This window comes from Streptomyces endocoffeicus, assembly GCF_016741935.1.
Taxonomy (GTDB): domain Bacteria; phylum Actinomycetota; class Actinomycetes; order Streptomycetales; family Streptomycetaceae; genus Streptomyces; species Streptomyces endocoffeicus.
On record NZ_JAERRG010000022.1, the window covers coordinates 57,672 to 115,342 of the forward strand.

Annotated in this window: 48 protein-coding genes, 2 tRNA genes and 2 pseudogenes; 28 read left to right on the forward strand and 24 right to left on the reverse strand. The window is 69.4% G+C overall.

The window, feature by feature from the left end; all coding sequences use genetic code 11:
* Window positions 1-76: 76 nt before the first annotated feature.
* From JK364_RS38710 to ssd, 5 genes are all read right to left on the reverse strand, one after another.
* Window positions 77-274 carry a DUF4244 domain-containing protein gene (locus JK364_RS38710; protein ID WP_201856097.1) on the reverse strand — a complete coding sequence of 66 codons (198 nt, stop codon included), beginning with the start codon at window positions 272-274 and terminating at the stop codon, window positions 77-79.
* 201 nt (window positions 275-475) lie between these two features.
* On the reverse strand, window positions 476-1,294 hold the full coding sequence (locus JK364_RS38715) for a type II secretion system F family protein (RefSeq protein WP_201856098.1): 819 nt from the start codon (window positions 1,292-1,294) through the stop codon (window positions 476-478).
* A complete protein-coding gene (locus JK364_RS38720) occupies window positions 1,291-2,253 on the reverse strand; it encodes a type II secretion system F family protein (RefSeq protein ID WP_201856099.1) in 963 nt (320 codons plus the stop codon). Before JK364_RS38720 ends, JK364_RS38715 begins: the two co-directional genes overlap by 4 nt.
* Window positions 2,250-3,416, reverse strand: a complete 1,167-nt coding sequence (locus tag JK364_RS38725) for a TadA family conjugal transfer-associated ATPase (RefSeq protein ID WP_201856100.1) — start codon at window positions 3,414-3,416, stop codon at window positions 2,250-2,252. Before JK364_RS38725 ends, JK364_RS38720 begins: the two co-directional genes overlap by 4 nt.
* Window positions 3,413-4,522, reverse strand: coding sequence for a septum site-determining protein Ssd (ssd, locus tag JK364_RS38730; RefSeq protein WP_201856101.1), 1,110 nt, complete (start codon window positions 4,520-4,522; stop codon window positions 3,413-3,415). Before ssd ends, JK364_RS38725 begins: the two co-directional genes overlap by 4 nt.
* A 453-nt stretch (window positions 4,523-4,975) precedes the next feature.
* On the opposite strand from ssd, the gene JK364_RS38735 reads away from it, so the two are divergent.
* Complete coding sequence (locus JK364_RS38735; protein ID WP_182467671.1) at window positions 4,976-5,812, forward strand: HAD family hydrolase; 837 nt, start codon at window positions 4,976-4,978, stop codon at window positions 5,810-5,812.
* Window positions 5,813-6,249: 437 nt separating this feature from the next.
* Here JK364_RS38735 and JK364_RS38740 read toward each other — a convergent pair whose 3' ends face one another.
* On the reverse strand, window positions 6,250-7,077 hold the full coding sequence (locus JK364_RS38740; protein ID WP_201856102.1) for a Fic family protein: 828 nt from the start codon (window positions 7,075-7,077) through the stop codon (window positions 6,250-6,252).
* 102 nt (window positions 7,078-7,179) lie between these two features.
* On the opposite strand from JK364_RS38740, the gene JK364_RS38745 reads away from it, so the two are divergent.
* Window positions 7,180-8,184, forward strand: a complete 1,005-nt coding sequence (locus JK364_RS38745; RefSeq protein WP_201856103.1) for an ATP-binding protein — start codon at window positions 7,180-7,182, stop codon at window positions 8,182-8,184.
* On the opposite strand, the gene JK364_RS38750 is transcribed toward JK364_RS38745, so the two are convergent.
* The gene (locus tag JK364_RS38750; RefSeq protein ID WP_201856104.1) at window positions 8,165-9,559 is read right to left on the reverse strand and encodes a polysaccharide deacetylase family protein; all 1,395 of its coding nucleotides are present in this window, start codon (window positions 9,557-9,559) and stop codon (window positions 8,165-8,167) included. The two genes, JK364_RS38745 and JK364_RS38750, sit on opposite strands and share 20 nt — an antisense overlap.
* 560 nt (window positions 9,560-10,119) lie before the next feature.
* Here JK364_RS38750 and JK364_RS38755 point away from each other — a divergent pair.
* The 6 genes and pseudogenes from JK364_RS38755 to JK364_RS55920 form a co-directional block, all read left to right on the forward strand.
* A pseudogene (locus JK364_RS38755) lies at window positions 10,120-11,193 on the forward strand (carbonic anhydrase); the annotation flags it as partial.
* 114 nt (window positions 11,194-11,307) lie between these two features.
* Window positions 11,308-13,269 (forward strand): acetate--CoA ligase, encoded by a 1,962-nt coding sequence (acs, locus tag JK364_RS38760; protein ID WP_201856106.1) that lies wholly within the window; start codon window positions 11,308-11,310, stop codon window positions 13,267-13,269.
* 275 nt (window positions 13,270-13,544) lie between these two features.
* A complete protein-coding gene (gene nhaA / locus JK364_RS38765) occupies window positions 13,545-14,936 on the forward strand; it encodes a Na+/H+ antiporter NhaA (protein ID WP_201856107.1) in 1,392 nt (463 codons plus the stop codon).
* A 211-nt stretch (window positions 14,937-15,147) separates the two neighbouring features.
* Window positions 15,148-15,609 carry a phage holin family protein gene (locus tag JK364_RS38770; protein WP_201856108.1) on the forward strand — a complete coding sequence of 154 codons (462 nt, stop codon included), beginning with the start codon at window positions 15,148-15,150 and terminating at the stop codon, window positions 15,607-15,609.
* A complete protein-coding gene (locus JK364_RS38775; protein WP_201856109.1) occupies window positions 15,606-16,532 on the forward strand; it encodes an alpha/beta fold hydrolase in 927 nt (308 codons plus the stop codon). The genes JK364_RS38770 and JK364_RS38775 overlap by 4 nt, the downstream gene beginning before the upstream one ends.
* A gap of 143 nt (window positions 16,533-16,675) precedes the next feature.
* Window positions 16,676-16,879: a hypothetical protein gene (locus tag JK364_RS55920; RefSeq protein WP_075200444.1), complete on the forward strand. Its 204-nt coding sequence runs from the start codon at window positions 16,676-16,678 to the stop codon at window positions 16,877-16,879.
* Between the two features lie 42 nt (window positions 16,880-16,921).
* On the opposite strand, the gene JK364_RS38780 is transcribed toward JK364_RS55920, so the two are convergent.
* Genes JK364_RS38780 through nth form a run of 3 tightly spaced genes read right to left on the reverse strand, consistent with a single transcriptional unit; the run spans window position 16,922 to window position 19,662 of the window.
* Window positions 16,922-18,124 (reverse strand): MarP family serine protease, encoded by a 1,203-nt coding sequence (locus JK364_RS38780; protein ID WP_201856110.1) that lies wholly within the window; start codon window positions 18,122-18,124, stop codon window positions 16,922-16,924.
* A 12-nt stretch (window positions 18,125-18,136) separates the two neighbouring features.
* On the reverse strand, window positions 18,137-18,820 hold the full coding sequence (locus tag JK364_RS38785) for an NUDIX hydrolase (RefSeq protein WP_201856111.1): 684 nt from the start codon (window positions 18,818-18,820) through the stop codon (window positions 18,137-18,139).
* Window positions 18,817-19,662 carry an endonuclease III gene (gene nth / locus JK364_RS38790; RefSeq protein WP_372462060.1) on the reverse strand — a complete coding sequence of 282 codons (846 nt, stop codon included), beginning with the start codon at window positions 19,660-19,662 and terminating at the stop codon, window positions 18,817-18,819. The genes JK364_RS38785 and nth overlap by 4 nt, the downstream gene beginning before the upstream one ends.
* 248 nt (window positions 19,663-19,910) lie before the next feature.
* Between nth and JK364_RS38795 the strand changes: the two genes are divergently transcribed.
* Window positions 19,911-20,585, forward strand: a complete 675-nt coding sequence (locus JK364_RS38795; RefSeq protein ID WP_014061749.1) for a Crp/Fnr family transcriptional regulator — start codon at window positions 19,911-19,913, stop codon at window positions 20,583-20,585.
* A 123-nt stretch (window positions 20,586-20,708) separates the two neighbouring features.
* On the opposite strand, the gene JK364_RS38800 is transcribed toward JK364_RS38795, so the two are convergent.
* The 4 genes from JK364_RS38800 to sp36 form a co-directional block, all read right to left on the reverse strand.
* On the reverse strand, window positions 20,709-21,539 hold the full coding sequence (locus JK364_RS38800) for an MBL fold metallo-hydrolase (protein WP_201856113.1): 831 nt from the start codon (window positions 21,537-21,539) through the stop codon (window positions 20,709-20,711).
* On the reverse strand, window positions 21,536-22,621 hold the full coding sequence (locus JK364_RS38805) for an NUDIX hydrolase (RefSeq protein WP_201856114.1): 1,086 nt from the start codon (window positions 22,619-22,621) through the stop codon (window positions 21,536-21,538). Before JK364_RS38805 ends, JK364_RS38800 begins: the two co-directional genes overlap by 4 nt.
* Before the next feature lie 234 nt (window positions 22,622-22,855).
* Window positions 22,856-23,326, reverse strand: coding sequence for a RidA family protein (locus JK364_RS38810; RefSeq protein ID WP_201856115.1), 471 nt, complete (start codon window positions 23,324-23,326; stop codon window positions 22,856-22,858).
* Complete coding sequence (sp36, locus tag JK364_RS38815; protein ID WP_020870215.1) at window positions 23,326-23,481, reverse strand: Sp36 family protein; 156 nt, start codon at window positions 23,479-23,481, stop codon at window positions 23,326-23,328. Before sp36 ends, JK364_RS38810 begins: the two co-directional genes overlap by 1 nt.
* Window positions 23,482-23,553: 72 nt before the next feature.
* Between sp36 and bagA the strand changes: the two genes are divergently transcribed.
* Together bagA and bagB are read left to right on the forward strand one after the other, a co-directional pair.
* The gene (gene bagA, locus JK364_RS38820; RefSeq protein WP_201856116.1) at window positions 23,554-24,534 is read left to right on the forward strand and encodes an ATPase BagA; all 981 of its coding nucleotides are present in this window, start codon (window positions 23,554-23,556) and stop codon (window positions 24,532-24,534) included.
* A 53-nt stretch (window positions 24,535-24,587) separates the two neighbouring features.
* The gene (gene bagB / locus JK364_RS38825; protein WP_201856117.1) at window positions 24,588-25,937 is read left to right on the forward strand and encodes an ATPase BagB; all 1,350 of its coding nucleotides are present in this window, start codon (window positions 24,588-24,590) and stop codon (window positions 25,935-25,937) included.
* A 686-nt stretch (window positions 25,938-26,623) separates the two neighbouring features.
* Here the strand turns inward: bagB and JK364_RS38830 are convergent.
* On the reverse strand, window positions 26,624-26,959 hold the full coding sequence (locus JK364_RS38830) for a WhiB family transcriptional regulator (RefSeq protein WP_201856118.1): 336 nt from the start codon (window positions 26,957-26,959) through the stop codon (window positions 26,624-26,626).
* 386 nt (window positions 26,960-27,345) lie between these two features.
* On the opposite strand from JK364_RS38830, the gene JK364_RS38835 reads away from it, so the two are divergent.
* Complete coding sequence (locus JK364_RS38835; RefSeq protein ID WP_201856119.1) at window positions 27,346-29,601, forward strand: transglycosylase domain-containing protein; 2,256 nt, start codon at window positions 27,346-27,348, stop codon at window positions 29,599-29,601.
* A 147-nt stretch (window positions 29,602-29,748) separates the two neighbouring features.
* Here the strand turns inward: JK364_RS38835 and JK364_RS38840 are convergent, their stop codons facing one another.
* The gene (locus tag JK364_RS38840; RefSeq protein WP_201856120.1) at window positions 29,749-30,219 is read right to left on the reverse strand and encodes a GatB/YqeY domain-containing protein; all 471 of its coding nucleotides are present in this window, start codon (window positions 30,217-30,219) and stop codon (window positions 29,749-29,751) included.
* A 77-nt stretch (window positions 30,220-30,296) separates the two neighbouring features.
* Between JK364_RS38840 and JK364_RS38845 the strand changes: the two genes are divergently transcribed.
* The 7 genes from JK364_RS38845 (at window position 30,297) to JK364_RS38875 (ending at window position 42,622) form a co-directional block, all read left to right on the forward strand.
* On the forward strand, window positions 30,297-31,226 hold the full coding sequence (locus JK364_RS38845; RefSeq protein ID WP_201856121.1) for a metallophosphoesterase: 930 nt from the start codon (window positions 30,297-30,299) through the stop codon (window positions 31,224-31,226).
* A gap of 95 nt (window positions 31,227-31,321) precedes the next feature.
* Window positions 31,322-31,395: transfer RNA gene (locus tag JK364_RS38850), tRNA-Pro, on the forward strand.
* A gap of 340 nt (window positions 31,396-31,735) precedes the next feature.
* Window positions 31,736-33,361, forward strand: coding sequence for a TIGR02677 family protein (locus tag JK364_RS38855; RefSeq protein ID WP_201856122.1), 1,626 nt, complete (start codon window positions 31,736-31,738; stop codon window positions 33,359-33,361).
* The gene (locus JK364_RS38860; protein ID WP_201856123.1) at window positions 33,358-34,683 is read left to right on the forward strand and encodes a TIGR02678 family protein; all 1,326 of its coding nucleotides are present in this window, start codon (window positions 33,358-33,360) and stop codon (window positions 34,681-34,683) included. The genes JK364_RS38855 and JK364_RS38860 overlap by 4 nt, the downstream gene beginning before the upstream one ends.
* On the forward strand, window positions 34,680-38,912 hold the full coding sequence (locus tag JK364_RS38865) for a TIGR02680 family protein (RefSeq protein ID WP_201856124.1): 4,233 nt from the start codon (window positions 34,680-34,682) through the stop codon (window positions 38,910-38,912). The genes JK364_RS38860 and JK364_RS38865 overlap by 4 nt, the downstream gene beginning before the upstream one ends.
* Window positions 38,909-40,171, forward strand: coding sequence for a TIGR02679 family protein (locus tag JK364_RS38870; protein ID WP_201856125.1), 1,263 nt, complete (start codon window positions 38,909-38,911; stop codon window positions 40,169-40,171). The genes JK364_RS38865 and JK364_RS38870 overlap by 4 nt, the downstream gene beginning before the upstream one ends.
* A 504-nt stretch (window positions 40,172-40,675) precedes the next feature.
* Window positions 40,676-42,622, forward strand: coding sequence for a hypothetical protein (locus JK364_RS38875; protein WP_201856126.1), 1,947 nt, complete (start codon window positions 40,676-40,678; stop codon window positions 42,620-42,622).
* A gap of 3 nt (window positions 42,623-42,625) precedes the next feature.
* Here the strand turns inward: JK364_RS38875 and JK364_RS38880 are convergent.
* Window positions 42,626-42,701 (reverse strand) — tRNA-Trp (locus JK364_RS38880).
* Window positions 42,702-42,971: 270 nt separating this feature from the next.
* Between JK364_RS38880 and JK364_RS38885 the strand changes: the two genes are divergently transcribed.
* The 4 genes from JK364_RS38885 to JK364_RS38900 all read left to right on the forward strand — a co-directional run bounded on the left by JK364_RS38885 (window position 42,972) and on the right by JK364_RS38900 (window position 49,420).
* On the forward strand, window positions 42,972-44,510 hold the full coding sequence (locus JK364_RS38885; protein WP_201856127.1) for a UvrD-helicase domain-containing protein: 1,539 nt from the start codon (window positions 42,972-42,974) through the stop codon (window positions 44,508-44,510).
* Between the two features lie 380 nt (window positions 44,511-44,890).
* Window positions 44,891-47,083: a PrsW family glutamic-type intramembrane protease gene (locus tag JK364_RS38890; protein ID WP_201856128.1), complete on the forward strand. Its 2,193-nt coding sequence runs from the start codon at window positions 44,891-44,893 to the stop codon at window positions 47,081-47,083.
* 8 nt (window positions 47,084-47,091) lie between these two features.
* Window positions 47,092-47,592, forward strand: coding sequence for a hypothetical protein (locus tag JK364_RS38895; RefSeq protein ID WP_201856129.1), 501 nt, complete (start codon window positions 47,092-47,094; stop codon window positions 47,590-47,592).
* A 178-nt stretch (window positions 47,593-47,770) separates the two neighbouring features.
* Complete coding sequence (locus tag JK364_RS38900; protein WP_230993166.1) at window positions 47,771-49,420, forward strand: PE-PGRS family protein; 1,650 nt, start codon at window positions 47,771-47,773, stop codon at window positions 49,418-49,420.
* Here JK364_RS38900 and JK364_RS38905 read toward each other — a convergent pair.
* From JK364_RS38905 to JK364_RS38925, 5 genes and pseudogenes are all read right to left on the reverse strand, one after another.
* Window positions 49,350-50,192 (reverse strand): PE-PGRS family protein, encoded by an 843-nt coding sequence (locus JK364_RS38905; RefSeq protein WP_201856130.1) that lies wholly within the window; start codon window positions 50,190-50,192, stop codon window positions 49,350-49,352. The genes JK364_RS38900 and JK364_RS38905 overlap by 71 nt on opposite strands.
* Window positions 50,193-50,341: 149 nt before the next feature.
* Window positions 50,342-50,980 (reverse strand): annotated as a pseudogene (locus JK364_RS38910) (LacI family DNA-binding transcriptional regulator); the annotation flags it as partial.
* Window positions 50,967-51,641, reverse strand: coding sequence for a DUF5753 domain-containing protein (locus tag JK364_RS38915; protein WP_201856203.1), 675 nt, complete (start codon window positions 51,639-51,641; stop codon window positions 50,967-50,969). The pseudogene JK364_RS38910 and the gene JK364_RS38915, both read right to left, overlap by 14 nt.
* Entirely contained in the window at window positions 51,602-52,030 is a 429-nt protein-coding gene (locus JK364_RS38920; RefSeq protein ID WP_230993186.1) for a nuclease-related domain-containing protein, read from the reverse strand. Before JK364_RS38920 ends, JK364_RS38915 begins: the two co-directional genes overlap by 40 nt.
* A 238-nt stretch (window positions 52,031-52,268) precedes the next feature.
* Entirely contained in the window at window positions 52,269-52,673 is a 405-nt protein-coding gene (locus tag JK364_RS38925) for a pyrophosphohydrolase domain-containing protein (protein ID WP_201856131.1), read from the reverse strand.
* Between the two features lie 177 nt (window positions 52,674-52,850).
* On the opposite strand from JK364_RS38925, the gene JK364_RS38930 reads away from it, so the two are divergent.
* From JK364_RS38930 to JK364_RS38950, 5 genes are all read left to right on the forward strand, one after another.
* A complete protein-coding gene (locus tag JK364_RS38930; protein ID WP_201856132.1) occupies window positions 52,851-53,273 on the forward strand; it encodes a TOBE domain-containing protein in 423 nt (140 codons plus the stop codon).
* Between the two features lie 281 nt (window positions 53,274-53,554).
* Window positions 53,555-54,130, forward strand: coding sequence for a TerD family protein (locus tag JK364_RS38935; RefSeq protein WP_201856133.1), 576 nt, complete (start codon window positions 53,555-53,557; stop codon window positions 54,128-54,130).
* Between the two features lie 89 nt (window positions 54,131-54,219).
* Complete coding sequence (locus tag JK364_RS38940) at window positions 54,220-54,987, forward strand: hypothetical protein (protein ID WP_201856134.1); 768 nt, start codon at window positions 54,220-54,222, stop codon at window positions 54,985-54,987.
* The gene (locus tag JK364_RS38945) at window positions 54,984-55,583 is read left to right on the forward strand and encodes a TerD family protein (RefSeq protein WP_201856135.1); all 600 of its coding nucleotides are present in this window, start codon (window positions 54,984-54,986) and stop codon (window positions 55,581-55,583) included. Before JK364_RS38940 ends, JK364_RS38945 begins: the two co-directional genes overlap by 4 nt.
* Before the next feature lie 58 nt (window positions 55,584-55,641).
* The gene (locus JK364_RS38950; RefSeq protein ID WP_201856136.1) at window positions 55,642-56,070 is read left to right on the forward strand and encodes a DnaJ family domain-containing protein; all 429 of its coding nucleotides are present in this window, start codon (window positions 55,642-55,644) and stop codon (window positions 56,068-56,070) included.
* 48 nt (window positions 56,071-56,118) lie between these two features.
* Here JK364_RS38950 and JK364_RS38955 read toward each other — a convergent pair whose 3' ends face one another.
* Together JK364_RS38955 and JK364_RS38960 are read right to left on the reverse strand one after the other, a co-directional pair.
* Entirely contained in the window at window positions 56,119-56,505 is a 387-nt protein-coding gene (locus JK364_RS38955; RefSeq protein ID WP_201856137.1) for a VOC family protein, read from the reverse strand.
* A 137-nt stretch (window positions 56,506-56,642) separates the two neighbouring features.
* Complete coding sequence (locus JK364_RS38960; RefSeq protein WP_201856138.1) at window positions 56,643-57,419, reverse strand: VOC family protein; 777 nt, start codon at window positions 57,417-57,419, stop codon at window positions 56,643-56,645.
* Window positions 57,420-57,671: the final 252 nt, after the last annotated feature.

Here is a 57,671-nt window from a genome sequence, read left to right on the forward strand (position 1 = left end):
GACGCCACTGGCCCTCCTGACGCCCCGCGCGCCGCTCCTGGCGCGCGAGCCCGTCCGCTCCCCCGTCCCCGGCTGCTCAGAACTGCGCATCGAGCGCCCGTTCGATGACCGACTGCAGCGCACCGCTGACGGCCCCGCTGGTCACCACCTTGTAGAGCACCGCGGCGAAACCGCACGCCGCGATCGTTCCCATCGCGTACTCGGCGGTGGTCATGCCCGCCTCGGCCTTCGCACGCGCCGCCGCGTACCGCCGTACCCACCACTGCTTCACCATGTCCGCCCCCTTGTCGTGTCCGCGGTGTCACCGACCGCGGTGTCGTCGTTCGCCGTGCTGTCGTCGTGCTGTCGTGCTGTCGTGCTGTGGTTCGTCGTGCTGTCGTGGTTCGCCGTGCTGTCCGTGGTGCGGCTGCCGTTTGTGCGGCTCTCGTTGGCGCCGCTGTCGTTCGCTGTGTTCTCGTCGTGGTCGCGCCCGTGCTCAGGGGCCGTCGCCCGCCAGGCCGCGGGCCAGCCCGATCATCACCGGGGCCAGACCGACCAGCAGGAACGCCGGGAGGAAGCAGCCCGCGAGCGGCGCGTTGACCAGCACACCGGTGCGGTCGGCCCGTCTCATCGCCTCCCGCCCCTGCTCGGCCCGGCATTCGGCCGCCAGCCGGGACACCGGCTCCACCGCCGGAGCGCCCGTTGTCCCGGCACGTTCCAGGGCGCGCGCCAGCCCCTGCGCTCCGGGCAGGGCGCCAATGCGCCCCCAGGCGTGGGCCGGTTCGCCGCCCAGTCGCAGCTCCGCCGCGGTCTGGGCAAGCCGCTCGCCGACCGGGCCGCCGAGCGAACCTCCGACCGCCTCCGCCGCCTTCCGCGGGCCCGCTCCGGCCGCCAGGCAGGCGGTCAGCAGATCGGCGGCCAGCGGGATCTGGCCCGCGGCGAGGGCCTCGAGGTGCCGGTCACGGCCGGACCGCCCAGCCGTGGCCCGGCGGTGCCGCTGCCACCGCCAGAGGCCGCCGGCCGCGGCGAGCCCCAGCACCCACCCCGGCGGCCCTCCGACGAGGACGACGGCGATCGTCAGCGCCCCGCCCGGCGCGGCCCAGGCGGGCAGAGCGCCCGCACCGGCCCCGGCGCGCCACCGCCGCCACGGCCGGGCCCGCCGCGGCTGCCCGTCCTCCACACCCGGAAGCAGCGCCGCCAGCCGTCGTCGGGCGCACCGCTCCCGGCGGGCCTCGGCCATCGCCATCGCCGTGCACAGGGCCGCCGCCAGGAAGGACAGCGAAATCCCCAGGCTGTGGACAACCTCGGCGCTCATTGGCCACCCCGGCGATCCGCTGGGCCTCGGCCGAGGTGCGGATCCCCTCGCCGCCGCCCCGGCTCACGCGCCGCCCGCACCATCCGGCCGGTCCAGACCAGGCCCGCCCACTCCAGCAGGCCGCCCAGCAGCAGACAGCTCAGCCCGGCCGGGGTGTGCAGCAGCACACCCAGCGGATCGGAGCCCATCAGGCCGCCCAGCACCAGCCCGACGATGGGCAGCACGGCCAGCCCGAGGGCGGTGGCCTTGGCACCCGCCAGCTTGGCGTCCAGACTCTCCCGCTGGTCCCGCTCGGCGCGCAGCGCCGCCGCCACCCGGTCGAGACCCGCCGCCAGGCCCGCCCCCTCGTCGACCGCCACCTGCCAGCAGGCCGCGACCCCGGTCAGCCCCTCGGCGCCCGGCAGCCGGGCGACCCTCCGCAGCGCGTCCGGCACATCCCCGCCGAACCGCGCCGCGGCCGTCACCAGCCCCCAACGCTCCCTCAGGTGGCCGGGGTCCACCGCCAACAGCGCCTCGCCGGGATGCCGCCCGGCCCGCAGCTCGCCCGCCACGGTGGCACAGAGCTGGATCACCCCGGCGGCGCGCCGCACACGGTCCCGCTCGCCCCGCCGGGACCGCAGCCGGCGGCCGACGACCGGAGTGGCCAGCACCGCCCCGAGCAGCGGCAGAACCGACGCGCCCAGCAGGGCGATCACACATCCGACCGGTAGACACAGCAGCTCACGCCCCATCCGACCGCCGTACTTCACCCGCCAGAGCTCCCGCAGCCAGGCGGCGGTCTCGGACAGCCGCCGCACCGGGTCGGCTCCCACGGGCTCGACGGGTCCGCCGCCGGCCAACAGCAGCCTGGCCCGGCGCAGCTCCCGGTCCCGCCCGAGGAGCAGCCATAAGGCCGCCCCCACGCACAGCGTCACGGCGCAGAGCGTCAGCGCCCCCGGGTCCGCTCCCGCGCCCGTCATGCCGCGCCTCCGCCCCGTGCGCACAGCCGCTGGAGCCGCTGCCAGCCCGCCGCCCGCTCGAAGCCCTCCGGGCCCCAGACGGCCGCGGGGACGGTAGTGACGAAGCCCGCCCGGTCCCGGTCCAGCACATGCAGCTCGGCGATCCTTCGCCGCCCGGCGCGGTCCCGCACCAGATGGACCACGACCGACAGCGCCGCCGCCAACTGGCTGTGCAGCGCGGCCCGGTCCAGACCGGCGGTCGAGCCGAGCGCCTCCAGCCGCGCGGGCACGTCGGCCGCCGTATTGGCGTGGACAGTGCCGCAGCCGCCCTCATGACCGGTGTTCAGGGCCCCCAGGAGGTCCGTGACCTCGGCGCCTCTCACCTCGCCGACCACCAGCCGGTCGGGGCGCATCCGCAGCGCCTGCCGCACCAGATCCCGCAGGGTGACCTGGCCCCGGCCCTCCTGGTTGGCGGGGCGGGTCTCCAGCCGGACCACATGTGGATGGTCGGGCCGCAGCTCGGCCGAGTCCTCGGCGAGGACGATCCGCTCCCGCGGGCCGACCAGCCCGAGCAGGGTGCTCAGCAGCGTTGTCTTGCCCGAGCCCGTGCCGCCGCTGATCAGGTAGGACAGCCGGGCGTCCAGCATGGACCGCAGCAGCCGCGCGCCGTCCGGCGGCACCGTCCCGGCCGCTTCCAGCTCCGCCAGGGAGAACGCCCGGGGGCGCACCACCCGCAGCGACAGACAGGTCGAGCCGACCGCGACCGGAGGGAGCACCGCATGCAGCCGGGTCCCGTCCGGCAGCCGGGCGTCCACCCACGGCCGGGCGTCGTCCAGCCGCCGCCCGGCCACCGCGGCGAGCCGCTGCGCGAGCCTGCGCACGGCGGCCGCTTCCACGAAGGTGACATCCGTGCGTTCCAGCCCCGAGCCGCGGTCCACCCACACCTCGTCGGGGGCGGTGACCAGGACATCCGTGACATCGGGGGAGGCCAGCAGCGGCTCCAGGAGCCCGGTGCCGACCAGCTCCGAGCGCAGCGCCTCCACGACCCCGAGCACCTCGGTGTCGCCGAGCAGCCGCCCTTCCTCGCGCAGGGCCGACGCCACCCGCGCGGGCGTGGGCTCCGCGCCGCTCCCGGCCAGCCGCAGCCGCACCGCGTCCAAGAGATCCGGCGATACGACGCTCATGCGGTGGCACCTCCCTCGTCGGCGAGAGCGCGCGCCCAGAACTCGGCGCAGAACCGGCCGAGCGGTCCACGGGGACTGCCGCCCGGGGGCTCCCCGCCCTCGAACGCGTCCGCCAGACCGGGCTCCGGTGGCAGCTGACCGGCCAGCGGCAGCCCGAGCAGCTCCGCGATCTCCTCGTCGCCCAACTCCGGCCCGCACGGGCCCCGCACCACCGCGCGCAGATCCCGCAGCACCATGCCCACCGTGGACGCCACCCGGTGGGCGGCCGCGACCGCTCGCAGCTCCGCCGGGACGACCAGCAGCCCGAGGTCGATCTGGGACAGCGCCTCGGCCGCCGCGTCGTCGACGCGGCGCGGCAGATCCACCACCACGACCCCGCCGCGCCGTCGGGCCGCGGCCAGCACCGCCCGCATCGCGGACGACGGGATGACGACCGAATCGCCGCGGTCCCAGCTGAGCACCCGCAGCGCGTGCAGCTCGGGCAGCGACTCCTCCAGGGCGCTTCCGGCGACCCGTCCGCGCGACTCGGCGAAGGCGGGCCATCTCAGCCCCTGCGCGCCCTCGCCGCCGAGCAGCACATCGAGCCCACCGCCCAGCGGATCGGCATCGATCAGCATGGTGCGCCGGCCGGAGCGGGCCGCGGTGACCGCCAGGGCGCAGGCGAGGGTGGAGGCGCCCGCGCCGCCACGGCCGCCGATGACCCCGACGGTCAGGGCCTGCCGACCCACGCCTTCGGCGACATCGGCGATCCGGTCCACCAGCCAGGTCTCGGCATCGGGCAGGAACGCCACATTGTCCGCGCCGAGCGCCACCGCCCGCCGCCAGATGCCGTGGTCGTCCAGATCGCGCCCGATGAGCAGCACCCCTTGTCTGCGGGCTCGGTCGGACAGCCGGGCTGCCGAGTCGTCGCCGACCAGAATCAGCGGTGCGGCCTCCCAGCTGCCCCGGCGGGTGAGCGCGCCATGCGCCACTTCCGGTTCCGCTCCGGCCGCCGCGCACAACCGCAGCAGATCGTCGAGAAGCGCCTCGTCCTCGGTGACGATGAGCGGTCTGCTTCGCTGTCCTTCGGTCGCCGAAGGGCGTTCCGGTGTGATGGATGCAGTCACGATCCCCTCCCATATCCGTTACGCGCTCTCACTCCCGCGAACAGCGAGTGCGAGCATCGCGGAGAATCACCGTGCTGCGATCCAGGAAATCTTGGGGATCTTGGTCCAAAACCGTGGACAACTCATCAGTTGTGAATATCCCAGTCACCTAAACCAGTGACTTCCGGAGAGCAGCCTAGCGATTACGTACGGTTACCACTCAAGCTGTGGAGAGGCGGGGCCACACGGGCCCGAGGGAGGGGAGCAAGATCTCATGAGAACGCCGAAAATGCGTCCGGACATGCGACGACCCCCGCCGGGGGGGAGAGCGGGGGTCGTCCCCACGGCCGACTCGGGGGGGGAGGAGTCGGGCCGGGTTAGCACGGTCGCGAACGATCCGTGACTTCCATGGTGTACCCGAGAGCCTTCTCAGGCAAACCCACGCGCCTGAGCTTACGCCGAATGGTGGGCCCTATGCTCGGCGTCGTGGAAAACCACTCCTTGCCTCGGACAGCTGCCTTCTTTGACCTGGACAAGACGGTCATTGCGAAGTCAAGCACTCTCACCTTCAGCAAGTCCTTCTACCGGGGTGGGCTGATCAACCGTCGGGCCGCACTGCGTACTGCCTATGCACAGTTTGTCTTCCTCGCCGGCCGCGCCGATCACGAGCAGATGGAGCGGATGCGTAAGTACCTCTCCGCGCTCTGCCGGGGATGGAATGTCCAGCAGGTCAAGGAGATCGTCGCGGAGACCCTGCACGACCTCATCGACCCCATCATCTACGACGAGGCCGCCTCGCTCATCGAGGAGCATCACACCGCCGGCCGCGATGTGGTGATCGTCAGCACCTCCGGGGCCGAGGTGGTCGAGCCGATCGGCGAGCTCCTGGGCGCGGACCGCGTGGTGGCCACTCGCATGGTGGTCGAGGACGGAGTGTTCACCGGAGAGGTGGAGTACTACGCCTATGGCCCGACCAAGGCGGAGGCGATCGCCGAGTTGGCGGAGTCGGAGGGCTACGACTTGTCGCGCTGTTACGCCTACAGCGATTCGGTGACCGATCTCCCGATGCTGGAGGCGGTCGGCCACCCCCATACGGTCAACCCGGACCGGGCGCTGCGGCGCGAGGCGGCGGCCCGCGGCTGGCCGGTGCTCTCCTTCAACCGCCCGGTGCGACTGAAGCAGCGCAGGCCCTCACTCTCCATGCCACCGCGCCCGGTGCTCGCCGTGGCGGCGGCCGTCGGCGCGGCCGCCGCCACCGCCGGGCTGCTGTGGTACACCAATCGGCGCCGCGCCCTTTATGCCCGCATTTAGGGGCAACGGCAAAGATCTGCGGTGAGGGGTTCCGATTGGCCTCTCGCAGGAGTACAAAGGAATCGACGGCCCGCGAGACCAGGGGTATCCGGGAGGAAACCCCCAGACGCCAAGGCCCCACGGACCGAGCACAGATGCTGAGCACCCACGCGACGTCGACCCGTCGATTACGGGCCAGCCGCACCAGGTGACGGGCAGAAGTTCCCGACCTGATGGGCGAATGAGATTGCACGCATGGTAACCCGGCAGCTGTGCCAGCGGCGGTGCCCACGTGGTACCGCCGCAACTCTTGTCCGGGGCCGACCCGCCTTGGTCCGTTGGTCCGATGTCAGACCGCACCGCACCGTCCCGCGCCAGCTCGCGCCTCTCCGATGTCAGACCGCGCCCGTCTCGCGCCAGCCCACGCGGCTCCAACGTCAGACCGCACCCGTCCCGCGTCAGGCCGCCCCGCGCTGCAGGGCCTCGCAGACCGCCGTGGACTCCCGCACCCCGAGCTCAACCGCCCGTCCGCAGTGCGCGATCCACACCGCCATCCCCTCCGGCGTCCCGGACGCATAGCCCTCCAGCGCCGCCATGTACGGCGCGGCACCCAGCTCCGCGTACCCCACCTCGGCCGGGCAGATGGACTTCGGATCGAGACCGCTGCCGACCAGCACGATCCGTTCGGCCGCCCGCGCCACCAGACCATTGCGGGAGACAAAGGGCCGCAGGGCGAGCAGTTCGCCATGCACCACCGCCGCCGTCACCAGCGCCGGAGCCTCGCTGCCCGCGAGCAGCAGCCGGGCCAGCCCATCGAGCCGCCCCGCCACCTCGTCCGCGTCCGGCAGCGGCAGATCGGACCCGATCAGCGGCTCGTCCACCGGCTCACCCGACTGCCGCGGGCGGCCGATCCGCTCGTCGCCCTCCGCCCCGCCCGCCGCGACCAGATGCAGCCGGGCCAGCACCCGCAGCGGCGACTGCCGCCAGATGCTCAGCAACTGCCCCGCCTCGGCGGTCAGCCGCAGCGCCGCCCCCACCGTGCGCGGCTCACCCTCGGCCCCGAAGTCGGTGCGGCGGCGCACCTCTTCCAGCGCCCAGTCCGCACCGGCCAGCGCGGCGGAGCCCCGCGCCCCGCGCAACGCCGCCTCGGAGGTGACCTCATTGCTGCGGCGGCGCATCACCCGGTGCCCATAGACCCGGTCCACGGCGGTGCGTACGGCGTTCACGGACTCGGTCACACCGGGCAGCGCGGCCAGGGTGGCGAGCGGATCAGCTGACGTACTCATGAGTACGACACTACGCACCTCACACCGGGCGCCCCTCGTTGGAGTGGTGTTCTTCACGTAAATCCCTCATGGTCCGGGATCACTCACCTACGCTAGGTGAACATGAAGATCGCTTTCGTAGGCAAGGGTGGGAGCGGCAAGACCACGTTGTCGTCGCTGTTCATCCGCCATCTCGCCGCCATCCACGCCCCCGTCGTCGCCGTCGACGCCGATATCAATCAGCATCTGGGTGTGGCGCTCGGACTCGACGAGGCGGAGGCCGCCGCGCTGCCCGCGATGGGCGCCCATCTCCCGTTGATCAAGGACTACTTGCGCGGTACGAACCCCCGGATCGCCTCCGCCGAAACCATGATCAAGACCACCCCGCCGGGCGAGGGCTCGCGGCTGCTGCGGATCGGCGAGGACAACCCCGTCTACCGGGCATGCGCCCGCACCCTGCCGCTCGACAACGGGTCGGTGCGGCTGATGGCGACCGGCCCGTTCACCGAATCCGACCTCGGTGTCGCCTGCTACCACTCCAAGGTCGGCGCGATCGAGCTCTGCCTGAACCATCTGGTCGACGGGCGCGGCGAGTTCATCGTCGTCGACATGACGGCGGGCAGCGATTCCTTCGCCTCCGGTCTCTTCACCCGTTTCGACATGACCTTCCTGGTGGCCGAGCCCACGCGTAAGGGCGTCTCCGTCTACCGCCAGTACAAGGAGTACGCCCGCGACTTCGATGTGGCGCTCCAGGTGGTCGGCAACAAGGTGCAGGGCCCGGACGACCTGGACTTCCTCCGCGCGGAGGTGGGCGATGACCTGCTGGTCGCGTTCGGCCACTCCGACTGGGTCCGGGCGATGGAGAAGGGCCGTGCGCCCCGGTTCGAGGAGTTGGAGGAGCCGAACCGCGAGGCGCTACGGACGCTGCGGGACGCGGTCGACGGCTCGTACGAGCGGCGCGACTGGCAGCGGTACACCCGTCAGATGGTGCACTTCCACCTGAAGAACGCGCAGAGCTGGGGGAACGCGAAGACGGGTGCCGACCTTGCCGCCCAGGTCGACCCCGCCTTCGGGCTGCGGGAGTTCGCGCCGGGGGAGAGTTCGGCGGCTACTCCCGCTCCCGCTTAGCCGTCCGCGTGTGGTGCCCGGACGTCCGCTCGTGCGCCGTTTCGCGATCGGACGTCCGCCCCGGCTCGGCGGCCAGGTAACGCTTCCAGCCACCCGGTGGCCGCATCCCGACGTCCAGCACCCGCAGTCTCTCCAGGACGCGGGGGTTCTGCGCGTCCAGCCAGTCGGCCAGCTGCTTGAAGGAGACGCAACGCACTCCCTTGCGCGGGCAGACCTTCTTGATGACGTCCTCCACGGCGCGCATATACGTTCCGCCGTTCCAGGACTCGAAGTGATTGCCGATGAACAGCGGCGCCCGATTGCCCTCGTACGCCCGGTCGAAGGCGGCGAGCATGCCGTCGCGCATCGGACGGCCCCAGGTGGAGCGCTTGGGCCGCTTGCCCTTCTTCTTGCGCGGCTTGTTGGCGAGGAAGTTGTAGTCCATGGAGAGCGTCTCGAACGCGCGGCCCGGCACCGGGATCTGCTGCAGTGGGAAGTCCCAGATGCCGTGGATCCTGCGGGGCCAGATCTGAAGCCCGCCGGGTGAGCTCGCGTCATAGCGCCAGCCCAGCTTCGCGGCCGCCCGGATCAGGTTCTTCTGCCCCTGGAGACAGGGTGCGCGACCGCCGGCGAGCTCCTTGCCGTAGTCGAAGGGGAGCGGCTTCTCGTGTTCCAAGCCCACGTTGGTCTTCCAGTTCTCGACGAACGACTCGGCCTGCTGGATCTCGCTGGTCCACTGGCGCGCCGACCAGGTGCCGACTCCGCGGCGGCGTCCGCAGAAGTGGCCGTTGAAGTGGGTGCCAATCTCATTGCCGTCCAGCCAGGCGCCGCGGAGCTGCTCCACCGTGGCCTTGATGCCCTCGACGTCGTTGAAGCCGATCGACGAGGCGCCGCGCCGATGCTTGGGCGGATCGTAGAGGTACCGCTTCTCCGCGGGCAGCAGGTACACCCCGCTGAGGAAGTACGTCATCGTCGCGCCGTACTTCTTGCCGACCGCGCGGAAGTGGGAGAACAGCTTCTTCTTGCCCTGGCCGGCGCCGTCCCAGGAGAAGACGACGAACTGTGGTGGTCTCTCGCCCGGTTCGAGCGGCTCGGTCTTCGGCTGATGGGGCTGGGGGCCGGTGTCGGAGGTCGATCCGTCGCCGATGAGGCGTACCGCCTTCGGAGCCTTGTCGGGATGGTTCGGCGCCCCCGGACCCTTCTGCGGGCTGTCCCTGTCATGGCGCGCGCCCGCGGTGCCGCCCGGTCCATGGGTGTGGGTGGAGTCTTCCGAGCAGCCGACCGGCGAGGAGAGCGCCACCGCCGCGGTCAGCAGTGCAGTGACGTTTCTTCTGGCTCTTCTGCCTCCCCTGGCCCTTTTGCTTCCTCTGTCCCTTCTGCCTCCCCTGGCCCTCATGCCGCCACCTCGCCCCTCGCGTCGCGCCCTGTCCCGGGAGACCCGGCCGGATAGGAGCAAATCTCGCATGGGCGGAGAAAAAGACAGAGGATGACAAGGCGTTTTAAATGACTATTCACCCTATAGGGGGAATACTGGCCCACTCTCCACCAAAAGACTTCCCAGCGACTTTACTCACCATTACGATTCATTTACCAACGCTTGGAAGTCAGTACCGCAGTACGCCGTGACCCACGGCCGCGCGCCTATCCGCGACCGAAGCCCCGGAGGAGACGGGAATGTTGAAGCTCTTGGACCGGATCCACCGGGTCTCCCGCCTCAGACACGGAGATCCCTCCGCCTCGGCCGCCCTCTTCCGATTCACCGTTCCTCTCTCACTGGGTATCGCCTCCGTCTCGCTGGGCATCGCATCGGCCTGCGGTGCCTCGCTCCGGGCCGGACTCATGGCCGCCGCCGCGGCCCTCGCGATCACCCTCCTCACAGCGCTCCTCCGATCCTCGGGCTCCGGGCGGACAGCGGGCTCCGGGCGGACAGCGGGTTCTGGGCGGACAGCGATTTCTGGGCGGGGGGCGGGCTACGGACATCCGGCGGCCGATGGACGGGCGGCGCGGCGGGTCGCGGAGACGGACGGCGCCCGGGCCTGCCGGCCGTGGACGCCTTGGCGTGATCACCACTGCACCCGCCCGGCCCCGGCGGCCGCAGGCGCCGGGGCGAGCGTCGCTGCCGGCGGGGACGCGGGCGGTCAGCTGCTCGGCGGGGTGAGCGCGTTCCAGCGCCATACGGCACCGCTGGTCCGCGATGAGCTGGCCCGGCTGGCGCGGGAGGGGCAGCGGCCCAGTCAGCTGTTCCTCACCTGTGCCGACTCCCGCCTGGTGACCAGCATGATCACCTCCAGTGGCCCCGGCGATCTGTTCACCGTGCGCAATGTCGGCAATCTGGTGCCACCACCGGGCTCCGATGACTCCTGTGACTCGGTGGGCGCGGCGATCGAGTACGCGGTGGAGGTGCTGAAGATCAGCAGCATCACGGTGTGCGGCCACTCCGGATGCGGTGCGATGCAGGCGCTGCTCGACTCATCGGCGCCGGTCCGCACACCGCCCCAGCCCGGGGCGTCCACCGGCGGGGGCGAGGCATCCGGCAGGGCCGAGGCACCCTGCGGCGGACCTGGGGCGCCCTCCGGCACGCCCGGGGCATCCTCCAACGGGGACGGGACGCCGCTGGAGCGCTGGCTGCGCCACGGTAGACCGGCGCTGGCGCGGATGGAGCGGATCGGTCGGCTGGGGCGCGGCGAGGTCGCCCTGTCGAGCCGGGCGGTGGCCGACGATGTGGAGCGGCTGGCGCTGGTCAATGTGAGACAGCAGCTCGACCATCTGATGGAGCACGGCTGTGTGGCACGGCGGGTGGCAGAGGGCGGGCTGGCGCTGCACGGCATGTATTTCCAGGTGGCGGAGGCCCAGGCGTATGTCCTGGACACGGGTACGGGGAGGTTTCTGCCCGTCCGCCCGGACCATGGCGCGCCGATGCCCGTCTGCCTCGCCACCACGGCGGCCCCCACCCGGCCCGGAAGGGGCCGTTCCGGCGTGGCGGAGCGGTGCGGCGACCCCGCCCAGGGCGCCCTGGAGCTGGGACGGTGACGCACACGACTAAAGGTCTAAACCAATTTTCGGCGACAGCCCTTGTCAGGGTGTGCCGTTGGCTGATGAGCTATGGCCTGGGACACAACGGACACCCTGGGAATGGGAGATGTCGTGAGTAACGAGAGCCTGGCCAACCTTCTTCGGGAGGAGCGTCGCTTCGCGCCGCCCGCCGAGCTGACCGCGAACGCCAATGTCACGGCCGAGGCGTATGAGCGGGCGAAGGTGGACCGCCTGGGCTTCTGGGCCGATCAGGCCCGTCGGCTGTCCTGGGCGACCCCGCCGACCGAGACACTCGACTGGTCGAACCCGCCCTTCGCGAAGTGGTTCGCCGACGGCAAGCTCAATGTGGCGTACAACTGCGTCGACCGGCATGTCGAGAACGGCCTGGGCGACCGGGTGGCGCTCCACTTCGAGGGCGAGCCCGGCGACACCCGCTCCCTCACCTACGCCGAGCTGCAGCGGGAGGTCTCCCAAGCGGCCCACGCACTCACCGAGTTGGGTGTCCGATCGGGCGACCGGGTCGCCATTTACATGCCGATGATCCCGGAGACCGTGGTCGCGATGCTGGCCTGCGCCCGCGTCGGCGCCCCGCATTCGGTGGTCTTCGGCGGCTTCTCGGCCGACGCCCTCGCCACCCGTATCCAGGACGCCGACGCCCGGGTCATCATCACCGCCGACGGCGGCTACCGCCGTGGCAAGCCGTCCGCGCTCAAGCCCGCCGTCGACGAGGCGCTCACCCGGCCCGGCACCGAGGACGTGCGCCATGTGCTGGTCGTCCGCCGCACCGGCCAGGAGGTGGACTGGAGCGAGGGCCGTGACGTCTGGTGGCACGAGATCGTGGAGCGCCAGCCGGAGCAGCACACCCCCGAGGCGTTCGACGCCGAGCACCCGCTGTTCATCCTCTACACCTCGGGCACGACCGGTAAGCCGAAGGGCATCCTGCACACCTCCGGCGGCTACCTCACCCAGGTCTCCTACACCCACCACGCCGTCTTCGACCTCAAGCCGGAGACGGATGTCTTCTGGTGCACGGCGGACGTCGGCTGGGTCACCGGCCACTCGTACATCGTCTACGGCCCGCTCTCCAACGGTGCCACCGAGGTGCTCTACGAGGGCACCCCGGACACCCCGCACCAGGGCCGCTGGTGGGAGGTCGTCCAGAAGTACGGGGTCACCATCCTGTACACCGCCCCGACCGCGATCCGCGCCTGCATGAAGTGGGGCGACGACATCCCGGCCAAGTTCGACCTCTCCTCGCTGCGGATCCTCGGCTCCGTCGGCGAGCCCATCAACCCCGAGGCCTGGGTCTGGTACCGCAAGCACATCGGCGCGGACACCACGCCCGTCGTGGACACCTGGTGGCAGACCGAGACCGGCGGCATCATGATCAGCCCGCTGCCGGGCGTCACCGCCACCAAGCCCGGTTCGGCCCAGGTCGCGCTGCCTGGCATCGACGCCACCGTCGTGGACGACGAGGCCAATGAGGTGCCGAACGGCCATGGCGGCTATCTGGTGCTCACCGAGCCGTGGCCGTCCATGCTCCGCACCATCTGGGGCGATGACCAGCGCTATCTGGACACCTACTGGTCCCGCTTCGACAAGCGCTACTTCGCGGGCGACGGCGCCAAGAAGGACGACGACGGCGACATCTGGCTGCTCGGCCGGGTCGACGATGTGATGCTGGTCTCCGGCCACAACATCTCCACGACCGAGGTCGAGTCGGCGCTCGTCTCGCACCCCAAGGTCGCCGAGGCGGCGGTCGTCGGTGCCACCGACCCGCAGACCACCCAGGCCATCTGCGCGTTCGTCATCCTGCGCGGCGGCGCGGCCGAGGACGAGGGCCTGGTCGAGGAGTTGCGGGCGCATGTGGCCAAGCAGCTCGGCCCGATCGCCAAGCCCAAGCGGATCCTGCCGGTGGCCGAGCTACCCAAGACCCGCTCCGGCAAGATCATGCGTCGTCTGCTGCGCGATGTCGCCGAGAACCGGGCGCTGGGCGATGTCACCACGCTCACCGACTCCTCCGTCATGGAGCTGATCCAGAGCAAGCTGCCCTCCGCCCCCAGCGAGGACTGATCCCAGCACCCGCGCCGAACGAACGAGGGGCGCTCCCGCCTGGCGGGGGCGCCCCTTCGCTGTGGCTGCTGCGGATCGCTGCCGCCGGTGGCCGTCACAGGCGGCCGTCACGCGCGGCCGCCGCAGGTCGCCGCCGCAAGTCGCCGCCGCAGGTCGCCGCCGCAGGTGGCTGTCGCATAAAAATTACGACAAGATGATGGGCAGGAGCGCCGGGAAGTCTGGTCGGCATACGCCACACGTGTATCCGCACCTCGACCCACCCAGGAGGCCCGCCCGTGGCCGCGCCCACCAGCCGCAAGTTTCTCGGACGCCTGTCGCTGCCCGAGCGGACGTTTGTCATCGACGCGCTGCGCACCGAGACCGTCGGCGGTGTGATCCTCCTGGTGGCCGCGATCGTGGCGCTGATCCTCGCCAACACCCCCCTCAGCGGCGTCTACGGCGACATCAGGGACTTCTCCTTCGGCCCCCAGGCGCTGCATCTGCATCTCTCGGTCGCCTCCTGGGCCACCGACGGCCTGCTGACGATCTTCTTCTTCGTCGCCGGTATGGAGCTCAAGCGCGAGCTGGTCGCGGGCGAGCTGCGCGACCCGAAGGCCGCCGCCCTGCCCGTGATCGCCGCCGCCTGCGGCATGGCCGTGCCCGCGCTCGTCTATGTCATCGTCAGCGCGAGCGGCGGCGGCAGTCTCAAGGGCTGGGCCGTGCCGACCGCCACCGACATCGCCTTCGCGCTCGCCGTCCTCGCCGTGATCGGCACCGCGCTGCCCGCCGCGCTGCGCGCCTTCCTGCTCACTCTCGCGGTCGTCGACGACCTCGGCGCGATCCTCATCATCGCGATCTTCTTCACCCAGCACATCAACTTCGTCGCCCTGATCCTGTCGGTCGCCGCGCTCGCCCTCTTCTGGCTGCTGCACCGCAAGGGCGTCCGGACAGCCTGGATATACGTCCCGCTCGCCGTGGTGATCTGGGCGCTGATGCACGCCAGCGGTGTGCATGCCACCATCGCCGGCGTCGCGATGGGCCTGATGCTGCGCTGCACCGTACGGGAGGGCGAGGAGCGCTCCCCCGCCGAGCGCGTCGAGCACCGGGTGCGCCCGGTGTCGGCGGGGGTGGCGGTGCCGCTGTTCGCGCTGTTCGCGGCCGGGGTGCCGCTCTCCGGCGGCGCCGTGGCGGATGTCTTCACCCGCCCGGAGACCCTCGGCGTCGTCCTCGGCCTCGTCGTGGGCAAGGCCGTCGGCGTCCTCGGCGGCTCCTGGTGCGCCGCCCGCTTCACCAGGGCCGAGCTGAACGAAGACCTGGCCTGGGCCGATGTCTTCGCCGTGGCCGCCCTCGCCGGAATCGGCTTCACCGTCTCCCTCCTCATCGGCGAACTCGCCTTCCCCGGCGATCCCACGCTCGCCGAGGAGGTCAAGGCGGCGGTCCTCATCGGCTCGCTGACCGCCGCCCTGTTCGCCGGGATCCTTCTCAAACTGCGCAACACCAAGTACCAGCGGCTGTGTCAGGAGGAGGAACGGGACGAGGACATGGACGGCATCCCGGATATCTATGAGCTCGACAGCCCCGCGTACCACCTGCGGATGGCCGCCATTCACGAGGCAAAGGCCGCCGAGCACCGGCGGCTTGCCGAAGTGGCTGCCGCGAACGAGTCCGGCGACGATGGTCCGGCATGATCTGAGAGGCTTGACACCCGCAGAAATGTGCAGAAGACGTAGCAAGCACTGACCACGTACCAAGCACGGGTGACGTACCAAGCACGGGCGGCGTACCGAGCACGGGTGACGTACGAAGCACAGGCAACGTACCGAGCACTGACGACGCGGCACGAGCACAAGACGCACAGGACACGAGCGGTAAGACGCACAAGAGCAGAGGGAGATGGCAATGAGCGCAGCCGACGACGGCGGCAACCGCAGCCTCGGCCAGCTGGTGGCGACGGCGACCACCGAGCTGTCGGCGCTGATGCACGACGAGATCGCGCTGGCCAAGGCCGAGCTCCGGGTGGGGGCCAAGAAGGCCGCGGTCGGCAGCGGCGCGGGGATGGCGGCCGGGGTGCTGCTGCTGTTCTCGCTGCCGGTGCTGAGTTTCGCCCTCGCGTACGGCATGCGCTCGTGGACCGGCCTCGGCCTCGCCTGGTGCTTCCTGATCGTGGGCGGGATCTACTGGCTGTTCGCCGGGATCCTGGGTCTGCTGGCGCTGCTGAAGTTCAAGAAGGTGAAGGCGCCGAAGCGGTCGATTTCCTCGTCCAAGGAGACGGCCGCCGTACTGGGGAGCGTCAAGCCGCATCCGCGTGCCGCGAGCAATGGCGGACGCCCCGCGCCGGATGTGACACGCTCGTCGGCATGACCGTCCCTGATACCTCCGCGTCGGTCGTACGGCTCGACGGCCCCTGGACCCACCGGGATGTCGCGGCCAACGGCGCGCGCTTCCACATCGCCGAGCTGGGTGACGGCCCGCTGGTGCTGCTGCTGCACGGCTTTCCGCAGTTCTGGTGGACCTGGCGGCACCAGCTGCCCGCGCTCGCCGAGGCCGGCTACCGCGCGGTCGCGATGGATCTGCGCGGGGTGGGCGGCAGCGACCGTACGCCGAGGGGCTACGACCCGGCCAACCTCGCTCTCGACATCACCGGTGTGATCCGCTCGCTGGGCGAGCCGGACGCCGCGCTCGTCGGCCATGACCTGGGCGGATACCTGGCGTGGACGGCCGCCGTGATGCGGCCGAAGCTGGTGCGGCGGCTCGCGGTGGCCTCGATGCCGCATCCCCGACGCTGGCGCTCGGCGATGGTCGCGGACGTCAAGCAGAGCGCGGCCAGCTCCCATATCTGGGGCTTCCAGCGGCCCTGGCTGCCCGAGCGCCAGCTGGTCGCGGACGACGCGGCGGCCGTGGGACGGCTGATCCGGGACTGGTCCGGACCGCGGCTGCCCGAGGACGAGACGGTGGAGGTCTACCGGCGGGCGATGTGCATCCCCTCGACCGCGCACTGCTCGATCGAGCCGTACCGCTGGATGGTGCGGTCGCTGGCCCGGCCGGACGGTTTCCAGTTCAACCGGCGGATGAAGCGGCCGGTGCGGGTGCCGACTCTGCATCTGCACGGCTCACTCGACCCGGTGACGCGCACCCGCAGCGCGGCGGGCTCCGGGGAGTATGTCGAGGCTCCCTACCGCTGGCGGCTCTTCGACGGGCTCGGCCACTTCCCGCACGAGGAGGACCCCCGGGCCTTCACCACCGAGCTGATCAACTGGCTGAAGGACCCCGAACCCGACCGCTGAGCGTCATCGGACGTACGCATTCCGACCACGTCCCCACGCTCGTGCGAACATCTGTTTTTCGAACAGCCAATTGCCCGGAGCATAGGCCAATTGCCGCAGCCACCGGCGATTACGGACCTTGGGTCAGGGGCACACACCGAGGTATGGGCTGGACGCACGACTACCGTGACGCACCAAACAGCCGCGGCCCCGAGGCCGCCGCTACTGCCAATGCCGCGCTGAGTGTTTCCGAGCGGGGCGGCTCCGGGCCTACCCAAGGCCATGACCCGAACATCGGGATTCCCCGCATCATCCGCCGCCGGGCCCGGTGGGTCTCGGCGCGACTGCGCCATCCACGCAGCCGCTAGCAGTATCTCGGGCGCGGCCCGGGGCCACAGCGACACCGGAATCTAGAGGGCACACCCCTGGCTGTCCACCGGCTGGTCGGCCGTTCGCCCCTTCTGGATGTCCTGGCTCACCTCGTCCGCCGTCAGCGCGTATCCGGTGTTGGCGTCGTCGAGGGACTTGGCGAAGACCACGCCGTACACCCGCCCCTGCGGGGTGAGCAGCGGACCGCCGGAGTTGCCCTGCCGCACCGTCGCGTACAGCGAGTACACATCGCGGTGCACGGTGGAGCGGCGGTAGATGTCGGGGCCATTGGCCTCGATACGGCCACGGACGCGGGCCGCGCGCACATCGAAGGCGCCGTTCTCCGGGAAGCCAGCGACGATCGCGCCATCGCCGGTGCGCGCGTCGTCCTGCGCGAACTGCAGCGCCGGGGCCTGCAGCGAGGGCACATCGAGGACCGCGATATCGCGCTTCCAGTCGTAGAGCACGACCTTGGCGTCGTACAGCCGGCCCTCGCCGCCTATCTGCACGGTCGGGTCGCTGACGCCGCCGACGACGTGGGCGTTGGTCATGACCCGGTTCGGGGCGAACACGAAGCCGCTGCCCTCGAGGACCTTGCCGCAACTGGGGGCGGTGCCGACGACCTTGACGATGCTCTCCTGCGCCCGCGTGGCCACCGGGGACTGGGCGAGCGCGGGGTCGGGCTGCGGCACCGTGGTGATCGGCTCGTTGGCGAAGGGCGAGAAGACCTGCGGGAAGCCGTTCTGCGCGAGCACGGACGAGAAGTCGGTGAACCAGGTGTTCGCCTCGTCGGGAACGACACGGGACACCCCGAGCAGCACCTTGGAGTCGCGGACCTCCCTGCCCAGAGTGGGCAGCGAGGTCTGGGCCACCAGGGAGCCGATCAGCCAGGCCACCAGCAGCATCGCCAGGACGTTCACCAGCGCGCCGCCGGTCGCGTCCAGGGCGCGCGCCGGTGACCAGGTGATGTACCGCCGCAGCTTGTTCCCCAGGTGGGTGGTGGCCGCCTGGCCGACCGAGGCGCACACGATCACCAGGACGATCGCCACCACGGCACCGACGGTGCCGGGGGATGTCTTGTCGTCGGTGGTGCCGTCCCATATGAGCGGCAGCAGATAGATCGCGATCAACCCGCCTCCGATGAACCCCGTCACCGACAGCACGCCCACGACGAAGCCCTGGCGGTAGCCGACGATCGCGAACCACACGGCGGCGAGCAGCAGCAGGATGTCCAGCACATTCACCGGAACACCGTCTCACGCGCGCCAGTCGAGTGGGACGCGCTTGGCTCGGTCCCACGGTCGCTCCCACCCCGCGTAATGCAGGATGCGATCGATCACTCCAGCGGTGAAACCCCAGACCAGAGCGGATCCCACCAGGAAGGCGGGCCCCCGGTGGCCACTGGGGTGGACGGTGGTGGCCCGGTTCGCCGGGTCCGTGAGATCCGCCACGGGGACCGTGAAGACCCGGGCCGTCTCGGCCGGGTCCACCGCCCCGACCGGGGTGGGCCGGCGCCACCAGCCCAGCACCGGGGTGACGACGAAGCCGCTCACCGGGATGTAGAGCCGCGGCAGCACCGCGAAGACCTGGACGCCCGAGGGGTCGAGCCCCGTCTCCTCCTCGGCCTCGCGCAGCGCCGCGCGCAGCGGACCCTCCTCCTCCGGATCGCCGTCCTCCGGGTCGAGGGCACCGCCGGGGAAGGAGGGCTGACCGGCGTGCGAGCGCAGCGAGCCGGAGCGCTCCATGAGCAGCAGCTCCGGGCCGCCGGGGCCCTCGCCGAAGAGCACCAGCACGGCGGAGGGGCGGCCTCCGCCCTGCTCGGGCGGCAGATACCGGCTCAGCTGGCGCGGCTCGATCGTCTCGGCCAGCCGGGCCACCGGGAGCAGCCACTCCGGCAACCCCTGGGCACTGACCTCCACATCCCCGTAGGTGCTCGTCACTCGGCGGCTCCCAGGGGGGCGGCGGGACGGCCGGGGTAGTCGGACGGCGGGCGCAGGCGCTGGCCCGGCTGGCCGCCCATCTCGTACTTCAGCAGCTTCTTCGCCTTGTCCGGGTCGGTCTCGCCCTCCCCGTACGCCGGGCAGAGCGGGGCGATCGGGCAGGCGCCGCACGCGGGCTTGCGGGCGTGGCAGACGCGGCGGCCGTGGAAGATGATGCGGTGCGAGAGCATCGTCCACTCGCTCTTGGGGAAGAGCGCGGCGATCTCGGCCTCGACCTTCTCGGGGTCCTCCTGAGCGGTCCACTTCCAGCGCCGCACCAGCCGCCCGAAGTGGGTGTCCACGGTCAGGCCCGGCACCCCGAAGGCATTGCCGAGCACCACATTGGCCGTCTTACGGCCGACACCGGGCAGGGTGACCAGGTCCTCGAGCCGGCCCGGGACCTCACCGCCGAACCGGTCACGGAGGGCGGCGGACAGCCCGAGCAGCGATCTGGCCTTGGCGCGGAAGAAGCCGGTGGGCCGGATCAGCTGCTCCAGGGCCTCCGGGTCGGCGGCCGCCATGTCCTCGGGCGTCGGATACGCGGCGAAGAGCGCGGGGGTGGTCTGGTTGACCCGCAGATCGGTGGTCTGGGCCGAGAGGACCGTGGCCACCAGCAGCTGGAACGAGTTCTCGAAGTCCAGCTCGGGATGGGCGTACGGATACACCTCGGCGAGCTCGCGATTGATGCGCCGGGCGCGGCGGACGAGCGCGAGCCGGGACTCGGGGCGGGTGCCCTTCGAGCCCTTGACCGATTTATGCGGTTTCGAGGCTTCTGTCGAGTCGGCGGACTCTTGTTCGCCCACAGCGGAATTACGAGGTGCGGTCACCCGTCCGGCCCCCTTGCCCTGTGCTCTCACCGGCGTATTGGACACCCGGCCAGCCTAAGCCCACCCACTGACATCCGGTCCGGCCACCGTGAAGAGGCCCCCAATCGGACCCCTGCCGCACAGCTCGCCAGGCCAGTGCGTCAAACTTGTGATTGATCGCACTGTTTTACCGTCCGGCATCATGGGGACGTCGGTCCCCTGTGCATGTCGACAAGGAGAGACTCGTGGACGACGTTCTGCGGCGCGCCCCGCTCTTCGCGGCGCTCGATGACGAGCAGGCCGCTGAGCTGCGCGCCTCCATGGGAGAGGTCACCCTCGCGCGGGGTGACGCACTCTTCCACGAAGGGGACCCCGGCGATCGCCTGTACGTGGTCACCGAGGGCAAGGTGAAGCTCCACCGCACCTCTCCCGACGGCCGCGAGAACATGCTGGCCGTGCTCGGCCCCGGCGAGCTGATCGGCGAACTGTCGCTCTTCGACCCGGGCCCGCGCACCGCCACCGCCACCGCCCTCACCGAGGTCAAGCTGCTCGGCCTCGGCCACGGCGATCTCCAGCCGTGGCTGAACGCCCGGCCCGAGGTCGCCTCCGCGCTGCTGCGCGCGGTCGCCCGGCGCCTGCGCAAGACCAACGACCAGATGTCCGACCTGGTCTTCTCCGACGTTCCGGGCCGGGTCGCCAGGGCCCTGCTGGACCTGTCGCGCCGCTTCGGCGTGCAGTCGGAGGAAGGCATCCACGTCGTCCACGACCTGACCCAGGAGGAGCTGGCCCAGTTGGTCGGCGCCTCCCGCGAGACCGTCAACAAGGCGCTCGCCGACTTCGCGGGCCGCGGCTGGCTGCGGCTGGAGGCGCGCGCGGTGATCCTGCTGGACGTCGAGCGGCTGGCCAAGCGCTCCCGCTGACGCCGGACGGAACACGAAGACAGACCGTAAGGGGCCCGCCGGAATCCGGCGGGCCCCTTACGGCGCTCATGAACGGCCGGCCCCACAGACCGCGGGCCCACAGGGCCGCGGGAGACGCCGGCCTCAGATCAGCCCGTGCTCGCGCAGATAGTCCAGCTGGGCCCGGACCGACAGCTCCGCCGCCGGCCACAGGGACCGGTCCACGTCCGCGTACACATGCGCCACGACGTCCGAAGGCGTCCGGTAGCCGTCCTCGACCGCCGTCTCCACCTGCGCGAGCCGGTTGGCGCGATGGGCGAGGTAGTACTCCACGGCGCCCCGGGCGTCGTTCAGCACCGGCCCGTGGCCCGGCAGAACGGTGTCCACCCCGTCGTCCACCGTCAGCGAGCGCAGCCGCCGCAGCGAGTCCAGATAGTCGCCGAGCCGCCCGTCCGGATGCGCGACGAGGGTCGTGCCCCGCCCGAGCACCGTGTCGCCCGTAAGGACCGCGCCATCGGCCGGAAGGTGGAAGGACAGCGAGTCGGCGGTGTGGCCGGGCGTGGGCACCACCCGCAGCTCCAGACCGCCGGTGGTTATGACGTCGCCCAGCTCCAGCCCCTCGTCCCCGAGCCGCAGCGCCGGATCCAGCGCCCTTACGGACGTCCGCGTCAGCTCGGCGAAGCGCGCCGCGCCCTCCGCGTGGTCCGGGTGGCCATGGGTGAGCAGGGTCAGCGCGACCCGCTTGCCCGCCCGCTCGGCGGCCGCGATGACCTCCTTGAGGTGGGCGTCGTCCAGCGGCCCGGGGTCGATGACGACGGCGAGGTCGGAGTCGGGCTCGGCGACGATCCAGGTGTTGGTGCCGTCCAGGGTCATGGGCGAGGCGTTCGGCGCCAGGACGCAGACGGCCCGGTCGGTGGCCGGGCCACCGATGGTGCCCCCGCGCGGCTGGCCGGGCAGAGCGGATGCGTACGTCATGCGGAGGGTCCCCCCGTGGCTCCCGGGATGTGCTTGGTGAACTCATCATGGCCCGGCCAGCTCAGCACCAGCTCCCCGTTCTCCACCCGCGCCCGGGCCAGGACCGGCGTCAGGTCCCGGTCCGTCGCGGCGGCCAGCGCGTCGGCGACCGAGCCGTAGCCCACGAGCTGGCGCAGCGTCGCGATCGTGGGCGGCATCATCAGCAGCTCGCCACGGTCGTAGCCGTCGGCCGCGTCACCCGGACGGATCCAGACGGTCCGGTCCGCCTCCGTGGAGGCGTTACGGGTGCGCTGCCCCCGCGGCAGCGCAGCCACGAAGAACCAGGTGTCGTAGCGGCGCGGTTCGAACTCCGGGGTGATCCAGCGCGCCCAGCAGCTCAGCAGGTCCGAGCGGAGTACGAGCCCCCGGCGGTCCAGGAACTCCGCGAAGGACAGATCCCGGGCGACCAGCGCCGCGCGGTCCGCCTCCCAGTCGTCCCCCGTCGTGTCCGCGACCACGGTGTGCGGCGTCGGGCCCGCCAACAGCACCCCCGCCTCCTCGAAGGTCTCCCGGACCGCCGCGCACACGATGGCCTGCGCCTGCGTCCCCTCGCTCGGGTCCAGGCCCAGCCGCCGCGCCCACTGGGCCCGCGAGGGACCGGCCCAGGTGACCATCCGCTCGTCGCGCGGGTCCACGGAACCGCCCGGATAGGCGTACGCGCCTCCGGCGAAGGCCATGGACGCGCGTCTGCGCAGCATGTAGACGGCGGGACCGGCGGCCCCTCCCGCCGCGTCCCGCGGGCCCTCTGGGGGCGTTTCAGGGCCTTGCGCGGCGTCTGCGGGCTCCGGCGCCCCCACGGACTCCCGCGCCGTGCCGGGCCGTTCCGCCGCGTCGAGCTCGTCCGGTGTGTGCTCCCCGTCCCCGCCCCGAGCGTCCTGCGCGTCCTGTGGTGCGTCCTGCCCGGCCGTTCCGTACGGTCCGTCCCGCAGCAGCAGGACGGTGGCGGCCCGGCGCGGTGCCACCGGTGTGAGCTCACCGGCGGACAGGAGCCGGATCCGCTCTGGCCACTCGGGTGGGTACCACTGGCCATTCGTAGTGGACATGGCCGGATGCTATGCGCTTACGGGCTGATGTTCGAGTGGCCCCCGCGACGCCACGCCGGGGCCGGTCCGCGCACCGGCCGTCACACCGGTCCGCGTCCACGTATGCCCGCACGTGCCCCGACCGGCGGGATCACCCACCGGCGGGATCGCCCACGGAACCGCCGGCCGTCCGCGATCCGGCGTCCGCTGGTCCGCTACCTCGACCTGGATCTAGTCCGCTACCTCGACCTGGATCTAGTCCGCGACCTCGACCTGGATCTCGACCTCGACCGGCGCGTCCAGCGGCAGCACCGCCACGCCCACCGCGCTGCGCGCGTGCACGCCCGCGTCGCCCAGGGCCTCGCCCAGCAGTTCGCTCGCGCCGTTGATGACACCCGGCTGGCCGGTGAAGTCCGGCGCCGAGGCGACGAAGCCGACGACCTTGACGACCCGCACGATCCGGTCGAGGTCGCCGACGACCGACTTCACGGCGGCCAGCGCGTTCAGCGCACAGACGCGCGCCAGGTCCTTGGCCTCCTCGGGGGTGACCTCCGCGCCGACCTTGCCGGTCACGCCCAGCTTCCCCTCGACCAGCGGCAGCTGACCCGAGGTGTAGACGTACGAGCCGGTGCGGAGCGCGGGCACATAGGAGGCCAGGGGCGCCGCGACCGCGGGCAGCGTCAGACCGAGCCCGGCGAGCCTGCCCTCGACCGTGCCGCCCGCCATCAGCCCTTCTCCCGCTTCAGATAGGCCACCAGCTGCTCCGGGTTCGGGCCGGGGACCACCTGGACCAGCTCCCAGCCGTCCTCGCCCCAGGTGTCCAGAATCTGCTTCGTGGCGTGCACGAGCAGCGGTACGGTCGCGTATTCCCACTTGGTCATGGGGCCGACTGTAATACCTCTCCGCCGGGGCCTGGTGCGTAGGGCGAGGGGGGACTGGTTAGGCTCCCCACTGTGAGCAGGCTCCATGTCATCAGTGGCAAGGGCGGAACCGGCAAGACCACGGTCGCCGCCGCACTCGCGCTGGCCCTCGCGGCCGATGGCAGGCGCACCCTGCTGGTGGAGGTCGAGGGCCGCCAGGGCATCGCGCAGCTCTTCGAGACGGAGCCGCTGCCCTACGAGGAGCGGAAGATCGCCACCGCGCCGGGCGGCGGGGAGGTGCACGCCCTGGCGATCGATCCGGAGTTCGCACTCCTGGACTACCTCCATATGTTCTACAAGCTGGGCTCGGCCGGACGCGCCCTCAAGAAGCTCGGCGCGATCGACTTCGCGACCACCATCGCCCCGGGGCTGCGGGACGTCCTGCTGACCGGCAAGGCGTGCGAGGCGGTGCGCCGTAAGGGCAAGAAGGACGGCCGCTTCGTCTACGACTCCGTGGTCATGGACGCGCCGCCCACCGGCCGCATCACCCGGTTCCTGAACGTCAACCATGAGGTGGCCGGGCTGGCCAGGACCGGCCCGATACACAATCAGGCCCAGGCCGTGATGCGCGTCCTGAAGTCCCCCCAGACCGCGGTCCACATGGTGACCCTGCTGGAGGAGATGCCGGTCCAGGAGACCGCGGACGGCATCGCCGACCTGCGCGCCGACGGCCTCCCGACGGGCGGGGTCATCATCAACATGGTCCGGCCCGCGATCCTCGACCACGAGGCCGTCGAGGTGGCCGCCAACGGGCAGCGCGCGGCCGTCGCCAAGGCGCTCTCCCAGGCGGGCCTGGGCGGTGCGCGCCGCGGCGGCATGGCCGAGCGGCTGGTCGACCCACTGCTGGAGCAGGCGCGCGAGCACGCCGAGCGGGTGGCGCTGGAGCGGGCGCAGCGCGCCGAGCTGACCGGCCTGGGCCTGCCGCTGCACGAGTTGGAGCTGCTCACGGACGGCATCGACCTGGCCGGGCTGTACCGGCTCGCGGCGGATCTGCGCAAGCAGTGGCCGGCGTGAGCGGCGCCCGCCGTAAGGGCGCCACGGACAACGAGTCGTACGCAGGAGGCGGCATGAGCATGGACGTGGCACCCCGGCTGGACATCGATGTCCTGCTGGACGATCCGCAGACCCGCATCGTGGTGTGCTGCGGCTCCGGTGGCGTCGGTAAGACCACCACCGCCGCCGCCCTGGGCGTACGGGCCGCCGAGCGCGGCCGTAAGGTCGTCGTCCTCACCATCGACCCGGCCCGCCGGCTCGCGCAGTCCATGGGCATCGACGCGCTGGACAACATCCCGCGCCGGGTGGAGGGCATCGGCGGCGGGAACAGCGGCGAACTGCACGCCATGATGCTCGACATGAAGCGGACGTTCGACGAGTTCGTCGAGGCGCACGCCGACCCCGAGCGCGCCCGGGCGATCCTCGCCAACCCCTTCTACCAGTCGCTCTCGGCCGGTTTCGCGGGCACGCAGGAGTACATGGCCATGGAGAAGCTCGGCCAGCTCCGGGCCCGCGACGAATGGGACCTGATCGTCGTCGACACCCCGCCCAGCCGGTCGGCGCTGGACTTCCTCGACGCGCCGAAACGTCTCGGCTCCTTCCTGGACGGGAAGTTCATCAAGGTCCTGATGGCCCCGGCCAAGGTGGGCGGCAAGGCCGGGATGAAGTTCCTGAACGTGGGCGTCTCGATGATGACGGGCACGGTCAGCAAGGTGCTCGGCGGACAGCTGATGCGCGACGTTCAGACGTTTGCTGCCGCGATGGACACCATGTTCGGCGGATTCCGTACTCGCGCGGAGGCCACCTACCGGCTCTTGCAGGCTCCGGGTACGGCCTTCCTCGTGGTGGCCGCGCCCGAGCGGGACGCCCTGCGGGAGGCCGCGTACTTCGTGGAACGGCTGGCCGCGGACCAGATGCCGCTGGCCGGGCTGGTGCTGAACCGGGTCCACGGCAGCGGTGCCGAACAGCTGTCGGCGGAACGTGCGTTGGCCGCCGCGGAGATCCTGACCCTGGCGGGCGACCCCGTGGATCCGGACGATGCGCTCGCGAACGCGGCGGAGGGAAGCGATCCGGCCAAGAACGGCGCCGGGGCAGAAAATCTTGCCGACGGCGGATTTGTCGATCCCCCCTCAGGGAATGCTCAAGCGCGGAACCCCTCGGCAGCGGACCCCGACGTCTCCCCCACGTCGGCGGACTCGTCGGCGGAGCGGCTCGCCGCGGGACTGCTTCGGCTGCACGCGGAGCGTATGCAGGTGCTCGGACGCGAGCAGCGCACACACGACCGCTTCACGGCGCTCCACCCCGAGGTTCCGGTGGCCCAAGTGGCCGCACTCCCTGGCGACGTACACGACTTGGCAGGACTGCGGGCGATCGGCGAACGCCTCGCGGTCCCGCCGGAGCGGACCAATCGCGTGGCGGGCTGAGTCGGTGCCCGCCGGGCGGTCGGCCGCCCGCGCATGGATGGAGACGCACGACAGCACGACAGACAACACGCATAGCGAACGCGGTGATGGGCCGCATGGCGCGCGAACGCCCGCAGCCGGGCCTCGGGCTTCGACGGACGCGGCTGCGGCTGCGGCTGCGCAGCCGACGGCCTAACAGCACGCACAGGCAGACCCACGCCTCGCACGCGGGCATGCCACAGCGGACACGCCACAGTCACCGGTGGCCGAGGGCGTAACCGGGTAGCCGAAGGCGGCACCAAGGGCCCAGGCGGCGGACCAACCCCCGGTCCGCCACGACCTGTTAGCCATGTCACACCAGGGCATGCCACAGGAAGCCATGCCACCCGAGGCCGTGTCACACACGCGCCCCCACAGCCCCACGGCCGACCGCGACCCTGGCCGCGGTCGTGCTCGGAGGCGTGCGCGTACCCGTACCCGCCCCTGACGAGGCGCGCCCGTACTCGCACCCCCACTCGTGCCGAGACGAGAGGTGGGTGAGGTGATGGTGAGGCAAGACGCTCACACCGGCAGGAGGCATCAGCCCGGCAGGCATCACAGCCCGGCAGGCAACAACCCGGCAGGCCGTCAGCCCGGCAGGCTGTCTCAGCCCAGCAGGCGTCAGCCCGGCAGGCCGTCAGCCGACCACCGGCGAACCGCCGTCCGGCCTATCCGACCGCGGCGAAGCGCTCGTAGTCCTCGTCGTCGAAGGGCAGAATGCCCGTGCTGCGCTCGTACTCGATGCGCGCGGTCTCCAGGAGCCTGCGCCAGGAGGTCACCGTCGGCCGGCGGCGCAGCAGTGCACGCCGCTCGCGCTCGGTCATCCCTCCCCACACACCGAACTCCACGCGGTTGTCCAAGGCATCCGCAAGGCACTCGGTGCGCACCGGGCATCCGGTGCAGACCGCTTTGGCCCTGTTCTGTGCCGCGCCCTGGACGAACAGTTCATCTGGATCAGTAGTGCGGCAGGCGGCCTGCGCACTCCAGTCGGTTACCCAGCCCATGCTGGCGCCGTCCTCTCCCGAATCGGAGCTCCCCCACGGCGACAAACGGCATATTCACCGTCGCCAGTTGAGGACGTTACGGAAGCGAGACACAGCGCAACACCCCCTGCAGGCCCAATCTTGGATGGTCCGAACGGACTATGGGTACGCGGCAGATCACCCAACGGAGTGAGCTGGCGACATTTGCGATTACTAGTGCAAATCCGGGCAGTTCGCACACCGAACAGCGGGCAGCTCAGGACAGGGGCCGCAATCCGGGCAGCTCTCATCGCTCACTTGAGTGAGGGTGTGAGGTGTGGCTCAGCCACACAGCTGTGACTGGCGTGAAACAGCTTATGCGAACACCCGGTCCCCTGTCCGGCGATTCGAGACGTAGGCTGCGTCCTATGGGAAACACGCGCTCGAGCGGAGGGCTGTCCGCCGCTCAACAGGCCGCCAAGTTCCTCGGCGTCAGCGCGCTGGCCGGGGCCGTGATGGCCGGGCTCGCGCTTCCCGCCGTCGGGGCGCTCGGCCTCGCGGCCAAGGGAACGGTCGAGGAGTTCGACGGAATTCCGGCCAATCTCAAGACACCGCCGCTCAGCCAGCGGACCACGATCCTGGACGCCAAGGGCGGGGAGATCGCGAAGGTCTACTCCCGCGACCGGACGATCGTGAAGCTGAATGACGTCTCCTCGTACATGCGGCAGGCGATCGTCGCGATCGAGGACGCCCGCTTCTACGAGCACGGGGCGGTCGACCTCAAGGGCGTGCTGCGCGCGGTCAACAGCAACGCGCAGGACGGCGGGGTGTCCCAGGGCGCCTCCACGCTGACCCAGCAGTATGTGAAGAACGTGTTCGTCGAGGAGGCGGGCGACGACAAGGAGAAGGTCGCCCAGGCCACCCGGCAGTCCATCGGCCGCAAGATCAAGGAACTGAAGTACGCGATCAAGGTCGAGAAGGAACTGGGCAAGAAGCGGATCCTCGAGAACTACCTGAACATCACCTTCTTCGGGCAGCAGGCATACGGCATCGAGGCGGCCTCCCAGCGCTACTTCAGCAAGTCCGCCAAGGATCTGAAGCTGGAGCAGGCGGCGCTGCTGGCCGGTCTCGTCCAGTCGCCCAGCCGCTACGACCCGATCAACGCCCCGACATCCGCCAAGGCGCGCCGCGACACCGTTCTGCGGCGCATGGCCGAGGTGAAGGACATCACTCCGGCGCAGGCCGCCGCGGCCCAGAAGAAGCCGCTCGGCCTCAAGGTCAGCATGCCCAGGAGCGGCTGCATCACGGCCGTCAAGGGCGCCGGGTTCTTCTGTGACTACGTCCGCGAGACCCTGCTCAACGACCCGACCTTCGGCAAGACGGCGGAGGCGCGCGCCAAGCGCTGGACCCAGGGCGGTCTGACGATCCGCACGACGCTCGACCCGCAGGCCCAGGAGTCGGTCCAGAAGTCGATCAAGAAGCATGTCTACCAGTCCGACCCGGTGGCCACCGCGGTGACGCTGGTCGAGCCGGGCACCGGCAAGGTGCTGGGGATGGGCCAGTCCAGGCCGTACGGCTTCGGCGAGAACGAGACCCAGATCAACCTGTCCGCGGACAAGTCCATGGGCGGCTCGAACTACGGCTTCCAGGTCGGCTCCACGTTCAAGCCGATCACCGCGGCGGCCGCCATCGAGCAGGGCAAGAAGCCGTACCAGCGCTACTCCTCGCCGTACAAGATGAAGTACCCGAGCCCGGTCACCACCTGCAAGGGCACCTGGAGCAACGACGAGGGCGCGACCGTCGAGAACGAGAACGAGAAGGAGGTCGGCCCGTACGGGATGAAGGACGCGACCGCCAAGTCGGTCAACACCTACTTCGTCCAGCTGATCAGCGACATCGGGGTCTGCCCGGTGACGCAGATGGCCGACAAGATGGGGGCGAAGCGCGCCGACGGCAAGGAGCACAACCAGGTGCCGTCGCTCACCCTCGGCTCGGAGGGCTTCTCGCCGCTCACGATGGCCAACGCCTACGCGACCTTCGCCAACCGCGGGGTCTACTGCTCGCCCGTCTTCATCGAGTCGATCACCGGCCCCGGCGGCAAGAAGCTGAAGGTGCCGCAGTCGAAGTGCTCGCGCGCGATGTCGGAGAAGACCGCGGACACCATCAACACGCTGCTGCGCGGAGTGGTCGAGGACGGCACCGGCAAGCAGGCCGGGCTCCAGAGCCGCCCGAGCGCCGGTAAGACGGGTACGACGGACGAGCGCAGGGCCGCGTGGTTCGTCGGCTACACCCCGAACATGGCCGGTGCGGTGTGGGTCGGCGGCCCGGGCCCCAAGGGCGTCAAGATGGAGAACATCACCATCGGCGGCGTCCCCCACGACAAGGTCTACGGCGCGGACACCCCCGGCCCGATCTGGAAGGACGCGATGAGCGGCGCGCTGGACGGCAAGCCGGCGCCGAACTTCGTGAACGTCCAGATCAAGGACCCGAACCAGCGCAAGCCCCACGACGGCAAGAAGCCGCGCGACCGCAGGCCGGGCCGCGACAGGGGCAACGACAAGGGCGACAACGGCGGCCAGGACAACCCGTGGCCGGACATCTCCCTGCCCCCCGACCTGATCGGCGGCGGCAATGGGAATGGCGGCAACGGCAACGGGAATGGCGGCTGGAACTTCCCGCGGTAGCGGTGGCTCGTGATGGAGCGCTGAAGGGGGCCGGACAGAAATGTCCGGCCCCCTTCTTATGGGTCTTCTTATGTGTGCACCCAATGGTGGAGCACACAGTGCACGCGACCCATAACCCAGCGCGACAAGGCACCCTCCGGGCGGGGACTACCCGCCCGCGAGCTGCCGCTTCACCGCGGCGGCGACCCGGCCGCCCTCCGCCCGCCCGGCGATCTTCGGGTTCACGATCTTCATCACGGCGCCCATGGCCCGCGGCCCCTCCGCGCCGCCCGCCGCGGCCTCCCGCACGGCCTCGGCCACCAGGGCGTTCAGCTCGTCGTCCGTAAGGGGCTTCGGCAGATACTCGGCGAGCACCTCGCCCTCCGCCATCTCCCGCTCGGCCTGCGCGGCGCGTCCACCCTTCTCGAACGCCTCGGCGGCCTCACGGCGCTTCTTGGCCTCCCGCGCGACGATCTTCTCCACCTCGGCGTCGGACAGCTCACGTGCGCTCTCGCCCGCGACCTCTTCCTTGGTGATCGCGGTGATGGTGAGCCGGAGAGTCGAGGAGCGCAGCTCGTCGCGCGCCTTGATCGCCGCGGTGAGATCGGCCTTCAGCCTGGACTTGAGCGTGGTGGTCATGGCGTCGAGTGTGCCAGCACTGGCCGGGAATCACCCGAAGATTTCTCCCCCGGCGGCGTTCTGCGACCATGGACGGCATGCGCGCGCGATACGGAGTACCCCTGGGAATCACGGCGGTCGGCGCGGCCGGCCTCGCCTACGCCGCCTGCTTCGAAGTCCGGTCCTTCAGGCTCCGGCGGATCACCGTTCCGGTGCTCCCGCGGGGGATGCGCCCCCTGCGCGTCCTGCAGGTCTCCGACATCCACATGGTGAGCGGCCAGCGCAAGAAGCAGCGCTGGCTCCAGTCCCTGGCCGGGCTGCGCCCCGACTTCGTGGTGAACACGGGGGACAACCTCTCGGACCCGGAGGGCGTGCCGGAGGTCCTGGACGCGCTGGGCCCGCTGATGGAGTTCCCCGGTGCGTATGTCTTCGGCTCGAACGACTACTACGGCCCGAAGCCGCGCAACCCCGCCCGCTACCTCCTGGAGAAGGCCAGCGGAAAGCACGGCCTGAACGGCAACCCCCCGGTCGTCGGCGCCATCCACAACCCGTGGACGGAGCTCCGCGACGCCTTCGACGCGGCCGGCTGGGTCGGGCTGTCCAACACCCGCGGTCGGCTGAAGCTGGAGGACATCGAGATCGCCCTCACCGGCCTCGACGACCCCCACATCAAGCGCGACCGCTACGCCGAGGTGGCCGGCGGCCCCGAGTCGGGCGCCGACCTCTCCCTGGCCGTGGTCCACGCCCCGTATCTGCGTGTCCTCGACGCCTTCGCCGCGGACCGCTACCCCCTGATCCTCGCGGGCCACACCCACGGCGGCCAGCTGTGCATCCCCTTCTACGGCGCCCTGGTCACCAACTGCGACCTGGACGCCCGCCGGGTGAAGGGCCTCTCCCAGCACCAGGCCGGCGGCCACACCTCCTACCTCCACGTCTCCGCGGGCTGCGGCACCAACCGCTACACCCCGGTCCGCTTCGCCTGCCCCCCGGAAGCCACCCTGCTCACCCTCACCCCCCAGACCCCCTGACCCACCCCACCCACCGGGACCGCCCCGACCTGCGGGACCTCGAAAACCGGATTTCGTCTCTGGCCACAGGTCCGCTAAAGTAGAGCTCGTTGCTTCGGGGTGTAGCGCAGCTTGGCAGCGCGCTTCGTTCGGGACGAAGAGGTCGTGGGTTCAAATCCCGCCACCCCGACTGAAGGAACACAGGTCAGGGGCCTGATCCGCGAAAGCGGATCGGGCCCCTGACTCGTTTCCGGGGTCCCTTGGGAGCCGTTTGGGAGCCGACCCCGAAAACCGGCTCCCAAGGAGCCGTCGCCGAAGCAGCGGTCCAGGGCTCCGACGAGACACCTACCGAGACGCTCCACGTGATCAAGTATCTGGCTCGCGTGAAGGCAGTACTAGGGTGCAGCGCCCGACGCCGCCCTGTGTGCTGGACCATCCTGATCCGACGCGCACTGGGATGCCCGCACCGGTATGGGTCCGTAGTGCAAGACAGAGGTTTGCTGTCAGTCCCGTTGCGTAGCCTCGTAGTCATGGAGGAATCCGCACAGGTCCCCCCGGCAGAGCCCGACCGCGGTGAAGCGTGGCAACGGCTGACCGCCTATTCGTATCTCAGCGCGCCGGAGCGGCTGGAGCATGTCGCCATCATGCGGGTGTTCTGCGCGACTTTGCTGGCGGATATGGCGGTGCCGGATGTGTTGGCGAAACTCACTGATTCCGGTGGGCCCGCATCGGGACTCGACGCCGAGACGCTTGCCGTTCGGCTCGAACAACTGGTGCGGTGGGGCAACCTGCTGCGCAGCAGCCATACGGTGAAGGCATCGAGCATCACCGAATACCAGCGCGCCCGGTCTCGCTACCAGTTGTCGAAGCTGGGCGAACGGATCCAGCGAGATGCGGACGAGGTGCTGGCGGGGGCGGACGCCGCCCGCGAGGTCAGCAGCGAGTTGCTGGCGCTGGTCGAGCGTGGGCTCCGGGAGTTGGCCCGACTCGTCCAGGAGCCGGGTGGGGTGGAGGCACAGGACGCACTGGAGCGCGTAAGCACCATCTTCGTCCAGTTCACCGAGTTCGCGGATTCCGTCAGGGATTTCTACGCCTACCTGGGCCAAGTGCTCGCCCGCTACGACCTGGACAGCGCCGAGTATCACGGCTTCAAGGAACTGCTCCTCGATTACGTCGAGGCCATTACCGAGGATGTGTCCTTTCGCGCGCCTCGCATCGCCGCGGTTCTCAGCATCCTTTGGCCAGAGCTTCCGGATCTCCTCGACCGGCTCGACGCACACGCGCGTGGTCTTTCGGGAGCCAAACTTGGGCTGGAGGGAGAGCCTGGGGTCCGGGTGCAGCGCAGCCGGGGCCGCGAAATGGCCGATTGGGAGGCGTTGCGCGGCTGGTTCTCCGATATCGACGGGCAGGGAAGTCAGGTCGATCAACTTCGGGATGCCACCTTGCGCGCCCTTCAGTCGCTGCTCGCGAATGCCAAGCGGATGCTCCGCTCGGCTTCCGGTGAGATGTCGCGGCGCAAGGACCTGTTGCGCCTCGCCCTGTGGTTCGACGAAGCAGCCCCTGAAGAGGCACATGACATCGCGGTCGCCGCGTTCGGTCTGTACAGCGCTCGGCACCTGGGCGTTCCACCAGCCACGGACGAGGTGGTGCCCGCGTATACGAGCTGGTGGACCGGACCCGTGGTGGAGGTTCCGGTAGCGCTCCGTGAGCGGGGCAACCGAGCACAGCGGGGCCGGGCATCCGCCGTAGAGGACCACTCCCAGCAAAAGCGACGGCTCCAGCAGGCCGCACGCGACCGAGCCTCAGCCAGACAGGCTGCCGCAGAGGAACTGCGCAGTGCTTCCGGGCGCTTCGCTCAGGTGCGGCTCACCTCTGCCGCCCTCGCCCTGCTGCTCGAACTCCTGGCAACGGCATTGGGCAACGCTCAGTTGCGGCGGAACCATGGCCCGGGGACGAACCAGGCCGGCACCTTCGCCCTGGACGCGGCGCAGAGCGAGGACGCTGAGCTTGGCATCCGTCTCACTGTGCGACGCATAGCCGGTGCGGACACAGTGCTGCACTCGGTCGACGGCGAGCTTCTGCTGGACGATCTGGAGCTGAGTGTCGAGAGCTCCACTGCCGCGGAAGGGCAAGGGGCCGGGGTGAGCGTGTCGTGACCCTTCCCTCGGCTCATGATGTCGCCCTTGCAGCCGAACGCCGAAGTGCCGCCAGACTGCTGCTCGTTCACCCATTGGTGACAGCGGCGGGGCCACACTCCGATCTGTTTCCACTGATCCGCAGGCATGCCGACTGGCTGGCGAAGCGATTCCAGCAGGTCCTCGGCTACCAGCTCCTCGTCGACACCTCCTATGCCCGGCTGTTCAAAGCTGGGCTGGGCGCCGGCGCGGGACACCGGCTTGAGCGTTCCACCAGCACGCCCTTCACCCCACGCACCTACGCCTGCCTGGCCTTGGCTCTGTCGGTCCTGGTGACAGCTCCGGAGCAGCTGCTGCTGTCGCGGCTGGTCGCCGACATCAAAGCCGCGGCAGCCGACGCCGGCGTTGAGCTGGAGGGCACGGGCCGGGCGGCGGAGAAGCGGACTCTGGCCGCAGCGCTGCGCCAGTTGGTCGACTGGGGCGTGCTCATCGAAACCGAAGGCAGCGTCAACGCGGTCACTCAGGAGGACGGCGGCGAAGCGCTGATCACTATCGACCGAGAGATCGCCCGCGCTGTCGTCGCCGGTCCACTCGCGCAAAGCCGAGACGGCGCTGACCTGGTACGGAGAGCAGCGGACCCCGGCTTCGGCGGTCCTCGTACGTACGTCCGCCGCATGCTGGTGGAGACGCCGGTCGTGTACCTCGACGATCTGACGGACGCCGAGCGTGACTGGCTGCGTACCCGGCAGCGCAGGGAAGCCCAGGCGTTCTCCGAACTTCTGGGTCTGGAGGCCGAGATCCGGGCAGAGGGGGTGGTGCTGGTCGACGCCGAGGAGGAAGTGACCGATGTGCACCTCCCCGGCACCGGAACCGTCGCGCAGGCCGCGCTGCTCTTGCTGGAACAGTTGGTGGAGGGCCTGCGGCCCGACAGTCCGGGACATCCGGCGACGGGGGGCCGATTGGTGATCGGTGTCGCCGTTCCCGACGGGATGGTGGACGAGGTGCTGGCTGAACTCGTCGAGGAATACGGACGGCGGAGCAACTGGCAGCGCGGATACCTGGAGGACCAGACCGCCCTGCGCGACGCGGTACTGGACTTGCTCTCGCGCATGGGGCTGGTGGCCCGCGTCAGCCGACTCCGGTCCCAGGGCCAGGGCTTGCCCGAGGGATACGACGAGAACGTCCCGGAAGATCGTTCTGTAACCGACGTCGTAGGGGCACGCGAGGAGGGAACCGGCCTCGTGCTTCTCGCCGCTGCCTCCCGATACGCCACTCAGGTCACCGTTCGCAAGGCTGCCCGGGGACGCCCCGATGCCGACGTACAGCAGGAGCTGCCGCTATGAACTCTGACACGAGCGCGCCCATCCCTCTGCAGCGTTCCGTACCTGCCTCGCCTCACCGCTTCCGGTTACACCGAGCGGGGATTCGCAACGTCTGGCAGTACGACGAGCAGGAGTTCTCGTTCGGTGATGGGCGGCTGCTTCTTCGCGGCAAGAACGGCGCAGGCAAGTCCAAGGCGCTGGAGATGCTGCTGCCGTATCTGCTGGATGGTGATTCCCGGGCCCTGGACGCCACTGGTACCGGTCGGACCACACTTGTCTGGCTGATGCTGGACGGCTTCGAGCAGACGAACCGCTTGGGCTACCTCTGGGTCGAGTTCCGTATGACAACGGTCGACGAACACGACCGGTACCTCACTCTCGGCGCGGCGATCCGGGCATCGAAGTCGACCAAGAAGGCGATCCCGGCGTTCTTCATCACGCCGCTCCGTATCGGGGAAGATCTCCATCTCGTCGAGGGAGGGAAACCCCTACCGGTCGAGAAGCTCAAGGAGAAAATCGGGGCGGACAATGTGACGGAGAGGGCCGTCCAGCACCGGTCCCGCGTGGCCCGTGAGCTCTTCGGAATCACCGACACCACTCGTTATCGCAACCTGACTCAGCTGCTCCACAGGCTGCGCCGTCCCACCGTCGGCGACCGCATCGAGTCCGGTGGGCTCGTATCTCTGCTCAGCGAGACCCTGCCGGGGCTGGAGGAAGAGGTCGTGGAGAAGGTGGCGCGCAACCTCCACGATCTGGACGCCGTACGCGATGAGCTCGGTCGTCTGGAACGGACCGACACGGCGCTTCGCACCTTCCTCACCAGTTACCGCGGCTACCTGGCCGGTGTCCTCCGCCGGATGTCCGACGGAGTCAGCAAGGAGCTGGATGCGCTTGCCCAGCAGCGCCGGAAAGCGGGCGATGCCGCCAAGGCGACGCACGATCTGAGGATCCGGGAAGCAGAGGCCGATACCCGACTACGGGATCTACGAAAGGAGCGGGAAACGGCGCAGACGGAGCTCGAAGCTCTTCAGGCGAGTGACGGGTACCGCAGCCTGGCCGAGTTGTCCGAACGGCGCAACACCGTGGCTGCGTTGGGTATTGCCGCTGAGACGTCCTTTGCCTCCGTGCTCAGCGCACATCGTGCTGAGGAGTACGCGGCGGACCGGTTGGTCGAAGGGACCCAGAGGCTGGGGAACCGGATCGGCGAGCTCGCGGCAGAGCACCGGGAGCTGTTGACCATAGCGGAGAAGGCAGGGTTGCCGCCGGGGCACCTCGGCGAAGTGGTCCCCCTGCACCACACGCATCTGGGCGGGCCGACCGAGGTGGAGATCCTCAGTCCTGCCGAAGAACCACACGTCGTACGGCATCGCAGCGTGTCCGTTCCTGATGTGACCTCCACTCGGGCCGCGTTGGACGCATGGCATGGGCAGTTGGAAGGTTCGCAGTCGGTGGTGAAGCACCGGCTGCGGATGGTGCAGGAAGTGGACGGCCTCGCCGCCAAAGCCCGCGCATCCCAGGCAGCCGCGGCCGCTGCGGATACCGAACGGGAGCGGCTGGAGGGCGAAGCCGAGGAAGCCGCCGACCAACTCGCGAATCACCGTGCGAATGCTGTCGAAGAGAGTGGTGCGTACGCCCAGGAGGTGGCCGAGTGGGCATCGCGGATGTCCCTCGCCATCGGACCGGAGTGCCCTTCGCTGACGCCTCTCCGGGGCACAGTCGAGCTTGAGACGTCATCGGACGCGCCATTCGCCGAACAAGTGCTGCATGCGGGGATCGACATGGAGGTGCAGCAGGTCGCTCACGCCGTGTTGGATCCTTACGGCGAGGTTCTGGCCGAGCGGCGGGACGCTCTTGCGCTGAGCGTGAGCCGCCTCTCCGAGGAGCGCGATCGGCTTGTCGGGCTGCATGAGGAGTGGGAACGACGCACGGACCCGGAGCCTCCCGTCCCGCACCACCGTGGAACGGAACGAGCGCCCGGCACGGGGGAGCCGTTCTTCCGGCTGGTGGACTTCGCCGATGGGCTGACCTCAGCCGAGCGAGCGGGCTTGGAAGCGGCCTTGGAAGCGAGCGGCATCCTGGACGCCTGGGTCACCGCAGACGGGGTCGTTCTCGATCCGCTTACGCGCGACACCCTGTTCGCACCCGGGCAGACAGCGGTGAACGGTCCAACGCTGGGCAACGCGCTGCGTGCCGTCTCATATCCCGAGAGTGTCGTCACAGTCGAACAGGTGGAGCGCATCCTGCACACCATCGCGCTCTCGTCGTCCGAGGAGACCACGGCGGCCAGTGCCGTGCACTACGACGGCAGTTGGCGCCTCGGCGCTCTCCGTGGCCGACACATGAAGGACGAGGCGGAATACGTCGGTGCTGCCGTTCGTGCCGAGACCCGGCGCCGGAAGCTGGCAGAGCTGGAGCAGGCGTTGGCCGAGGTGGAGCAGCGGCTCACCATCGAGCACCACGGTCTGGCAGAGATCGACGCGTGGCGACGTGGCCTGGCTGCGGGGATGCGGGTGTTCCCACAGGCACGGCGTCTGGCCCACGCGTGGTCCCAGATCGAGGACGCCGAGACCGCCGTACAAGTCCTTGCCGGGAAGGTGGTCAGCGCCACGCGTGAGGCCGACGAGGCCCGCAGCGCGGCTGTAGCCGACCGTGTCGAAGCCGAGGCCACCGCGACAGCCAATGATCTCCCGACCGACCCTGGTGCCCTGTCACGAGTGCGGACGGCACTGGCCGGCTTGCAAGGCGGCATCAAGCACGTGCAGAGGGCAACCCAGAGCACCGTCCGAGACCTGAGCAGCAGCGTGGCGGAGCACGAGGGCTATGGCCGGGCTTGTGATGACCGCCTGGAAGCCGAGCAGGACTACCAACTTCGTCTCGATGAGCTGCGGCCCGCTCGTCAGGCCCTCCGTACTCTCGAAGAGGCCGTCGGGAGCTCTGAGGACGAGATCCTGGCGCGCGAGGCGGAGACGAAGGGGCGCATCGCGTCTGCGGTTCGCTCCCTACCAGAGGCGCAGAGGGCGCTGGGAGAGCTCCACGATCAGAGGGTCCGCGCCGAGGAGAAGGAAGAAAGCCGCCGCGTGCAGCTGCGCACGCAGGAAACCGCAGTGATCACGGCCGGAAACACGCTGCGCAAGGCACTGTCCAGGCCGGAGGTGCTCCGCGGCGCTGGAATGGACCGTTCGGACTTGCCGGAGCAGCACGGGGACGAGCCCTTGGCTGATATCCGCAGTCGCATACGAGCGCTGCGTGACCTCGCCGATGCCGTGAACGGTGGTCTTGACCAGCCGAAGCACGATGTGTCGGACAGTGCGCTGCTCAACCGGCACACCGACCTCCGGGACCAACTCGCCGGCGGCTATGACGCGCAGCTCGAAGAGCAGGACGGGATCAAGGTCTGCCGACTGCTCGACGACCACGGACCCCAGGATGTCGCCCAGATCGGTGAACGCATCGCCGAGCAGGCCGCCGAGGCCCGGGGCCGCCTCACCGAGCGTGAACGCGAAGTCTTTCAGCGCTTCCTCGCCGGCGAACTCGGTGACCATCTGTCGGCGCAGGTCATCACCGCCGCCAATCTGGTCGCTGCTCTCAACAGCACGCTGAAGACGGTCCGGACATCACACGGTCTCGGCGTTGAGCTGCAGTGGAAGCTGGACGAAGACGTCGACGCCGATGTACGAGCCGCCGTCGAGCTCCTCCGCAGCCCCTCCGGACTGCGGACGCGCGAGCAGACCGAGCAACTCCGTGAGGTGCTGCAACGCCGTATCGAAGACGCGCGCAGGGCCGACCCCTCAGCCGGCTATGCCGCCCACCTGCGCACCGCCCTGGACTACCGGGACTGGTTCCGCTTCCACACCTTCGTCGTCGAGGACGCCGCCCCGAACCGCAAGCGCAGGCTCACCGGCCGGACCGGGCTCAGCCAGGGCGAGCAGCGCGTGCTCTCCTACCTCGTACTGTTCGCCGCGGCCGCCGCGCACTTCACCACCCTCGGCGAAGCGGCGCCGAACGCACCACGCCTGATCCTCCTCGACGATGCCTTCGCCAAGGTCGACGAGCCCACCCATGGACGTCTGGGGCGGATCCTCCTCGATCTCGATCTCGACTTCGTCCTCACCAGCGAACGGCTCATGGGCAACTGGCCCGAGGTCCCTTCCCTGCATATCTACGAGTGCCTGCGCGATCCGCACGTACGCGGCGTAGCCACGCTGCACTACACCTGGAACGGCCGCCACCGGCGCCTGGTGTCCGTATGAGCACACTGCCGGCCGAAACGCGGGACTGGCTCACCCAGCCCGGCCTGGACCGTCTGTGGGAAGCGACCCGCAAGCGTCTGGAGAGCAACGGTCTGCAAGCCGCTGGTTCACTGAGAATCAGCAAGATCGACGCTCAGGAGAGAACTGCCCTGTCCCAGCTCTTGGGCAAGGCTTGCACCAGCGACACGGTGACGATACGACTCGACACGTTGGATTCACGCCTGCGTGCCTCAGCCGCGGGACTCGGGCTGGTCGAGACCCTCCAGGCGATTGGGCCGCCGCTCACCGACCGGCAGGCCGCCCGGGCGGGTGCCATCGCTCGGCGCGAGATGGTGTGGTCCGCAGTCACCGATTCGCTGGAGGTGTCTCCCTTGAGGACGGAGGCGTGGGCTCGCCAGTGGTACGACGGCCTCCGGCGCGTGGGCGTACCCAGAGGAATCACACCGGAAGCCGCGGTCCGAACCCTCCAGCAAGCCGTGCAGGTACTGGCGCTGCTTCTGGGGCCTGGCAGGTCAGGCATACGCGGCCGGGGAGAGCTTGCCGCCGAAGTGACCGGGTCGGCCCATGGTCTGGACGATGGGACCTGGCTTGCCCGGCTCGTCCAACGGGGCATCGCTCTCGCTCATGACTCCGAACTCCCCGATAACGCGGCTGGACGGCGCGCGCTCTGGCGACTGGCGGCCGTCACTCCGGACGAAGTCTCCAGCACCGTGCTCGCCTACGGTCTACGGCCGCTCGGCGATGGCTGGCGAGGACGGGCGCTGCGCGAGAGAGCGCTGCATCACGCGGAGACCCACTTCACCTTGCGTGACTTGCACGTCCTGCACCTGACGTTGCCGTCCGCCACCATGGTCCGCATCTGTGAAAACCCACGCGTCGTGGAAGCCGCCGCTGACGCGGCCTGCTCTCAGCCACTCGTGTGCACGTCCGGCAGTGCCGCGACGGCGGTTCTCACCCTCCTGGATGCTCTGGCTGCTAGTGGTTGTCACTTCGCCTACCACGGTGACTTCGACTGGCCTGGGATCGCATTGGCCAACCGGATCATCCGCCGCTACGACGCACGCCCGTGGCGGCTGAGCGCCGAGGACTACGAGCAGCTCGCCACCAGAACCCAGGCTCAGGGTGTCCCACAGCTTCCACTCGTCGGCGAGCCCGTCACCGCGGACTGGGATCCGGGTCTGGCACCTGCCATGACCGGATTGGGCATCGCCCTTCACGAGGAAGCAACCCTCGACCTTCTGGTGGCCGACCTGAGCTGAGAATGCAGGCCCCGATCGCCGCCTGACCCGGCGCCGCGCGTTGCGCCAGCACGGGTAGTCGGGGTTACAGGTGTCTCCCGCAGAGTCGCGCCGAACTAGACAGGCCGGCTCCCAAACGGCTCGCCTTCCACCCCGGGCTTAAGGTCCCCGGCCGGCAAGGAGGCGCCAGCTCCCCATCAGCTCGCCGGGCAAGCGGATCTCACATCGGCAGGCGTGTCAGCCGACGGACGGCGCATGGGCGAAAGCTGAGTGGCTCGCTGCTTGATGAGCCACCCGCATTCCCGGGGCGCAGAGTACGGGCGAGTGGTCAAAAGACCCGCGGGCGCATTCAGGGCAGTGATCCCGATACGGCTGGCATCGACCGTAAACGACGTTGTTGTCAGCGTCCTACGGCACCATGGGAAGGCGCTCTGCACCCCGAAGGGCGGAGTGGAGTCGGTGAACCGCCCACACAGGGACTCGGACGAACACTCAAGCAGGTCTTCCAACATGGATCGGAGCCTCATGGACAGCGGTGGAGCCGCCCCCAGTCTTCCCCTGAACTTCCTGTGCGGGCTCGTCGTGGACAGCGACGCAGATGATCCGCCCTCGCGGATGGCCGCCGAGCAAGCCCGGTCGATGGAGGAAGGGCTGGAGCGACGGGAGTTGCTGGAAGCGCTGTTACGCGGCCCCTACGCCAGTTCTGCTCCATCGTGGTTGCTGGAATCCGCAGTCGACAGCGACCTGGCTCGGAAGCCCCCGAAATCGGACCCGCTATACGGACCGTCCATGGATCTGGCACTGCTGGCTCTCTCGCACTCCTCTTGCACACCGCAGTTGCGGAACGAGTCGGTGAGGCGCTGCACCGCCCTTCAGCTCGGCCGCCTCGGCTCGGCGGAAGCGAGCGACATCCTGGCTGACGCCGTCGCCCAGGCGCTGCGCGAACGGGAGCCACGCCAGCAGGGCATGACAGTCGACCTCCTCGACACGCCGACGGATGCCCAACTGGTGCTGCGACAGCACCGACTGCATGGCAGCGTCCTCACAGCGGCTGTCGATCTACTGCCATCCTTCCCTGTTCTCGATGAGAAGGGCGAGGAGGACACGTCGACGAGGCTGGAGAGGTGGGAAGCCGCCGAGCGGGCCTGGCGAATCATGTGGAAGCAGATCTTGACCGCGCATCCCGAACACCACCGGCGGCTCGTCGACCGGTCTGACGACAACCATGTCGGCCACGCCATCCGTGAACACCTGCTGGGAAGCATCCCCTGGGACGTCGAGCCAGAACTCCTTGAAGAGATCGCCCAGGACAACCTCGCGTCCTTCCCCCTCTCCGTACTCACCACCCGGATGTGCCGTATGCGCCGCGACGGGGCAACGGAGCAAGAGGTAAGGAAGCACTTTGCGAATGACCTGGCGGAGATCCTTCCCCAGCAGCGCAAGCACATCGACCGGATCCTGTCGGATGACAAGTACGGTCTGCCCTATGGTTACCGGGCTGCCATATCCCGCGCCGCGCTGGCGGCAGACGGCACGTGGCGTTACATCCTCAACCCCGACCAGGCACAGCAGTACGGGCGCCCTCACTCTTGGCGAGCTTCAGAAGACCAGTTGGCTTCCCTGGCCCAGAAGTTCGCCGAACATGCGGCCGTGGCTCTGATGCTGTGGGAATCCGACCCAAAGGCCCCGGTTCGCTCGGCGAAGGATCTGCGCTGGGTGCGCGACCTGCTGCAGCACCTGCCAGTGGTGACCCCGGAGGTGAAGGAGAGGGCTCGCCTGATCTGTCGGGAGGCAAAACGAGCGCTTGCCGGGCGCCGGGACTACGGCAGATATGGGATGGACTCGGACGTCCAGCAGGCGCGTGAACTCCTCGACACCATCGAGCGGATGACCGCCGAACCGCTCCCGGATCCTGGTCCGGCGCGCACTGCGTCTCTCGGCAAGCCGGATCAGGTCACCATACGCGACCTCGCGGGCGCTCCGGACGCTGTCCTCGATGACTACGTGCGGCGACACCAAGGCAACGACGCCCTCGTGGAAAAGGCCCTGCTGTCCTTCGCGTCCCGTGTCTACCGCCGCGACGTGTCCTTCGCCGCCGTGCTGAACCGCCACTCAGACCCGCAGAGCGCACTGCGGGACCTCACTCAGAACCTCCGCCGACGCCTGGGCGGTGGCCCGAACCTCCGAGAGGCGTGGGTGAGCGCCGTGCTGAGCCTGCCCACCACCGACACCGATCTGACCCGCGCCCTGCCCGCTTGGACCGCCCTCAAAGCCGCAGGCCACTGCGGCAAGGAAGCACACCCAGCGGTCATCTCGGTCGTACGCGCCACCCTTGGCGACAACGCCGAAGCATGGCAACGGTTTGCTACAAGCCCGGCCAGCAATGCGGGGCCCACGGCATGGCTCCGCCTCGGCGACCTCCTCGACGCTGCCGCGAGCGGAACGCCTTGGCCCACGCCCCCGCACAAGTAGCGATGGCAGGGGTGACAGGAGTCGAACCTGCGACATCCGGTTTTGGAGACCGGCGCTCTGGCCTCTGAGCTACACCCCTTCGACGCCGCCCAGCCTGGCACGGCCGAGCACGTGATTCCACGAGTTTTCACAGTGAGCACTGCGGCTGCCGCCACCGACAGCAGGGGGCCGCGTAGCCACGAATCACAGCACTGAGCGAAGCACAGGGCGGTATGGACGAGCGGCCGCGGCATGACGCTGCCGGAGAGATGGAGACACAGCCGATCTGATGATCGATAGACGCACACCCTCTCCGTGTGTCACCGTTCGATCGCGCTGTGAAGCCGTATCCACCCTTGTGAGGAGCACGATGCCCGCACCTACCGCCGAGCAGAGTACGGCCGTCGATACCTTCCGGCGCGGGGACCACCTGGTCCTGCAAGCCGGGGCGGGGACCGGTAAGACGACGACGCTGGCGATGCTCGCGGCCGGCACGACGAAGCCCGGCCGGTACATAGCGTTCAACAAGTCGATCGCGAACGACGCCGCCCGCAAGTTCCCCGGCAATGTGCGGTGCAAGACCGCACACTCGCTCGCCTTCGCAGCCGTGGGCCACAAGTACGGATCCCGGATGAACGCGCCCCGGGTGCCTGGCTGGAAGACCGGCGCCTCCCTGGGCATCGCCCTCAACATGAGGGTCCGGATCGGCGAACGCAATGTCACCAACAAGGCGCTCTCCTACACCGTGCTGCGGACCGTCACCCGCTTCTGCCAGTCCGCGGACCGCACCATCAAGCGCCACCACGTTCCCCGACTGAGAGGCGTCGAGGCCGAGGACCTGCACGCCCAGCTCGTTGACATCGTCTTGCCGTACGCGACCAAGGCATGGGACGACCTCCAGAACCCGCAGGAAGGCGTTGTCCGCTTCGATCACGACCACTACCTGAAGATCTGGGCGTTGACCGAACCGAGGATCAAAGCCGATTTCCTGCTGCTGGACGAGGCACAGGACACCAACCCGGTGGTCGAGCAGATCTTCAACGCCCAGCGGGACCACTGCCAGCTGGTGATGGTCGGTGACTCCGCCCAGGCCATCTACGGCTGGCGCGGGGCGAGAGACGTGATGAGCGACTTCGACGGCACCCAGCTGGCCCTGTCAAAGTCGTTCCGCTTCGGTGCCGCGCTGGCCGAGGAAGCCAACCGGTGGCTGGGCATCGTCGACTCTCCGATCCGCCTGACCGGCACTCCGTCCGTCAACACCCGGCTCGAACGGCTGGAGGACCCAGACGCGATCTTGTGCCGGTCCAATGTCGGCGCCATGCTCGAAGTCATGCGCCAGCTGGAAGTCGGCCGCCGCGTTGCCCTGGTCGGCGGCGGCGACGCACTGCGAGCCCTGGCCCGGGCCGCCCGCGATCTGAAGGCCGGCAAGCGCAGCACCCACCCCGAACTCATCCTCTTCGAGAACTGGGGCGAACTCCAGGAGTACGCCGAGTACGACCCGTCCGGACGTGACTTGCTGCCTCTCGTCGACCTGGTCGACGAGCACGGGGTGGACGTCATCCTGCAAGCGGTGGACCGGCTCGCAGCCGAGCAAGGGGCCGAGATCGTCGTCTCCACCGCCCACAAGGCCAAGGGCCGCGAATGGGCCTCCGTACGCATCGGCGAAGACTTCGAGGAACCTGCCGACCAAGAAGAGACCGACGAGAACGGCGAACCGCTGCCCGGCGACATCGACGACGCCGAGGCACGCCTCGCCTACGTCGCCGTCACCCGCGCCCGGCACAACCTCGACCTGGGCGGCCTGTCGTGGATCAACCAGCACCCCGACGGCAACCCCAGCGGCAAACGCCCGCCCCAGGACCCCGAGCCGCCCGCCGGATGGGACGCGCTGGGACCCGCGCCGCGCTGAACCTGACGGAGGCGGCCCGGCGGCGATGTCGGTGCCCTCTGCCGCCGTGAAGGTCGGCACGAGGGATCTGCTCGGAGAGGGGCACCAGGTGCCGATGACGGCGATGCACCCAGAGCGCGGTCGGATCGATGCCACAGCCGAGGGCTCGGCTGTGACTGGTCTTGGTCGGCCATCCACCGCGTACAGCCCCGGGCCCCGCTGACCTGCCCAGAATGCGGCCATGGGCTGCGGGCCAAAGTCTCCCGCCGCGGTCCGTCGCGGCCCCGAATGGCGTCCGCATTGTCGTCCTCGGACAGCCAGGCTCTTGAACGCCGCGGGACCGACAAACACGGCGTAAGAGACCCTTGTACGCCGTCCAACAGGCCCTTAGGCTCGCGCCCTTGAGCCGATACGGCTATGGGGGGCTGGGCGTGGCGGTATTGATGGTGGCCGCGACGGTGTACGGCGTGGTGCAGCTGCTGGTGTTGTCGTCGCCGACGCGTTCGGTGCGGGTCTCCACCGTCCTGCTGGCGATCGCAGTGGGCGTCTACGGCTGCGGCATCGTGACCGTGCTGCTGGAGTACGCGTACACACGCACCGTCTCCGACCAACCCCATGGCGGGGCGCTGCTCAACACCGTGAAGACGGCCAGTTACACCGTCGACCCGGTTATCGAAGAGCTGGTCAAAATCACGCCGCTGCTGCTGGCGGCGTGGAACGTCAAGATCCGCCGCCAGTGGGGCCTGACCGACTACGTGGTCACCGGCGCGGCGCTGGGCGCGGGATTCGGGCTGCTGGAAGCGGTGGCCAGGTTCGGCCTGGACGCGGCCCGGGCCATCAGCCACCCGGCCGGGGGCTGGATCATCCCCGACAGCCTGCAAGCGCCCTGGATCCCTGGCCCCGATCAGGTCTTCGCTGCCTGGTTCCCCGCCCCCTTCTCCACTCTGGACTTCGGCGGTGCCCACCCGGCCGCTGAGACCAGTCCCCATCTCGTCTACACCGCCGCCGCGGCCTTGGGCGTTGGCATCCTCGTCCGTGGTCGCCGCTGGCTGCGGGCCCTGGGGCTGGTGCCCATCGCCGCTGCCTGCGCCCACCACATGTTCACCAACTACGCGGCCGCACAACCCGGCGCCCGGGACACCCAGTCACTGGCCGAAGACCTCAATGGCATCCTGTGGACTGTCCCGCTGGCCGTGCTGGCCATCGCGGTGGCCGCCGACATGTGGCAGATCCGCCGGGCCAAACGGACAGTCCCAGGTGTACTGCTCCGCGAGGAGCGAGCCGGACGCACCGGCCTTACGGCCTTGACCGGATACGGGCTGTGGCGAGTCCCCTGGTCGACGCTGATCGCACTGCGCTTCGCCCGCATGCGTCGAGCCCTCTTCTACGCGGCGGCCAGCACGCCGTACGCCGACATCGCTCCTCTGCACCGCACTGTCGCCTGGACCACCGCGCAGATCGACACCACCGACCACCAACACGCCTGGCAAGGCATCGGGCTACGGACCGTCCGCCAGGCCGCCCGCACACTGCGGGACCGACGAAGATTGTGGTTCATCCTCATCTCCGTGGTCCTGGCGCTCCCGGCCTTGGTCTTCCTCGGCGCGGGATCCTTCCCCGCCGCCGCCGAACTCCAGGAACGCTTCGCCACCAGTGACGGACCGGCTGTCCTGATGGCCTTCGGTATCGCCGCGCTGCTATGGACCGCCTGGCACCTCACCAGACTCCTGCGTACCTGGCAGACGACCAGCGCCCTTCCCCTCGCCGACGCCCACGCCATCATCCGCTTCCGCATCTGGACCGCGCTCGGCAGTCTCATCGCGGGCACCGTGCTCCTGCTTCGCATGCAGCAGGAAGGGCTCGGCGCCGGTGACAAGCTCTTCCGCAACTTCCACCTGTTGGAAGCGCTCAACAACTTCCTCGCCTACCTCGGCTTCGCGCTCATCCTCCTGGCCCTCCTCGCCCTCTTCCCGCCGGGCGGTGGACTCGCCTTCGCAGGTGCCGGCGTCGCAGCAGGCACGATCACCGTCGAAGCCGCGATCCACGCCACCGCGCTGGGAACGCTCGGCGTCGTCCTCATGGCCGCCGCGGGTGGTGGCGCACCGACCGACGGGCCGCCCGAGGGACAGGCGGATGCCGGGAGCCAGAGTGGCTCGCGCCCCAAGTCGGAAGAGACAAGCGCGGTCACCGAGGAGCAACAGCAATCCTTCGACCAGAGCCAGCAGCATCTCAACAGCCTCAGCAAGAGGAAACAGTCGGACGAAGTCGGCAGAGGCTTCGAAAAAGACGGTCAGAAATACAAACCTGAAGCGCCACTACTCAAGACCGGCAAGCACGGCGTTGACTGGTCCGAAGGAACGGCCCGCGCAATAAGAGATGGTCGACCCCAGGGGCAGTTCGGCAGCGCAGCGGACGTAAAGTACGCAGCGGAACGCGGAGCCGAACTAGGGCCCAATAAAACAGGGTTCTTCAGGCTACCCGAAGGGCATAATTGCATAGAATATCTTCCAGATGGCACGACACGCACACCGAACAGCATTTTCGTCAAGGTGTACCCGAACGGCAAGGTCCACGCCTACCCGCTGACTCGATAGGAACAAGCATGAACTTCCGGCTGCAAGCAGGGAACCCTGAGACCCTGAAGGTTGGGCCAGCCGACGACATGGCGGACGCGTCAGGGCAAATGTATCCCATGGAGACCGAAGACGTCATCCTGTTCTGGAACCGGGTCCCCGTGCGACTCGAATACCGATACGACATCCCCGTCTTGCTTGATGACCTCATCCCGTTGCTTGAAGAAGTCCAGGATCCGGGATTCTCTCAAACACAGGTCCACTGGGGATCCGATACATTCTCCACCGAGTGGAACATCGTTCGCGACGGGGATTCCCTCAGAATCGATTCGCGCTGGGACAGCACCCATGGAAGCTACGAATTTCTTCTCAACGACCGAAGCCAGTTGACCGTAGGAATCGCCGCCTTCGTAGCCGAGTGGCTGAAATTGCTACGCCGGATCACATCCGACCTCATCATCTGCCATGTGCGCCTGGAAGATGATGACATCGCGGTCCGGGCGAAAGCGTTGTTGTCGAAGTCGAGCTGACCTCCAAGAGGCTGGGCGTACAGGCCCTCCGGATACAAGGCCGAGGGCCCGGCAGGGATGAGCACGTGCCCACCTCTCTCGGCGACTGGCTGTGCGCGCGTGGGCGGCGGCCATCCCCAACGGGCATGGTCGGCGAACCTGATGTGCGAGTGATACACCCCTTACGGGTTGTGCTGACATGACCACAGACGGTACGACAGTCGCCATGCACCCTTGGTCTCCATTAAACGACCGCCAGCTCGCCCTGCTCACCCGTATCGGGGACGGGTCCGATCCTGTCACCTCAGACAGTCCCGAACTCGCCGCTACTGCCCGCGCGCTCAAAGAGCGGGGGCTGATCACCAGGCCGAAGCAGGGTGGGAGGTGGCAGGCGGAGATCACCGACGCCGGATGCTTCTACCTGGAGCATGGCCATCATCCGGATCGGCCGGAACCAGCTTCGCGCAAGCAGCGTTCGGTGGATCCCAAGTCAACGACACAAGCCAAAGCCGCGTCCACGACGAGGCCCGCGCCGCAGCGCGCCACGAAACGCCCACGGCCGTCGCCGGCGGAAGTCGGAGCCGCATTGATCGTGGAGGTACAGCAGGCTGGGCGGTTCCTTCGTATCCCGAACCCCAGTGAGGGAGAGCGAGCTCGATACCGCAGGGCGTTCGACGCGGCGCGGCAATGTGCACCCGAGGGGTACCACCTGAAGTACAGCGGGCGGGCGAAGGGGGACTTCTTCCTCGGCCTGCTCAGGGTGTCCGGCGAGGACGACACCGAGTGGAATCGTATCCGGCTGGCGCGCAGCCGGGTGATCACCGATGTTGAGGAAGTGGTCGCAGCAGTCACGGCGGACCACAGCGCCTTCGAGATCTCAAAAGCGGTCCTGCCCCGAGCCCTCTCACTGCTCCGGCTGCTCGCCGAGCAGGCCCTCGCCCGCCACGGCGAGCTCTCGGTGTCCAAGAAGCGAAAGCAGCCGAGGCCATTGCTCACTGTCCACGGCAGGACATACGAGGTCAGCTTCCGTGAACGGCAGAAGCAAGTTCAGTACGTGCCCAAGCAGCCAGGTCGACGTACGTACGACTGGCAGCGGATCACCCCGGCACACAGGTTCGAGCCGTCCGGCGAACTGGAACTGCTGATCGGCCAGCACCCGGTCTATGGCTATGGCCACAGCTACGGATGGAAGAAGGAATGGGCCGACTCCGCCAAAAAGCAGTTGGAGAATCAGATCGGATCAGTCTTCCGGGCGTTGAAGGCGCGCGCGGAGGAGCAGGAGCGGGCTCGGCTGGATCGTGAGGCGGAGCAGCAGCGTCTGCGAGACGAGCGGGAGCAGAAAGAGGCAGAGCGTCGGCGCTTGAAAGCGGAGCGGGAGGAGCGCGAGCGGCGAGAGTGGGAGGCTGCCGTCGGCGTCGCTTCGGTCAAGGCAATGCACGCCTTGCGGTCCGAGCGCTTCGGCACGGCCCTTGAGCGGTGGCGGGCCGCAGGGGAGATCCGAGCCTTCTGCGTCGCGCTGGACGAAGCCGCCGCCACATCGGACAACGCCCTCGAAGCCGAGAGGCTGCGAGAGTGGTCGGCTTGGGGCAAGACGGAGGCCGACCGGCTCGACCCCACCATGAACGGCAAGGGCCTGGCTTCTCTGAACTTCCATGCGGAGCCGACAGGAGATCAGCTACGTCCGTTCCTGGACGGCTGGCACCCGCACCGGCCGGAGAAGGAGAAGCCTCCGGAACAGCCCGCGCCGCCCAAGCCGGACCCAGACCCTTGGCGCGGCGTCATCGACGCACATCGGGATCAAGGCTGGCGATATGGACGCCAAGGTCACGCTCAATGGTGGAGGCGATGACACCGTGCCCACGGTCGCGTAGGGCCTTGACTGCCTTCTCGGCCAACTGGCCGAGCCTGATGACCTCGGCACGTAGTGCCACCAGCTCGTCGTAGCGATCAGCCTTGTCCTCGCCGCACCACGCCCGGACTGTCCGCAGGACGGCCGCCTCCGCGTCCAACTTGCGGTCGTCCCGAGCGCGGTATGAGTACCAGGAGGACTGTGCACGCTCCTGCTCGATGTCCTGCTGCTTGCGGTCCATCTCCGGAAGGATCTCGTCGGCGAGGCGGCCCGCTACCTGGCGGGCGATGCGCTCGGTGACCGGCCATCCGGCCAGGCACGTGCCGACGTGGTTCTCGTACACCATCCGGTCGATGCGGAGCTCGGCGGCATCCATGCCGATGAGCGACGACGTCTCGTCGAGTCGGCTCAGTTCCAGGACTCCCGCGTCCGCCACCCCTCGGCGGAGGCGCAGCCTGCTCTTCGGCCGGACGAAACCGAGAATCATGCGCGCCGCCTCGAATTCCGTACTGCCTCGCACGTGGCGTGACGCCTCGGCCAGTGTGGACTCTGCGACGTCATCCGCGCGGAACTTATCGACGTCTGACCACGGTGCTACGAGAGCCCCGGGGCTGACCCATTCCTGCAGACCGGCGTCGTCACCCTCCAAAAACCGCACGTGGATCCAACCAGACCTGCCCGGGCCGCCCACTCGAACGATCTCCACTTGCCGGACCGCGCTGCCCAGCTCCTTCGGCCTCGCGCGGTATGCCCAATGCTCGCCAATCTCCATGTGCCTATTGAGCCAGGTCACTTGCCCCCATCACCCGGCGATTTCCGTAACTGCCGCGGTGAGCTGGCCACGCGAGGTTGACGCGGCCCAAGCAAGGCACCGGAAGATGGAGTGTGTCCGGGACGGTGACCGTCAGGTGCCAGCGGCGTTCATTGGTGAGGCTCCGCAGGCAGACGTGACCGGCTTCGTGCCCGCAAGAGATCGCCCAGTACGCGTACTGGTGACGTAGGACTGATCGCCAAACGTGCGTCGAGTGCCGCCTCCCACTGCTCGGTCAGTCCGACCATGAGGCGTTTGCGCATGCCGGGGGTGACATGTGCGTAGCGAGCGGAAATGGAGCCGTCGATGTGGCCCATACGCTCGTCCATAAGGACCTTCTCCGTGCCGAGGTCCTCCATCACGGTCCGGTGGGTATGGCGAAGGCCATGGGGGGTGAGGCCCTTGGCGATCGGGAGCCAGCAGGCGTCGGCCCGCTCACTGGCGCCGCGCCCTCGGGCAGGTACGCCGGGCCAAGGCTCGCCGAGCAGGGGCACGGGTCGCGCGATGGCCTGTTCCACCGTTACCCGCGTGGCTTCGGTGACGCGGTCGGGGCGGTTGAGGACATTGGACACCGTGCCCGTGGAGACTCCGGCACGGCGCGCGACGTCAGCGAGCTTCGCGCCCTGGTGGCCGCCGGTGCGTGCCGCGCGTTGTCGGCCACTTCCTACACAGCTGTCGGATCTCGTGTGGGAGCTGGTGCGCCAGTTCGGCCTCTCGTGCATGGTCGGAGCCTTCCTAATCGGTGGGCAACTGGTCGAAGTGGTGGGTCGCAGCGAAGATGAGGCCTCGAACAGCGGATCCGTGGACCGCTGACTGCTTCAGCAGCTCGAACGCCTTGGTGTACAGCTCGATCTCTCGTGGCTGCGTGACCGAGAACTCCGCCGAGTAGGTCTCAACGAGGACGAGCTTGTCGTCAAACATCGAAAAGGAATTACCGGGCCAAATACTCAACGGTGCAGACCGCGGGACGAGGCCGAGACTGAGCCGAGGCAGCCGCATCACGGCCAGTAGGCGGTCGAGCTGCCCCTTCATCACCTCGGGGCCTCCGAAGTTGCTGTACAGAGCCTGCTCGCTCAGCAACACGTTGAAGATCCGGTTCCCCTGGTACAGGTACTGCTGACGTTCAAGCCGCTTGGCCGTGGCGGCTTCCGCGTCGTCCGGGATCTCGTAGTAGTCGACAACCTGCCGGAAGGTCTCCGCTGCGTACTCGGCTATCTGGAGCGTCCCCCATATGACCGTGGGGTGCCAGATACGGAAGACCTTCGTCTTGGCGTAGACCTGAAGGCCCTGGTGCTGCCGTTTCTCCGCGCCCGTCTGCAGTAGCCGGCGCCACTCCTGCCAGAGTTCGTCGATGTGGCGCACAGTCGCGATCAGGTCATCAATATGCTCCTGCTCCCTGTCGCCGCGCACCAGATCTTGATGTCGTCCTCGCTGGCGTTCTGCGGGCGCACTGCCACCGGCGACAGTCCCAACGACGCCACGGCCCCTTCGGCCGTCCTCGTCATCTCCAGGAGCCCGCGCACATGCGCATCGTGGCTCTCTCCGTCGGCGTGCAGTCGTCCGTCGACGATCTGTGGTGAGGCCAGCCAGTCCTTCACGTCCAGGACGAAGACACCGCCCGGCCCGACGAGCAGCATGTCCGCGGTGGCCGTGCGAGTGCCGGGCCGGCGCCGGGCCGCCAGGAGCCGCCAGCCGCGCTCGGTGAGGACCAGAAGCTGCGCCGCGACCCGGCGCTCGCCCTCGCTCGCCGCCTCCCAGCGGCGGGTCTCCTGCCGGGCGGCCTGCCATTGCTCGCGCAACAGCCGCTCCTGCCGCCTCGCCTCCTGCGCGCGCCGCGGCGCCGGTCCGCCAGCCCCCATGTCGCCCCCTCGTACACGGACCAATGATCGTAGGACGCCCAGCCGGGGGAGATGGAGTAGCGATCAGGTCAACTCGTCGGCGCGGCGCCGAAGATGGTGGCGTGGCGGGCGGTGCGTCGTGGTCGGCTCGCGGTCAGGCGCGGTACGGCGCGGTAAGGCTTCCGGACGGACGGGACGCCTATTCGGCCGCGTCGGTCCAGCCCTGGCGACGGAGGACGGCCGGGATATCGGGGGCCTGGTAGTGGGCGCCCTTGAGGACCTTGCCGTCGGCGCGGAGGGTGGGGCGGCCGTCGGGACCGAGTTTGGTCATATTGGCCCGGTGGATCTCGGCGATCACCTCGTCGAGGTCGATGCCGTGGACCAGGGCGGTGCCGTAGGCGACGTAGACGACGTCGGCCAGTTCGTGGGCGAGGTGGTCGAGGGTGCTGTGAGCACTCGCCTCGGCCACTTCGGCGCACTCCTCGGCCAGGAGGTCCTGGCGGTGGGCGGCGAGTTCCGGTGGGACCTCGGTGGGGGTCTTACGGGCGTCCAGGCCGAAGGCCAGGTGGAATTCGCGGACGAGGTCGGCGGGAGAGCGGCGCATTCACCCGATCGTACGTGGGGTGTGGGGGTGGCTGGGTGCGGCTGAGGGAGTGCTGTGGGGGGCCGCCCAGCCCTGTGTGGCGTATGGGGCCGTTGTGCGTCGGCGCGCGGATCCTCGGGTGGATGCCTAGGGTGAGGCGTATCAGGCCTTGACCTCCGCCTCCGGGGTGGTGCACCCATGAGTCTCAGCATCCGCAATCAGCTCCCCGCCACCGTCGTCTCCGTGACGCTTGGCGAGGCCATGGCAACGGTCCAGGGGCGACTGTCCGGGGGACAGATGGTGACGGCCGCCGTGACCATGAGTGCCGTGACGGAGCTCGGTATCGGGGAGGGCTCCGAGGTGACCGCCCTGGCCAAGGCCACCGAGGTGGCGCTGACCACCGGGGAGGTCTCGGGGCTGAGCATCCGCAATCGCTTCCCGGGCACCGTCAGCCGCCTCACGCTCGGGGCCGCCATGGCCACTGTCGTCATCGACATCGGCGGCGGTCAGGAGCTCACGGCCGCCATCACCCAGGACGCGGCGGCGGAGCTGGGGCTCGCCGAAGGCAGCCGCGTGACCGCTCTGGTCAAGTCGACCGAGGTGTCGCTCGCCACCGCGTAGGCCGATGGCCGATGGGCTATGGGCTATGGGCTATGGGCTATGGGGGCGATGGGGCGGCGGTGCGGTGAGCCGGTGGGCCAGATGGGTCATCCGCTTCACCCCGCCTCGCCTCGCGCTCGCCCCGGCCCGCTTTCGCCCCCGCCTCCCCCTCGTCCTGCCGCGTCTTCGCCCCGCCTCGCCCTCGCCCCGCCCAGATCTCGCCAACCCCTCCGTCCCTCACCCGTCAATTTCTACAGTGCTGTAGATTTTTACTTCGGTCCACCGAACACCAGGAGGAGATTGTGGGAGTTTCCCTGTCCAAAGGCGGCAATGTCTCGCTGAGCAAGGAGGCGCCGGGCCTGAGCGCCGTTCTTGTCGGCCTGGGCTGGGACGTGCGGACGACGACGGGCACCGACTACGACCTCGACGCGAGCGCGCTGCTCTGCGACGAGGCCGGTAAGGTCGCGTCCGACCGGCACTTCGTCTTCTACAACAACCTCACCAGCCCCGACGGCTCCGTGGAGCACACCGGCGACAACCTCACCGGTGAGGGCGAGGGCGACGACGAGGCCATCAAGGTCAATCTGGCCGCCGTGCCCGCCGAGATCGCCAGGATCGTCTTCCCGGTCTCCATCCACGACGCGGAGAGCCGCGACCAGAACTTCGGTCAGGTCCGGAACGCCTTCATCCGGGTGGTCAACCAGGCCGACAACGTCGAACTCGCCCGCTACGACCTGAGCGAGGACGCCGCGACCGAGACGGCGATGGTCTTCGGCGAGCTCTACCGCAACGGCGCGGAGTGGAAGTTCCGCGCGGTCGGCCAGGGGTACGCCTCGGGGCTCGCGGGCATCGCCTCCGACTTCGGCGTCAATCTCTGACTGACGCCCTCCCGCGGCCGCCGGGCCCGGCCTTTCCCCTGGGGCGGCCCGGCGGCCGGTTCATTCCTACTCATCGAGGAAGCGCGGACATGACCGCCCCACCCGGCTTACAGGCCGAGGACAGGCCCGACTTCGAGCGGGCGCTGCACCAGGCGCTGCGTACGGCGGAGATCCGTGCGGCCCTGCGGCGCAACGGGGCCACCGGGGACGCGGACATCCAACGGCTGCGCGCCCAGGCGCTCGTGGCGAGCGAGCTGATCGCGACGGCCGCCGCGCCCGAATACGCCGCGTACCTCGGGCAACGCGCCGCCGCGGCGACCACGTACACCGCGTCCACCGAGCACACCGCGTCCACCGCGTCCACCGCATCTGCCCTATCCGGCTCACCCACCCCCTCGGCAGGCGTCCGTGGACTGCTGCCGGTGCTCGCCGTCCTCACCCCTGCTCTGGCCGGCACCTCGACCGCGGCCTTTCTGCTCCTCGGCGGGCTGCTGGGGCTCCTCGACTCCCAACGCGAGCTGGCCGACGCACTGTTGACCGCCGGGCTGACCAGCGCGACGATCGCGGCGTTGACTCTGGTGGTGGGGGTGGCCTGCCTGCTCGTCACCGCCGTACGCCACCGAACCCCGGCCCTCGACCAGCGCCCGTGCCCTCATGGACATCTACGTCTTCACCGGCATCCACCCACACACCCGCCCCACCTCAGGCGCCGGGATGACGCGGCCGTCGCCACGGCCCGTGACGCCTGGCTGAGGGCCCTTCTCCACCGCGGCATCCTGCCGTTTCTGCGCGACCGGCTGGAGAGGTCGCACAGCCCGTCCCGGACGAGTCAGAAGAGCGAGAGAGGAACCACATGACGGTAAACCTGGCCAAGGGCCAGCAGATCAGCCTGAGCAAGTCCGACGGGGGTGAGCTCACCGCGGTGCGCATGGGCCTGGGCTGGCAGGCCGCGCCGCGGAAGGGGTTCCTCGCCCGGCTGACCGCCAAGGAGATCGACCTGGACGCCTCGGCCGTGCTCTTCGCCGGGCGGGAAGCCGTGGACGTCGTGTTCTTCCAGCATCTGACGAGCGATGACGGATCCGTACGGCACACCGGCGACAACCTCGTCGGCGGCGCGGGCCAGGGCGGCGACGACGAGTCGATCCTGATCGATCTGCAGCGTGTTCCGGTCCATGTCGATCAGATCCTGTTCACGGTGAACTCCTTCTCCGGACAGACCTTCGCGGAGGTGCAGAACGCCTTCTGCCGTCTGGTCGACGAGACCAACGGCCAGGAGCTGGCCCGCTACACCCTGAGCGGCGGCGGCCCGTACACGGCCCAGATCATGGCCAAGGTGCACCGCGCGGGTGGGACGGGCGGAGCGGGCGGGGGCTGGCAGATGTCGGCGATCGGTGCGCCCGCCAGCGGGCGGACGTTCCAGGATCTGCTGCCGGTGCTCGCCTCCCACCTCTGACCTCCCGTTCCCATACGGCCTGTGACGCGATTCGCGCCGCCCGAGGGAGAATCTGGGGGTGACCGAGCGAAAGCCACCGGGCATCAGTTTCGAAACATGGGCCGACCGACAGATCCGTGAGGCGGAGGAACGCGGCGCGTTCGCCAATCTCCGGGGGAAGGGAAAACCCCTCCCCAATCTCGACAGACCCTATGACGATCTGTGGTGGGTCAAGGAGAAGATGGCCCGCGAGAATCTGTCGTTTCTGCCGCCGACACTCGTACTGCGCAAAGCGGCGGAGGACGCGCTCGCCGCCGTAGCGAAGGCGCCGTCGGAGCGGATGGTGCGGGAGATCCTCTCGGAGGTCAATGACAAGATCCGTGAGGCGATCCGGCGGCCCCCGCCCGGCCCGCCGCTCAATCTCGCGCCCTTCGACATCGACGAGGCCGTAAGGGCGTGGCGGGAGCGCCGGGACCGCGAGCGGGAAGAGCGGGCGGAGGAAGACTGAGCCGGTGGACCGGGGCATACGACGCCCCGGTCCACCCGCGGTACCGGACTACTCCTCGTTGCCGTACGGGCGAGTGATGATCTCCATGCCATGACCGGCCGGGTCCATGAAGTACAGCCCGCGCCCGCCGTAATGGTGGTTGATCTCGCCCGGCTGCTTCAGATGGGGATCGGCGTAGTACGTGACCCCCTGCTCCCGGATCCGCCCGAAGGCCGTGTCGAACTCCTCGTCCGAGATGAGGAACGCGTAATGCTGCATGACGATCGACTCGCCGGGAATGGTGGCGAAGTCCAGGGTGACACCATTACTGGTCTCCACCGGAACGAACGGGCCCCATTCCTCTCCCACCTCGAGGCCGAGGATATTCGCCAGGAATTCCGCGGATTCGTGGTTGTCCAGAGAATGGACGATCGTGTGATTCAACTCGACAGACACTGTGGAATGCCTCCGTAAGGCAATCTCACGGGCACCTCCATGCCTCACCCAGCCGGTGACCGACACGCGATGCCGTACTTCCGATCGTAGGCGCCGACGCCTACAGCCGTCGAGGGCCGGCCCCAGCCCCCTCCCCCTCAGCTACAACCGCCAGGATCCCCGTCCGCGGGCCCTTTGCGCACGGCCGCCACGCTGAAGATCCCGCCCTCCGGGTCGCGCAGCGCCGCGATGCGCCCATAGGGAGTGTCGGCCGGCAGGGAGATGACACCGCCGCCGAGCCCCGCGGCGTGTTCGGCGACCTCGTCGACGTCCTTCACACAGAAGTAGACCCGCCAGCGGGGCCGGACGTTCGGGTCCGGGGCGGACTCGATGGCGCCGCCGCGCAGCCCCGCGACGGCCTTACCGTCGATATGGAGGACCACCCGGTCGTGTTCGAAGCGGACGTCGCAGCGCTCCCGCCCCTGGGTGTCCCAGCCGAAGACCTGCCCGTAGAAGAGCGCCGCCTCGAAGGCGTCACGGGTGCGCAGCTCCAGCCATACGGGCGCGCCCGGTCTGCGCTCGCCCCACCAGGCGGAGGTCAGATCGCCCTCCCAGATGCCGAAGTTGGCCCCGTCCGGGTCGGCCGCCCAGGCCACCCTGCCGCTGCCGAACTCCAGCGGCCCGACCGCGACCGTGCCGCCGCGCTCCTGGACGCGCGAGGCCACCTCGTCCGCGCTGTCCGCCGCGAAGTACGTGGTCCAGATGACCGGCAGGCTCACCCCCGCCGACGGAGACGAGGCGCCGATGCCGACGGTCGGTACGCCGCCCTCGGTGTACGCGATGGTGTAACGGCCGTGCCCCTGCCGGGTGGGGCGGAAGCCCCAGCCGAAGAGCTCTCCGTAGAAGTGATGCGCGCGGTCCAGATCCGCTGCCATCAGACTCACCCAGCAGGGCGCGCCCTGGACAGCACGGAACCTCTCCCGCAAGGCCGCTCACCTCACTCATATCCCTGGGGGCGCCACAGACGTCCCGCAGGCAGCCGTCATCGCTCGGGCTTCACGCCCGATATCTACACTTTCCTCCGATTTCGCGGTCCGCGCCACCTTGGCGCCCACCGGCGCGTTGATGCCCACGCGCACGCCCTCCGGACTGCCCGCGCGTGCGCCCTCCGGCGCGCCCCGGGGTGC

Bases quoted from the DNA above. Each gene is read 5' to 3' on its own strand.
- JK364_RS38900 (WP_230993166.1), top strand. From the start codon at position 47,771: ATGACCACAGACGGTACGACAGTCGCCATGCACCCTTGGTCTCCATTA.
- JK364_RS38840 (WP_201856120.1), bottom strand. From the start codon at position 30,219: ATGACCACCACGCTCAAGTCCAGGCTGAAGGCCGATCTCACCGCGGCG.
- bagB (WP_201856117.1), top strand. From the start codon at position 24,588: ATGAGCATGGACGTGGCACCCCGGCTGGACATCGATGTCCTGCTGGAC.
- JK364_RS38740 (WP_201856102.1), bottom strand. From the start codon at position 7,077: ATGAGTACGTCAGCTGATCCGCTCGCCACCCTGGCCGCGCTGCCCGGT.
- JK364_RS38710 (WP_201856097.1), bottom strand. From the start codon at position 274: ATGGTGAAGCAGTGGTGGGTACGGCGGTACGCGGCGGCGCGTGCGAAG.
- JK364_RS38715 (WP_201856098.1), bottom strand. From the start codon at position 1,294: ATGAGCGCCGAGGTTGTCCACAGCCTGGGGATTTCGCTGTCCTTCCTG.
- JK364_RS38770 (WP_201856108.1), top strand. From the start codon at position 15,148: ATGAGCGCAGCCGACGACGGCGGCAACCGCAGCCTCGGCCAGCTGGTG.
- JK364_RS38895 (WP_201856129.1), top strand. From the start codon at position 47,092: ATGAACTTCCGGCTGCAAGCAGGGAACCCTGAGACCCTGAAGGTTGGG.
- JK364_RS38810 (WP_201856115.1), bottom strand. From the start codon at position 23,326: ATGGCGGGCGGCACGGTCGAGGGCAGGCTCGCCGGGCTCGGTCTGACG.
- JK364_RS38750 (WP_201856104.1), bottom strand. From the start codon at position 9,559: ATGAGGGCCAGGGGAGGCAGAAGGGACAGAGGAAGCAAAAGGGCCAGG.
- JK364_RS38835 (WP_201856119.1), top strand. From the start codon at position 27,346: ATGGGAAACACGCGCTCGAGCGGAGGGCTGTCCGCCGCTCAACAGGCC.
- JK364_RS38830 (WP_201856118.1), bottom strand. From the start codon at position 26,959: ATGGGCTGGGTAACCGACTGGAGTGCGCAGGCCGCCTGCCGCACTACT.
- JK364_RS38870 (WP_201856125.1), top strand. From the start codon at position 38,909: ATGAGCACACTGCCGGCCGAAACGCGGGACTGGCTCACCCAGCCCGGC.
- JK364_RS38925 (WP_201856131.1), bottom strand. From the start codon at position 52,673: ATGCGCCGCTCTCCCGCCGACCTCGTCCGCGAATTCCACCTGGCCTTC.
- JK364_RS38905 (WP_201856130.1), bottom strand. From the start codon at position 50,192: ATGGAGATTGGCGAGCATTGGGCATACCGCGCGAGGCCGAAGGAGCTG.
- JK364_RS38745 (WP_201856103.1), top strand. From the start codon at position 7,180: ATGAAGATCGCTTTCGTAGGCAAGGGTGGGAGCGGCAAGACCACGTTG.
- JK364_RS38735 (WP_182467671.1), top strand. From the start codon at position 4,976: ATGCTCGGCGTCGTGGAAAACCACTCCTTGCCTCGGACAGCTGCCTTC.
- JK364_RS38930 (WP_201856132.1), top strand. From the start codon at position 52,851: ATGAGTCTCAGCATCCGCAATCAGCTCCCCGCCACCGTCGTCTCCGTG.
- JK364_RS38800 (WP_201856113.1), bottom strand. From the start codon at position 21,539: ATGACGTACGCATCCGCTCTGCCCGGCCAGCCGCGCGGGGGCACCATC.
- JK364_RS38865 (WP_201856124.1), top strand. From the start codon at position 34,680: ATGAACTCTGACACGAGCGCGCCCATCCCTCTGCAGCGTTCCGTACCT.
- JK364_RS38720 (WP_201856099.1), bottom strand. From the start codon at position 2,253: ATGACGGGCGCGGGAGCGGACCCGGGGGCGCTGACGCTCTGCGCCGTG.
- JK364_RS38725 (WP_201856100.1), bottom strand. From the start codon at position 3,416: ATGAGCGTCGTATCGCCGGATCTCTTGGACGCGGTGCGGCTGCGGCTG.
- JK364_RS38940 (WP_201856134.1), top strand. From the start codon at position 54,220: ATGACCGCCCCACCCGGCTTACAGGCCGAGGACAGGCCCGACTTCGAG.
- JK364_RS38875 (WP_201856126.1), top strand. From the start codon at position 40,676: ATGGACAGCGGTGGAGCCGCCCCCAGTCTTCCCCTGAACTTCCTGTGC.
- JK364_RS38845 (WP_201856121.1), top strand. From the start codon at position 30,297: ATGCGCGCGCGATACGGAGTACCCCTGGGAATCACGGCGGTCGGCGCG.
- JK364_RS38805 (WP_201856114.1), bottom strand. From the start codon at position 22,621: ATGTCCACTACGAATGGCCAGTGGTACCCACCCGAGTGGCCAGAGCGG.
- JK364_RS55920 (WP_075200444.1), top strand. From the start codon at position 16,676: ATGGGCTGGACGCACGACTACCGTGACGCACCAAACAGCCGCGGCCCC.
- JK364_RS38885 (WP_201856127.1), top strand. From the start codon at position 42,972: ATGCCCGCACCTACCGCCGAGCAGAGTACGGCCGTCGATACCTTCCGG.
- JK364_RS38945 (WP_201856135.1), top strand. From the start codon at position 54,984: ATGACGGTAAACCTGGCCAAGGGCCAGCAGATCAGCCTGAGCAAGTCC.
- JK364_RS38775 (WP_201856109.1), top strand. From the start codon at position 15,606: ATGACCGTCCCTGATACCTCCGCGTCGGTCGTACGGCTCGACGGCCCC.
- JK364_RS38960 (WP_201856138.1), bottom strand. From the start codon at position 57,419: ATGGCAGCGGATCTGGACCGCGCGCATCACTTCTACGGAGAGCTCTTC.
- sp36 (WP_020870215.1), bottom strand. From the start codon at position 23,481: ATGACCAAGTGGGAATACGCGACCGTACCGCTGCTCGTGCACGCCACG.
- JK364_RS38855 (WP_201856122.1), top strand. From the start codon at position 31,736: ATGGAGGAATCCGCACAGGTCCCCCCGGCAGAGCCCGACCGCGGTGAA.